The organism is Rhizobium sp. BK456, assembly GCF_014194045.1.
Lineage (GTDB): Bacteria > Pseudomonadota > Alphaproteobacteria > Rhizobiales > Rhizobiaceae > Rhizobium > Rhizobium redzepovicii.
The window spans coordinates 168,438-224,943 of record NZ_JACIAO010000011.1; the positions used below are offsets into that span (position 1 = coordinate 168,438).

Here is a 56,506-nt window from a genome sequence, read left to right on the forward strand (position 1 = left end):
GCCACGTCGTTCCGCTGCGCGGATTTTGAATTCGTTCGAGCACGTCGGCATCGCGCGGACGGTTGGGCGTCAGCCCGGCGACCTGCTGTCGGACGAACGGCCACCAGTCTGCTTTCAGATCTTTGTCGAACCCGACAGTATCGGGCGTCCCGACGACATAGCCGACCGGCCGGTTGCCCTGAACCAGAACAAAGGCAAAGTCTCTGGCAAATTTGAGGTAGGGTACCGACCAGATGTAACCGGGCAGATGCGGGTCGCTGTAAAGCGCGCTGGCATCTTCGCCGCCATTGGCGGTTTTCAGGCAGATGTCGAAAAGAGCGTCGATATCGGCTTCAATCGCCGGGCGGATGAAGCAGTTGCTGTCCATCGTTTTGCCACCTCCTGCGTGGCGCTTTGTCATTCTGGATCGCGAGAGGGGCCGATGCAGTGACGATTACCCCAGATTCGCCAACCAGGCAAAGCTCTGGGGAAAGAAAACGTTCGGCCGGCGCCAGGTGCGAGGCCCGGACGGGGAGTGGAGAATAAACCAAATGAGGTGGAGCAGATGAACAGAACCGTGAGATCGATCAGCATACTGCCGGCATACCGATTGAAAGCAGCTGTCGCGCTCGCCGGCGCGGCGCTTGTGAGTTTCGGCCTTTCCGCCGCCCGGGCCGACGATCTGGCCGTGTGGGATGACCAGACCTTCGAAGGCCAGAGCGCGGTCATCGAGCAACTGAATAAGGATTTCGAAGCCGCGCATCCCGGTGTCACGATCAAACGCACTGCGCGCACTTTCGATGACATGAAGCTGACGCTGAAACTTGCAGTTTCGGCGGGCGATGGCCCTGTCATCACCAAGGTCAACCAGGGCGCCGGCGACATGGGCGCGATGGTCAAGGAAGGCTTGCTCCTGCCGGTCGACGAGTACATTCAGAAATATGGCTGGGATAAGCGGCAGTCCGATTCCGTGCTGGCCAGAGACCGCTGGGAGGGGGCGAAATTCGGGGTCGGTAAGACCTACGGCATATCAGGTCTCGGCGAGATCGTCGGCCTTTACTACAATAAGAAGATCCTCGACGACGCCGGCGTGGCGCTGCCGCAAACCTTCGAGGAGCTTTTGGCCGACCTCGACAAGCTGAAGGAAAAAGGCGTTGCGCCCTTCATGATGGGCTCCGCCAAGCAGCATCTTGCCCTGCACATGATCGGCGCTATCGATCAAGCGCATATTGACGCGGCCAATCGCGCCGAGCTTGACGACCTGATCTACGGCAAGGGCGGCTCCTGGAACACAAAGGGCAACATCGAATCGGCCAAACTCGTGCAGCAATGGGCGCAGGGCGGCTATTTCTACCCCGGTTTCGAGGGCATATCGGGTGACGACGCCGTCCAGCTGTTCATATCAGGGCAGGGCGCATTCCTGATCTCCGGAACCTGGTACTTCGGCGACATGCAAAACAATCCGGATATCGGCTTCATGGCCATTCCCGCTCCTAAGGGCGTTTCCAAGCCCATGAGCGTCGGCGGCGTCGATCTTGCCTGGGCGATAACCAGCCTTGCTAAAGACAAGGCGAAACAGGACCTGGCCGGCGAGTACATCGACTATATGGTGTCCGAAAAGGCCGCCGAAAGCTGGGCCGCTGCAGGCTATCTTCCTGCAACATCGCTCCCGGCGGATGCCAAGCCCAAGCTCACGCCGCTCCTGACCTCCGGCATCGAAATGTGGAAGACACTCAATGCCAACGATGCGCTCGGCCATTACCCCGATTGGTCGAGCCCGACGATGCTGAAGACAATCGACGACAACACGCCACTTCTCCTGTCCGGCAAGATTACGCCCGAAGCCTTTGTCGATGCCATGGACAAGGACTATCAGGCCTATTTGAAGGATAAGAAATAGGAAGTGCGGACGCCGGTCACGACCGCGCACTAGGCGGTCCTGCCGGCGTCCTATCCACCACGCTAAAATGAGCGCTGCGAGCTGACGACTTGCCGCACGATGACCAGAGCTTTGGCTTCATGGAGTACTGGATGAAACGCTCCGCACTGGATGGCTCGCAACAGACCAATTTCATCTATTTATTGCCGGGATTGCTGCTTTATACGGCTTTTGTCTTTGGGCCGATCGTCGCGGCCTTGGGTTTGAGCCTGACCAGTTGGGACGGCTTGACGATGCCGAGATGGGTCGGCCTCGGCAATTACGCCGATCTCTTTTCCGATAGCCGTTTTTACATTGCCTTGCGCAACAATGCCGAGCTGATGATCTTCTACTGCGTCCTGCCGCTCGTGCTCGGCATAACGCTTGCCGCCTGCGTGTGGAATCTGAAGCAACGCGAACAACTCGCCCTCAGAACCTTCCTGTTCCTGCCTTACATCATGCCAACCGCCGTGTTGGGCATCATCTGGGCATGGCTCTACAATCCTGCATTCGGCCCGTTCAATCAGTTTCTGCGAGCGATAGGATTGAGCCGGTTCGCGTTACCCTGGCTCGGAGATTTCAATTTCGTGCTTCCCGCAGTCGGGATCGTTGCCACCTGGTATTTCTTCGGCTTTTGCATGGTCATCTTCCTCACCGGAATCCAGCGCATCGACCCGTCTCTTTTCGACGCCGCCAAGGTCGACGGCGCGTCGCCGCGAAAGACCTTTTTCTGGATAACGCTGCCGCTTCTCATGCCCGAGATCAGGGTGGTTTTGCTTCTGACGGTTATAGCCTCGATCAAAAGCTTCGACCTGATTTTCACGATGACCCGGGGTGGACCCGCCAACGCGACGCTCGTGCCGAATATCTACATGTATCAGCTCGGCTTTGAGCTCAATCGGTTCGGCGCAGCGGCCGCCATCGCCATTGTCGGCGCCTTGCTGACATTCGCAATCAACTATGCAATTCACCGGCTGGTGGGCTCAAGAAGCAAAGGAATGGCTTGATGGGCCGCTCGTCCAACTACCCCGCCGCGCTCTTCCTTCGCATTGTGCTCTGGCTTCTCGCTTTCGTAACGATCACCCCGTTCCTGCTGCTGCTGCTGACCTCGATAAAAAGCAAGGCTGACGTTCTGAAGGGCGCATTCGCCCTTCCGGCCTATCCGCATTTCGAAAATTACGTCGATGCCTGGAATGCCGGGCATTTCAACATTTACTTCTGGAACTCGATCGTCGTCGTCATACCCGTCGTTGCCGCAAGCGTCTTCCTGGGCCTGTTGACCGGTTTTGCCTTCGCCTACCTGTCGTTTCCGCTCCGGCGCACGCTGTTTGCGATCCTGACGCTCGGCATGATGGTGCCGGCGGAGGCCTTCATCATCCCGCTTTATTATGAGATGCGCTATCTCGGGCTGATCAATACCTATGCGGCTCTCATCATACCGCAGATCGCGATGTCGATACCCTTCTCGACGATCTTCCTTGCCAGCGCGATGCAGCAATTGCCGGAGGAAGTTCTCGAAGCCGCGGTGCTTGATGGCGCCGGACGCTTCTATATCCTGCGCAAGATCGTTATCCCGCTGATGATACCGGCAATGTCGACGCTGGCGCTGTTCTTGTTCATCTGGACCTGGAACGAGTTTCTCATTCCGTTCATCCTGGTCAATGACGACGCCTATCGGACGCTGCCCCTCGGCATGCTGTTTTTCCAGGGGCGTTACACCGTCAATACGCCGGTCCTGACCGCCGGCGCGGTGATCGTCATTTTCCCGCTCATTCTGACCTATCTGGTTTTCCAGCGGCGGTTCATCGCCGGCTTGACGGCAGGCGCGACGAAATAGGCAGCGATGTGCTCGCAGCTATGGCCTACGGCCGCGCTTGTGGCGCACCTCGAGCGCCGCGCAGCCCCAGACCGTGCCGAGCAGCAGATAGACATGGCGCCAGTGATCGATATCGATGACGTTGCCGATGGTGGCGTGGCCGAGAACAGAGATCCAGGCGATCATCAGGAAGGGCTGCCACGGCCGGTCGAGCAGCAGGTATCGGAAGCCGAGCGCCAGCGTCCAGACAAGCATGCCGACATAGGTGGCGAAGCCGAGCCAGCCATAGGTGGTCAGCGATTTCAGCCAGATATTGTGCTCGTCCTCGGGAAAGATCGTGCCGAACACCAGCGGGCCGATGCCGAGCGGGCGCTCCATCATCATGGTGAAGCCGATCCGATGGCGCTCGAAGCGGCCGAGATGTTCGCCGTCATATTGCTGCACCAGCTGAGCGCGCGCCGAAAACAGTTCGGCGACCTTCGGGATCTGCAACGCCACCAGCAGCGAGGCGACCAGCATGATGATCGCCGCCAGCGACAGCACCAGAACTCTGAGGCGAAAGGCGCCGCTGCGCTCCTTGAGCAGCATGATGAAGATCAGGAGCGCCACGCCGAGCGCGAAGAGCCCCCAGGCGGCGCGCGAAAAGGACAGGAAGATCCCGAGTGCAAGCACCAGCAGAGCGAGAGCCTTCAGCGGCGATCTCTTCAGGTCGCCGACGAGGATGCCGTGGACGAGATAAAGCGATGGCGGCACCAGGAAGGGGCCGAAGACGTTCGGGTCCTGGAAGGCGCCCTTGGCGCGGTCATAGAGGGTGAAGATTTCAGCGCCCGGAAAGGCGTGGAAATAACCGAGTATGCCGAGCGCGGAGGTGGCGACGGCGGCGAAGGTCCAGGCGTTGAAGATCAGCGGCAGCCGCTTGTGGCTGTCCTCGATGATCGCCGCGTAGAAGACCGCCGTCAGCGCCAAAAAGGTCGAGACCGCGATATACATCGGCCCGGTCGCCAGATCCTTCATCTGCGTCAGCGACAGCATGCCGCCGATGTTGAAGGTGAGCAGCAGGGCAAGCAGCGGTGCGACGCCGCGCGAAATCCTGAGGCCCAGGATAAACCAGAGGCCGATCAGTCCAGCCATCCAGAGCTCGTAGGGCGCCGGCTCGTCGATCACGAAACCGGAGAGGAAAACGCCGAAGGCGACAAAGGCCGAGCCGATCAGGCGCAGCGTCATCCGCTGCGGCTGGGCGACACGGGGATATGTCGCCTCGATCGCGCTCAATAGGCGTTTTCCGTGTTGAGCAGCCGGATCGGCGTCAGGAACAGGATCTTCAGATCGAACCAGAGTGACCAGTTCTCGATGTAATAGAGGTCGTAGGCGGTGCGGAACTTGATCTTCTCGTCATTGTCCACTTCGCCGCGCCAGCCGTTGATCTGCGCCCAGCCGGTGACGCCGGGCTTGACGCGGTGGCGGGCGAAATAACCCTCGACGACATCGCCGAAGGCGCGGTCGCGGGCCTGGGCGAGAACGGCATGCGGGCGCGGGCCAACAAGAGAGAGCTCGCCCCGCAGCACGTTGAAAAGCTGTGGCAATTCGTCGATCGAGGTCTTGCGGATGAAGCGGCCGACGCGGGTGACACGCGGATCGCCCTTGGTCACCGCGGCCTTGCCCGTGGGGTCGGCCATGTTGGTGTACATCGAGCGGAACTTGAAAACGTTGATGATTTCATTGTTGAAACCGTGGCGCTTCTGCATGAAGAAGACGGGCCCTTCGGAGGTCGCCTTGATGGCGATGGCGGTCGCGACCATCAGCGGCCAGAGCAGCGCCAGCGCGATCACGGTGAAGAAGATGTCGAAGCCACGCTTGGCAACGGAGTCCCAGTCGCGGATCGGCATCTTGAAAATGTCGAGCATCGGCACCCTGCCGACGTGCGAATAGGCGCGCGGCCGGAAGCGCAGCCGGTTGGCATGCGCGGCAAGGCGAATATCGACCGGCAGAACCCAAAGCTTCTTCAAAAGGTCGTAGATACGCGCCTCGGCCGAAAGCGGCAGAGCGATGATCAGCATGTCGATGCGCGTCAATCGCACGAATTCGACGAGTTCAGCCACAGTGCCGAGCTTCGGATAACCGGCAACCATGATCGGCGAACGCTTCTCGCCGCGATCGTCGAAGATGCCGCAGATGCGGATGTCGTTGTCATCCTGCTGTTCGAGGATGCGGATCAGCTCCTTGGCCGGCTCGCCGCCGCCGACGATGACGGCGCGGCGCTCCATGATGCCGTTGCGCGCCCAGTTACGGATGCCGTAGGCGACGAGGAAACGCTCGGCCGCAAGGAAGAGCGCGCCAGCCGTAAACCAGGGCAGATAAGCGCCGACGACCATCGCCCATGTGCTGCCGCGAACCAGCGCGAACAGGCCGACCGTCAGGAGGAGTGCGGCCGTCCACGACCCCAGGATGCGCGGGATCAGCCGCAGCTTGGCCCGAAGTGCCGGAATGGTGTAGGTGTCGCCAAGCTGCAGGCCGATAACGGTCAAGGCCGAGGCGATCGCCGCCATGCCGGTCCGCACCAGCGATGAATCGTAGCCGTCACCGGGCCAAAAATAATGGGCGATCAGGGCGATCGCAAAGAGCGCCAGGAATTCCAGCAGCCGCAATTGCCCGATGATGATCACCGGCGACTTGGTTCCGTCACGGAACTGTTCGGCGATCTGCCGGGCATAGGGATTAATTTCTGTCGGGTCGGACGGTTTTTCCTGACCCGCGTCGCCGCGCACCTCGATGTCGGAGACCTGCTTGCGCAGTGCTTCCACGTCGAATTGATCGCCTTTTTCCAGCTTGTTCATGGGGCTTTCGCTCGTTGTCACCAAGCGAATTACCAGAAAGCCCCTAAGAAATATTTACGGGGCGGCGGGCATTGCTCGGCCAGCGGCCGGATCGACGAGCTCATGGTACAATTTCAGGACATCGCGCGCCATGACGGCCGAGGAAAACACCGCCTTTACCGCCTCGGGCTTCGGCATCGTCTTGGCGTGCCAGTCGGGCGTGCTCAGCGTTTCCGCCATGACGCGGGCAAGATCGTCGGAATTTCCGGCCTCCACAAGGGCTGCGCTGTCGGCGCCGAGCACCTCGGGAATGCCGCCGACCCGGCTGGCGATGATCGTCTTGCCGGCCCCGAGCCCCTCGAGCACGATATAGGGCATGGCTTCGGCGCGCGAGGGAACGACGAGGTTCTGCGCCATGGAGAAGGCTTCGTGGACCCGCATCGCCGGCAGCATGCCGATGCGCTTGCCGAGGCCACGCTCGACCATCATCTCGCGGTAGCGGTCGCGATCCGGTCCGTCACCGATCATCAGCGCCGACAGCGGCCGGCCGAGCAGCCGCTCGGTCTTGGCAAAGGCATCGACAAACAGATCGGGACCCTTGAGGTCCCGGAGCATACCCACATAGATGAAGTGCACGGCATCCGAGCGGGTGGGGATCGGCTCGAAATCGCGCTCGGCGATGCCGTTATAGATCAGTCTGGTCTTCGTCCGCGGCTTGCCCACCTTGCGCGCATAGGTGTCGCGCTCGTATTCGCAGATGAAGACCAGCGCATCGGTGAAATATTCCTGCAGGCGCTCCATCCTCAGGACGAATTGTCCGCTGAGCGAGGAACGCGAATAATGCAGGCTTCCGCCATGCGCGGTATAGAGGCGGGCTACGCGATACCTGTTCACCCGCAACGCTGAGCCGGCAAGTCGCGCGAGCACGCCGCCCTTGGCGCCGTGTCCGTGCAGCACATCCGGCCGCAAACTTTTAATTTTCTTGTATGTATCCCACATCGTCGCAAGGTCGGACGGGCTGATCGAACGCCGGATCGGCACGCGTGTCAGGCCGAGCGAGAGATAGGGACGGATATCGTCGAACAGGCTGTCCTCATACTCGCCGCCGGTCGAGCTGTCGCAGAGGATGCCGACTTGATGACCGGCCTTGCTGTGCTCCTCGACGAGATCGCGGACATGGCGGAAAATTCCGCCGACCGGCGACCTGAAGCAATGGAGGATGCGGAGCGGCTTCTGTATTGTCATCGCTCAGAAAAGCCGTTCGCGAACGTAGATCGTGTCGCCGGCGATGATCGGCCCGGATATGTTGATGCGGCCGGTCAGCACCTGTCCGTTGATCTTGCGGGTGACGTCGACCATGCTCTGGTTGGCGCGGCTGGTAAAGCCGCCAGCGACCGCAATGGCGTTCTGCACGGTCATGCCGGGGACATAGGCATACTGGCCGGGTTGGCCGACTTCGCCCATGAGGAAGATCGAACGGTAGCGATCGACATCGATGGTGACATCAGGATCGCGAAGATAGCCCTGCTGCAGTTTCTGGGCGATCTGGCCCGAGAGTTGCTGCAGGGTTCGGCCGCGGGCAGGGACTTGGCCGATGAGGGGGAAGGCGATATAACCGGCCTGATCCACGGTATAGGTGTTGGTTAGGCTCTGCTGGTCGAAGACGGTAACGCGCAGCCGATCGCCGCTATCAAGCGTATAGGGCTGGATGGTCGCCTCGTTGAACGCCTTCGGCGCCGGTTTGTATGTCGTGCAACCGCCCAATGCCGCCGTCATGGCTGCAAGGCTCAGGGCCAAAAGGATCTTGGGCTGGACGACAGACATCCGTTTGTGCTCACAGAAAATGAACTCGGTAGAGCCGTTATCAATCCGTTAGGGTTAATGCTCGGTAAAGGCCGCTTGCAATTTCCTGAGTTCCTTTCATCGGCCGTCGCTTATTACTCGGCAAGATTGCCATTAACCGTTGAGTTACCATGGTCGTTTACGCTTGCGGCACATTTGTTGTGGAGTAAGAGCATGTCCGGCGTAGCGCGTGATCAGGATGTGGACATCGACCTCGGCCAGTTGGTCCGCGCCGTCTGGGCGCGGCGGCTCAGGATTTTGGCGATTACGCTTGCGGGGGCGGGCATCGCCTTTACAGGCGCCAAGATTATGTCGCCGCAATATCGCAGCGAAACACGCATCCTGATCGAACCCCGGGCGCCGGCCTTCGCCAGCACCCAGCAAGTCAACGACGCCGGCGCTGGCCCGCTGATGGATGAGCTGAATATCGCCAGCCAAGTGCAACTGCTGCAATCGGCCGATCTCCTCAAGAAGGTCATCAACGACCTGAAGCTTTATAACCTGCCGGAATTCGACGATGCCGCCAACGGCTCGGCGATGAGCAGTATCATGGTGAAGCTGCATCTGAAGAAGAACCCGATGGAGAACCCGCCGGAAGAGCGGGTGATCGACGCTTTCGTCGAACGCCTGCAGGTGTACCAGGTGCCAGGTTCACGCGTCATCGGCATCAGTTTCACCTCGAAGGACCCGAAGCTCGCGGCCGCCATTCCGAACGCCATGGCCAATGTCTATCTTTCGACCCAGAGCGGCGCCAAGCTTGATTCCAATTCGGAAGCGACGCGCTGGCTGGAGCCGGAGATCGAGGGCCTACGCCGCAAGGTCAGTGAAGCCGAAAAGAAGGTCGCCGAATACCGCACCTCGCACGGGCTGCTGCAGACGAACGGCACGACCACCTTTCCCGCCCAGCAGCTGAACGATATTTCGGCGGAGCTGACCCGCGTGCGCGGCGACAAGGCCAATGCCGAGGCGAGGGCGCAGGCGGTACGCAATGCGCTGTCTTCGGGCGAAGCCTCCGACACGCTGCCTGACATCATGTCGTCCCAGGCGATCCAGCGGCTGAAAGCGACGGAATCCGGTCTGCAGTCGCAAATCTCGGATCTGCAGACCAGCCTTCTCAACAACCATCCACGGCTGAAAAGCCTGCGCGCCCAGCTCGCCGATATCCGCACCCAGATCCGCCAGGAGACGCAAAAGATCCTGACGAGCATCGAGAACGAATCCAAGGTTGCGGATCTAAGGGCAAGCGAGCTCGAGCGCCAGTCGGACACGGTGCAGGCCAACAGCGCCCGCGCCGGCGAGGACGAGGTCGGCCTCAATGCGCTGGAGCGTGAGGCGACCGCCCAGCGCCAGCTGCTCGAAACCTATCTGGTGCGCTACCGCGAGGCCGCTTCCCGCGCCGACAGCAATTCGAGCCCGGCGGATGCCCGTATCGTTTCCAAGGCCATCGAGCCGGTCGATCCCTATTTCCCGAAGGTGGTGCCGATCGTCGTTGTCGCTGCGGTCGCCACTCTGATCCTGAGCGCCATCGTCACCATGCTGGCCGAACTCTTCAGCGGCCGGGCGCTCCGTCCCGTCGATGCGGCCCCCGAGACCATCGAGGCGGAAACTCTCGTCGAGGAGAGGGTTGCGCCGCAGGCCGCTCCGGTTGTCTCTGCCGTCAGAAAGCCCATCCAGCCGAGCATGCTCGCCATTGTCGGGGATGAAGACGAAAAGGACGTGATCGAAGACACCGAGGCCGCCGAGAAGCTGCCGGAAGACGACAATGAATTCTCCGTCGCCTCCGTTGCCGATTATCTCACGGGCAGCCGTGCGCCGCTGGCTATCGCAATATCTCCGACCGGTGACAATGGCTCCGCGGCAACAGTTTTGCTGACCCGCATGCTCGCCGACGCCGGCCGCCGCGTCATCCTGATCGATATGACCGGTTCCGGTTACCCCACGGAGCTGATGGCCGAGGACCAGGCTGCTCCCGGCGTCACCGATCTGCTCTGCGGCGAGGCCGCCTTCGGCGACACGATCCACAGCGACCGTCTTTCCCTAGCCCATGTGATCCCCCAGGGCCAGAGCGACGTGCGCCGGGCCATGCGCGGTGTCGACCGGCTGTCGCTGCTGCTCGATGCGCTTGCCGCCGCCTACGACCTCGTGGTGGTCGAATGCGGTTCGGCCGATGTCGCCGGCGTCTCGCGGCTGACCCGCAGCCGCGATGTCGAGATCATTCTCTCCCTACCGGAGATCGAGGAAACGATCTTCGTGACCCTGATGACGGAATTCCAGGCTGCCGGCTACGAGCGCGTCGTGCTGATGTCGGGCGGGGAAGGGGCTGAGCAGACGCTCGGCCGGGCTGCCTAATGCATGTCGCGCAAAAGTGTTCAGCGGTTTTGCGGTAACGACACGCGTAACATAAACACCGCTTAGCCGATCCGTGCGCGGATGCTCTGCGTGAATTTATAGAGCTTCGGTCGGGCCTTGATATGGGCCTTGCCGCGGGTGACGATACGGTGCGCGGCGCCGGCGAGAACGCCGAACGGCGAGACCGGCAGCACCACGTCGTAATGCGCAGTCTCCACAGGCGCCCAGGATCGCTTGTAGGTCTGGTCGCCGAGTCCGAAATCGAACAGCGCCACCCCCTTGCCATGCAATCCCGAGATGGTCTGCCAATAGAGGAATTCGCCGGGACTCGTATCCGGCACCAGCTCCTCATCGATCGCGCCGAACTGGCAGATGATATGGTCGCCCTTGCGCGAAATCCCTGAAATCGCGGCGACCCGACCCTCATTCTCTCCCTTGAGCCGCAGCACATGCATCTGCAGCCCGAAATATTGCCTGCCGTCACCCCGCTTGTCGATCAAACCGTGCAGGAAGGCCTGCGTTTCCTTGTCTGCAAAGACATCGGGCAGGCCGAGGCTGGCGAAACGGGCGCTCTTCAGCCGGAAGAAGATGTCGAGCAGCCGGTGCTGTTCCTCCGATTCCTCGGGGGCAAGGTATTCGAAGCCGCCGGCCGCCTCGAGGCGTTTCGACTGAACGCGGAATTTCTTGCGCCGGTTCTTGGCGTTGAGCTGCTTCAGCGTCTCCTCGAAAGCCGGAAAGAACGGCAGCTGATAGGCGTGATTCTGGTTCTGCACCATCGGCAGCCCGGTGAGCGGGGTCTGTCTTCCCCGCCATTCCAGCGGAATATTCTGCAGCAGCAGCAGATCGGCCCGGCCCTTCAAGGCGTGCCGAAGCTGCCCCGCGAACTTCTCGGCGTCGATGCTGCCGCCGCTTTCGGCAAAATTTCGGGAAAACAGGCCGGTATTGATATTGCTGTGATCGGCGGCGATGAACTTCGCCACGCCAAGCCCCCGCGACTTGACGATTTCGACCGGCAGAATGAAAGCCGTCTCACCGGCATGGGTGCCTTTGAGGATCGCCAGCGGCCGCTGAAACGCGCTCACCCAGGCGGCGCACCAGTCATAGCTCTGATGCAGCGACTGGAGATTGTCGCGCTCTAGCACCCGCCAGTCGTCCTCCAGCGGCTGCATCGCGTCGAAAACGCTGATGTCGACTTCGGCCATGGCGAGTTTCATGCTGAGCTGGCGCAGGCGCGAAATGGTCGTTTGGGCCAGCGCCCCGTCCTCCGACGGCTGTTCATGAACATCGAGCTTTTGCGTCTGCACGGTTTTCTCCGGTCAAGAATGCTGAACGGGAAGGTAGGAATGCAGGACGTATATTTGGTTTACTCGCACGCCATGGGCGAGGTTTTCCGCCTATCACGGTTATTCGGCCGTTAATGGCCTATTGCTGCCGCGGCCCGGCCATCCATTTGATGATTACCATCGCCGGCAGGACCCAGAGCAGGCCGGTGAGCAGGAAATAGAGCAGGTGCCCCCACCAGGGCGCGTTGCCGAGCGTTGCCACCGCGATCGTGTTCGCCACCAGCGCATAGACCAGAACGAGCACGATGATGAGGATCGTGCCGATGAATTTGCGGAGGCGGACGGGCATCAATTATCTCTCGGCAGGGACGGGGCGGACCGGCGCGACGGCATGCCGCAAAGGTTCGGGGCTTGTTTTGCATGAGCCGCTGGGGCAAATCAACTGCCGGATAGAAGGAGACATCATGGCCGTCGCAAACCCGACCACGGAACAGGCGATCCTGAGCGAAGTGCGCAAGCAGAACCGCGACCGCCGCGCCTTGCGCTTCTGGCTGGGTTTCGTGCTTTTGGCGCTCTTCTGTCTCGTGCTCGTCGGCGGCGCCACGCGGCTGACCAATTCCGGCCTGTCCATTACCGAGTGGAAGCCGATCCATGGCGTCATCCCGCCGTTGTCGGCCGCCGAATGGGAGGAGGAATTCCGCCTCTACCAGCGCATTCCGGAATTTCAGCAATTGAACAATTCCATGACCGTCGACGAGTTCAAGGGTATCTTCTGGTGGGAATGGGCCCACCGGCTGATCGCCCGCGGCATCGGCGTGATCTTCGCGTTGCCGCTCCTCTTTTTCTGGCTGACGGGGCGGATCGAGAAGGGCCTGCGCTGGCCGCTCGTCGGCATCCTGGCGCTTGGCGGCCTGCAGGGTTTCATCGGATGGTGGATGGTGTCCTCAGGGCTGTCCGTCCGCACCGACGTCAGCCAGTATAGGCTGGCGACGCATTTGATTATGGCCTGCCTGATCTTTGCCGGCTGCATGTGGATCATGCGCGGGCTCTCACCGCATTCCAACGATCCGGCGCCGACACGCAGCTCGCGCGGATTTGCCGCCGCGATCGCCATTTTCGCGCTGTTCCAGATCTATCTCGGCGCGCTGGTGGCGGGGCTAGACGCCGGTTTTTCCTACAACACCTGGCCGCTGATGGACGGCGCGGTCATCCCGTCGGATCTCTTGATCCAGCAGCCCTTCTGGATCAATGCCTTCGAGAACCCGAAGACGGTGCAGTTCATCCACCGCATCGGCGCCTATACGCTCTTCGCGTTGACGTTGATCAACATGGTGATCGCGCTTCGCGCCGCAGCCTGGACCACGCATGCCCGCCGCGCCGTCGTGCTTTTCTCACTGGTGACGCTGCAGGCGGCAATAGGCATCGCCACGCTGCTGCTGCAGGTGCCGCTACACTGGGGCCTGCTGCATCAGGCCGGCGCCCTGGTGGTTTTCGGTTTCGCCATCGCCAACTGGCGCGGTTTTTATGGCGAATATCCGCACGCCACCGCCATCGCGGAGCGCGGGTGAAGCGGTGTCGTAAGCCAGTCTAGCGCAGCACCCCATCGAGCAGCGGCATGCCGATGATCGTGGCGGTGGCGATCAGGATGTAGCAGGCGATGCGGAAGGTCCGCTCCTCGGCGAGCCCGAACAGTTTCGAGCCGCCGTAGAGCCCGACCGCGTAACTTGGCAGGATGACGGCGGTCAGCGCGAAGACCGCAGGCACGAACAATCCGCCGACGTAATAGCTGATGGCGCTGAAGACGGATGAGATCGAGAAATAGAGCACGACATTCGCTCTGACGCGCGTGAAGTCGCTCTTGCCGCCAAGCCAGTAGGCGACGACAGGCGGGCCGCCAAGCTGCGCGGCGCCGCTGAAAAGCCCAGCGATCAGGCCGACGCCGCTGCTGAGCGGAGCCGAAGGCGCGCCGTGATAGCGCCATCCCGATGCGAGAAGCGTAAGCAGGCCGATGGCGATGATGGTGATGCTCCAGCGTAGGAGCAGCGGGTCGAGCAGTGCCAGCATCGCCGTGCCGGCCGGCACGCCGAGTGCGGCCCCGGCCGCCATGACGAAGACCTCGGGCCGGTTGGCGCCGCGCCAGGCGGGCGGGATCATACCCAATGTGGCAATGCCGTCGATGACGAGCAGGATCGGCGAAACCAGCTTCGGCCCGACGATCGCGCCGGCGAGCGGAATGAAGATCAATGCGGCGCCGAAGCCCGAAAAGCCGCGGGCAAGCCCGGCGATGAAGGCAAACGCCATCAGCGCATAGATCCCATGGTCGGGCAGGGCGGCGGCAAACCAGACGTGCACGCCGGCGAAAAGCGCATCCAGCGTCATGGCGTCAGGAAGCGAGCATCAGGTCCATGTTCTGCACGGCGGCACCCGAGGCGCCCTTGCCGAGATTGTCGAGCAGCGCCACCAGATTGACCTGGGAACCGCTCGGCGTGCCGAAGACGAAGAGCTTCATCGTGTCCTTGCCTTCGAGCTCGACGGCGTTGACGCGGGGCAGCGTCTTGCTTTCGGCAAGCGGCACGACGGTGACGATCTCCTGGCCGGCATAATGGGCGGCGAGGGCGGCATGAATGCTTTCCATCGTCGTGCCCTCGGCGAGGTCGCCGAGATGCAGCGGCACCTGCACGATCATGCCCTGCGCGAACTTGCCGACCGACGGCGAGAAGATCGGCGCGCGATCGAGCAACCCGTGCACGGTCATTTCGGGCACATGTTTATGGGTGAGCGGCAGGCCGTAGACGAAATGCGGCGCGGTGATCGCATCCGGGTGATCCGGATTTTCCATCTGGGCGATCATCTGCTTGCCGCCGCCGGTATAGCCGGAAACCGCATTGACCGCGACCGGGTAGCCGTCCGGCAGAATCCCGGCGGCGCGCAGCGGCCGGATCAGGCCGATTGCGCCGGTGGGGTAGCAGCCGGGATTGGCGACGAAACGCGCGGCCTTGATCCTGTCAGCCTGCGCGCCGTCCATTTCGGCAAAGCCGTAGGCCCAGCCGGGATTGACGCGGAAGGCGGTCGACGTGTCGATGACGCGGACATTGTTGTTGGCCGAGACCATCTGGACCGCTTCCTTCGATGCATCGTCGGGCAGGCAGAGAATGGCGATATCGGCGCTGTTCAGCATGTCCTCGCGCATGGCGGCGTTGCGCCGCTCGGCCTCTGGAATGGACAGAAGCTCGACATCGCGGCGGCCGGCCATGCGCGTGCGGATCTGCAGACCCGTCGTGCCGTGTTCGCCGTCGATGAAGATTTTCGGTGCCATGTTAACCTGCGCTTTCAATGGGTTCAGAAGGTTTCCGGATTCATTTTGGGATAATAGGTCAGCCTTGTGACACGGCGATGGCGCGTCGTTCGGCATGAAGCCCCAGCATATACATCGCCACCGTTGCCCCCGCAATGGCGGTGATATCGGCATGATCGTAAGGCGGCGACACCTCGACGATATCGGCGCCGCGGATATCGAGCTGGTGCAGGCGCTGCAGCACCGAGAGGATCTTGGCGCTCGACGGTCCGCCGGCAACCGGCGTGCCGGTGCCCGGCGCAAAGGCCGGATCGAGGCAATCGATATCGAAGGTGAGATAGGCAGGCGCGCCGCGCGTATGCGAGATGATCGCCGAGGCGATATCGCCCGCACTCATCTCCTCGACCTGATGGCCGTAGAGAATATTGACGCCGCAATCCTCCGGCGCATGGGTGCGGATGCCGATCTGGATCGAGCGGTCGGGATCGATGATGCCCTCGCGGGCGGCCCGCGCCACGAAGGAGCCGTGGTCGATCCGCCGGTCCTCGTCGAACCAGGTGTCCTGGTGGGCGTCGAACTGCACAAGGGCGAGGGCGCCGTGTTTTGCCGCATGGGCTTTCAGCAGCGGCCAGGTGACGTAGTGATCGCCGCCGAGCGTCAGCAGGAAGGCGCCGCTGTCGAGGATGATATTCGCCTGCCGTTCGATGGCATCGGGCGTATCCTGGTGATTGCCGTAGTCGAGCAGGCAATCGCCGTAGTCGATCACCGCCATCTCGGCGAAAAGATCACGGTTGAACGGATATTGCGCATCATTGTCGAAGATCGCCGAAGCGCGGCGGATTGCCTGCGGCCCGAAGCGTGTGCCCGGCCTGTTCGAGGTTGCCGCATCGAAGGGAATACCCCAGACGGCAACGTCGACGCCGGCAAGCTCCTTGGTGAAGCGGCGGCGCATGAAGGACAGCGCGCCGGCAAAGGTCGGATCGCTGGCGGCGGAAGTGAGGCTGGTCGCCGTAAAGGCATGATCGATGGATTTGTTCGCCAAGAGGGGCTCCTTCTCTATGGGCGCTAAACCATAGTCGCGTTCGATGTCGGCCTTATATCGGCCGGTCACCGGTCACGACCAAACCGCCGGGCGACGAAATAGGCTGCTCCGGACGGTCAGGTTTGCCTGATCTCCCGAAAGCAACCGATGTTTCCTTTCGGGGCAGGAAAGGGGTAGGCGAGGTGGGGCGAGATTTCAAGCGATGCTTCGCTTGACGGCCACTCCTGGCTTTCGAGCGGCCGCCTTTCCGCAGCAAGTTCGTCAGGCTGCTTTGCACGAAAGCCGCCGCAGTCCGGCGAGGGTGATCAGCGCCGTCACCGCGGCATAAGCTGCCAGCGGCCAGGCGGTGTCGCCGTCGAGCAATACGACGAACAAGGTGCCGGCAACGCCGACCAGGAGGCTTTCGATGCAGAAATAGAGCGCCACCGCCGTACCGGCGGTATCGTCGAACGCCTTGAGCGCACCATTGGCGGTGACCGCGGTCGCAAAGACGATGCCGATCGCGATGATCCACATCGGCAGGACGAAGCCGATGAGGGGTGCCTGCAGAAACACCTCTCCGGCGGCAAGCATCCCGGCGCCGAGAAGCAGCATCGCCATGCCTCTGGCGAGGCTGCCTGCGATGCCCCAGCGCGTGACGAAGCGTTTGGCAAAGCGCGCCGTCACGATCATCACTAAGGCCACCGAGGCAAAAATGAAGCTGAAGGTGATGCTGGAAAACCCGGCTTGATCGATCAGGATGCGAGGCGCGGTCGAGAAGAAGACGAAGAAGGCCCCCATCGCCGCACTGAAGCCGATTGTGTAGACCCAGAAGGGAAAGCTCGCGAGAATTGGCTGGAACGAGATGGTCGCCGCCGCCGTGGTGGGGCGGGTTTCATGCCACCGCATCCCGGCGTTGAGAGTTGCGGCGACCGAATGCAGGCCGATGACGACGAAGATGGCTCGCCACCCGTAGAGATCCGCAATCATCGCTCCGACGATCGGCCCGAATGCGGGCACGAAGGACAGTATGGAACCGAGCAGGCTATAGATCACGCTGCTTTCCGGGCGCTCGGCGTAAACGTCGCGTACAGTTGCGAAGGTGGCGACCAGCGCCGCTGAGGCGCCGATGGCTTGCAGCAATCGCAGGATCATGAAGAGGGGTGCCGATGATGTTTCGGCAAGCAAGAGTGAGCCAGTGGCGAAGAGTGCCGCCCCGCCGAGCAGAACGGGCCGCCGCCCGACGATATCGGAGACTGGACCGAACACGATCTGCCCGGCACCGAGCACAAGCATGTAGAGGCTGAGGGTCAGTTGGATGACCTCAGGCGAGGTGCCGAGCGCCTCGGTCATCGTCGGCACGACCGGCAGATAGATGTCCATGGCAAGCGAGGCCAGGATGTCGAAAGGCGCCATCAGCAGCAAGGCTGCCGGCACGGAATAGGTCCAGCGCTGGATTTTGGAATAAGACATGGGAAAGAGACCGCTCAAATGATTTCATTCGGCGGCGATCTGTCTTTTCGTCAGGATCGGGGATTGGCCGGACAGACGCCGCAACAACAGGGCAGGGTTGTTGCGGCCTATTTGTCTGCGGACTTGGTTGTTCTCATCATGCGCCCCGGACTGCGGCTCCGCTCATTCGCGATGCCATTTGCCCCTTGTCTAGCAGCGTAGCCGGGGCTCGGCAACAGAACGCTCTTCCTCCCGCGCCGCCGATACCGATAAAAGCGGTGGTTTAGTCAAATTTTTTATAAAATTCATACTTGCAGAAAAATTGGCGATTGCCTATGCAAGTCCGGGTTGCAGATTCGGTCCGCACAGTCAGCAAAAATATTATATTTCAGGAATATTTACAGTGATTTACCGAAGAGAGATTGACGGCCTACGGGCGGCCGCGGTGATGCCTGTCATTCTGTTTCATGCGGGCTTCAGTTTCTTCAGCGGCGGCTTCATCGGTGTCGACGTTTTCTTCGTGATCAGCGGCTTTTTGATCACCTCGATCATCCTTGAGGAGATGCGCGACGGCACCTTCTCGCTGGCGGCATTCTATGAGCGCCGCGCTCGCCGGCTCCTGCCGGCCCTGTTTCTCGTCGTCCTGTGCTGTCTGCCCTTCGCCTGGCTCTGGGTCATGCCGGAGGAGTTTCGCGCCTTCTCCGACAGCCTGATTGCCACCAGTCTTTCCGGCGCCAATTTCCTGTTCTGGTTCAAGAGCGGCTATTTCGCCCCGGAGGCCGGAGAGGTGCCGCTGCTCCACATCTGGAGCCTCGCCGTCGAAGAGCAGTATTACATGTTCTTTCCGCTGCTCGTCATGGTGATGTGGAAGCGCAAGCCGAGTTGGATGGTTGCGGTCTTGGTTGCGATCGCGTGTGCCAGCCTTGTCTACAGCGAGTGGGCCTCGCGGGTTTTTCCCTCGGCCAATTTCTATTTCCTGCCCTCGCGGGCCTGGGAATTTCTGGCCGGATCGATCTGCAGCTTGGTGCAGTCGAAGGGGCAGAAGCGCGGCAGCGATCCGTTGTCGCTGCTGGGGTTCGGCATGATCGCCTTTTCCGTCTTTTATTTCGACGAAACCTCGCCCATTCCCTCCACGCTCGCCGTGGTTCCCGTGATCGGCGCGATGCTCGTGCTGCTCTATGCACGACAGGGAACCTGGGTGTCGGCACTGCTTTCGACCCGCGTTTTCACCATGATCGGGCAGATCAGCTACAGCGCCTATCTCTGGCACCAGCCGCTTTTTGCCTTTGCGCGGATCCGCAGTATCGATCCGCCCCCGCTGATCGTGATGGGCGCTCTCGCCTGCCTTTCTCTTATGCTCGCCTATCTCTCCTGGCGTTTCGTCGAGCAGCCGTTCCGCCGCGGCGAGCGCCGATTGCTGCCGTCCACCCGCAGCCTGGTCGCATCCGTATCCCTGGTGCTTGCAGCTTTCATCACCTTCGGCATCTACGGCCACGACACGCGCGGCATTCCCTGGCGGCTGCCGGCGCCGATCAAGGAATTCATGGCGGACAATGATTGGAGCAAGACCTGCCTGCTCGAGGGCTCGTCGGGCTGGGATGCGATGCCGATCGAGAACTGCATATTTAACGGCAGCCACGCCCAGACTTACGCCATCCTCGGAGATTCGCTGGCCTCGTCGCTGACACCGGCGCTGACCAAGCGCCTGGACGGAATGAATATTGGCCTGCAGCAGATCACCCACAGCTTCTGTGCGCCGGTCGCCGACGTCTCGATGGTTCCCCACCAGGCGCGCGACTGCGGCGCCTTCAACGCTGCAGCGATCGAATATCTCGTCAAGAGCAAGGTGAAAACGGTCTTCCTCGCCGCCTCCTGGAAGATCTTTTTCGAGCAATCCCGGTACATCTTCAATGGCGAAGAAGTCGCGACATCAGACGTGGGACAGAGGCTGAGGGATGCGTTCGACAAAACCGTCGGCGCGCTGACATCGGCCGGCATCCGCGTCATCATCGTCTATCCTCATCCGCGCGGCGACACGGAGATCGCCGCCAAGGTCGCGAAGCTGATGCACAAGGGCACCCCGGCGCCGACGATCACGATCGCCCAGGATGAATTTCTCCAGCAATCGTCGCCTTCCTACGCCTATCTCGACGATCCCAAAGACAGGCATGTCCTACGCGTCGATCCGGCCAAGATTTTCTGTGGGAGAGAGGCGGGCCGGTGCGATCTGGCGCGGGACGGCAAGACCTTCATTTCCGACAAGGTGCATTTCACCTCGGCGGGTGCGGAAGCCGTCGCCGACGAAATCCTGGTCGCTCTCAGGCAAGACGACATAATGGATGGAAACGGCGTGGCCGCCCTTTCTTCCGACTGATGCACGTCGCGATGCACGTCGCCTGGGGCGAATTAAAGCCCGTCGCTATCTTTCAGACGCGCTGCTTCTGTTCTTGTTTGACCGATACCGTTACCGCGGAACCGCGGTGTTTTGGCGTTCTGAAGAGCGCGCGCGGCAGTGGTTCTGCCCTTTTAACCGATTGCAAAACAAAAAGGCCGGGTTGCCCCGGCCTTCGTAAAAATTCCGTCTGTCCGAAGCGATTAACGCTTGGAGAACTGGAACGAGCGGCGGGCCTTTGCCTTGCCGTACTTCTTGCGTTCGACGACGCGGCTGTCGCGGGTCAGGAAGCCGCCCTTCTTCAGGACCGAGCGCAGGCCCGGTTCGAAGTAGGTGAGCGCCTTGGAGAGACCGTGGCGAACGGCACCGGCCTGGCCGGAGAGGCCGCCGCCGGCGACGGTTGCGACGATGTCGAACTGGCCGTCACGGGCAGCTGCAACGATCGGCTGGCGCAGGATCATCTGCAGCACCGGACGGGCGAAATATTCCGCGAATTCCTTGCCGTTGACGATGATCTTGCCGGAGCCCGGCTTGACCCAGACGCGGGCGACGGCGTTCTTACGCTTGCCGGTTGCGTAGGAGCGGCCGAGCGAATCGACCTTGCGGACGTGGGCCGGAGCAGCAGCTTCGGTAGCCGTGCCGAGATCCTTCAGGGAGGAGAGGTCAGCCATATCAGGCGCTCCTTACATTCTTTTTGTTGAGCACGGCAACGTCGAGGGCGACCGGCTGCTGGGCTTCATGGGGATGGTTGGAGCCGGCGTAGACGCGCAGGTTCTTCATCTGGCGACGGCCAAGCGGGCCGCGGGGAACCATGCGTTCGACGGCCTTTTCGAGGACGCGCTCCGGGAAGCGGCCTTCGATGATCTGGCGAGCGGTGCGTTCCTTGATGCCGCCGGCAAAGCCGGTGTGCCAGTAGTAGACCTTGTCGGAATACTTCTTGCCGGTGAAAACGACCTTGTCGGCATTGATGACGATGACGTTGTCGCCGTCGTCAACGTGGGGCGTGAAGGTTGCCTTGTGCTTGCCGCGCAGGCGCATAGCGATGATGGAAGCGAGACGGCCAACGACCAGCCCTTCGGCGTCGATGATCACCCACTTCTTCTCCACCTCTGCAGGCTTCTGGGAGAAGGTTGCCATAGTGAATACTCTCTTTTGAGACCCCTGGCCCGAGGGCTTGAAGGGCGTTTCTTGTTGCTTGGATTGACAGGCTTGCGGCATGCCAAAAAGAAAGCAGCCCGGACAGGCTGCGTTCTGCGCGGTGTATAAAGGCAATGTGATAGGGGGTCAACATCGACTTTCCCGACGTCTGGAAAAAAGAACCAGCAAAAACAATAAGTTAGATATATGGTATTATGTTACCTCACTTTTGTTGACTGAAGGCCGGTGCATCGGACGTTTTCACGTCGCCCGTGGCGGGCTTGAGCCTGCCGGACTTTAAGGAGCGTGCCACGGTCGAAAGCAGCCGCTAACCCTCGAACGCGCGCAGGCATTTCATCATTTCGCGAAGGCCGCGGGTCAGATGTTTGTCCCGCCGCAGAACCATGCCGAGGCGGCGCGTGAGCTTCGGCTGCAGCGATGATGTCGTCACCAGGCCGGCGCGGTCGCGCTTCACCGCCAGCCCCGGCAGGATCGACCAGCCGAGCCCGACGGCCACCAGTTCCTTGATCGCCTCGATGCTGCCGAACTCCATGGCCGGCCGGATCCGGGTGTCCGGTGCGGCCAGCCATGCGTCGATTGCCCGTCTCGTATTGCCGCCCTCGTAAAGCAAGAGCGTCCTGTCGCGCATGAAAGCGGCGTCCGGTCCGCCGTCGGGCATGCGGCTGCCGGCGGGCGCGACCGCCAGCAATTCCTCCTCGTAGAACGGTTCGATCTCAAGGTTCCGACCCGAGGCCGGTAGCGCGATGACGGCGATATCGAGGCTGTTGGCCTCCAGATCGCGCAAGACGTCGTCGGCATTGCCGATATGGACGGTGATTTCGAGGCCTGGCATGGATTTGCGGGCGGCGGCGATGGCCCGAGGAAGCAGGTGGATCGACGCGGTGCCGCCACTGCCGATGCGCACGCGACCGCTGGCGCCATCCCTGTGCGGCATCATCGCTTCCTCCGCGGCGGCCGCGTCCTGCAGCAGCCGCCTTGCGTGCGCCAACAGATCGAGGCCTGCCGCGGTCGGCTGCGCCCGCCGTCCGACGCGCTCGATCAGCCGGACGCCGAGCCGCTGTTCGAGCCCCTTGACCTGCAGGCTGACGGCCGGCTGCGTCAGCCCTTCCTTGTCGGCGGCCGCCGTGAAACTGCCGAGATCGGCAACGTGGACGAAGGTTGCGAGCTGATCCAAGTTTAGCGCCATGCCAAAGAAATCCTTATGCCTCTCATAATATCCATAAGCTTCCTTCGCGGCATTCTCCAGCGCATCTTTCATCCATCGAAGAAAGGAAGACGAGATGGCCCTGGAATTGAGTGAGAGACTAGAGACGCCGCACGATATCGTTCGATCGAAATTTCGCGCAACGGCGCGCTGGGGCCGGCGGCTGCTGGCGGCGGTCGAACATCGGCTGGAAAAGTGCCGCAGTCGCCGCATACTGTGCGATCTCACCGAGGACGAACTTCGCGATGTCGGCCTGACCCGTGCGCAGGCGAGGGCCGAGACAGCAAAGTCCTGGTTCTGGTCGTAACGGCTTCGGCCTCAGAGGAAAGCGCTGATCCTGCTCGAAATTGCCGGCGCCTTGTGGCAATACGTCCGTCTGGAAATCGAGCGCAGGGAGCAGCATCATGGCCGAAATCGTATCCTTCCCGGACGCAGGCAGGGCGGAGGGATTACTGCTCCGCTCGTTGCGCGACGGCGTGCTGCGTCTCGTGCTCAACAACCCGCCGGCCAATGCGCTGTCGATCGCGCTTCTCGAAGCGCTGATGGCCGAACTCGACAAGGCCGGATCGGACGCGAGCGTGCGCGTCCTCGTCATCGCCTCGACCGGCAATGTCTTTTCCGCCGGCCACGATCTCAAGGAACTCACCGCCCATCGTGCCGATGAAGATCAGGGAGCCGGTTTCTTCGATGGGGCCTTCCGGCTCTGCGCCGATCTGATGCTGAAAATCGCGAATCTGCCGAGGCCGGTTATCGCCGAGGTCGACGGGCTGGCGACGGCGGCCGGCTGCCAGCTCGTTGCCTCCTGCGATCTGGCGATCTGCACGGATACGTCGACATTCTGCACGCCGGGCGTCAATATCGGCCTGTTCTGTTCGACGCCGATGGTCGCTGTTACCCGTGCCGCGCATCGCAAGCAGGCGATGGAGATGCTGTTGACCGGCGAGACGATCGACGCCTCCACAGCCAAGGATTTCGGTCTCGTCAACCGCATCGTGCCGAAGCAGTATCTGGCGCAGGTCGTTGCCAAATATGCCGGCGTGATCGCCAGCAAGTCGCCTCTGACCCTGAAGATCGGCAAGGAAGCTTTCTACCGGCAGCTCGAACTGCCGGTTGAGGCAGCCTATGATTATGCCGCCAAAGTGATGGTCGACAATATGCTGACGCAGGATGCCGAGGAGGGGATCGGCGCGTTCCTCGGCAAGCGCGCCCCGGAATGGACCGGCGAGTGATCACGCCAGTTTCAGAACCAGTCCGCCGATGGCGATGACGACGCCGGCGACGTAGCGCCAGACACTGGCTTTTTCCTTGAAGACAGTAATCGAGATCACCAGCGCAAAGAGGATTGCGGTTTCGCGCAGGGCGGCAACGGTTGCGACCGGGGCTTTCGTCATAGCCCAGAGGGCCAGCCCGTAAGACGCGATCGAGCCGGCGCCGCCGATCAGGCCGCGCCACCAGTTGCAACGGACGTGACGCGCCACGGCGATGGTGCCGCGTTGCGAAACCGCCCAGGAAAACAGCAGCACCGGCGGCAGCAGCGACATCCACAATGTGTAGGAGACCGCATTGCCGGAAAGCCGCGCGCCGATGCCGTCGACATAGGTGTAGCTGGCGATGACGCAGGCATTGGCAAGCGAGAGCATGACGGCGCGGCTGCTGCCGCGCCGAGCCTCAAGAGCAAGCGTCAGCACACCGGCGCAGATCGTCATTGTGCCGGCCAGGGCGCCGCCGGAAAGATTTTCCTTCAGGATGAAACCGCTTGTCGCGGCGATCAGCAGCGGTGCGCAGCCGCGCATCAACGGATAGACGAGACCGATATCGCCGGCCCGGTAGGCGGCGGCGACCAGCTGGAAATAGGCGAATTGCAGGATGGCCGAAGCGCCGATGAACGGCCAGGCAGAGGCTTGCGGCAGCGGCAGGAATGCCAGGAACGGTAGAGCCGAAACCGCGCCGCCGGCCGAGATCAATGCCGCATCGAGGGATTTATCGCTTCCTGCCTTGACGATGGCGTTCCATGTCGCATGCAGCAATGCGCCGAAGAGAACGAGCAGGATGACGTCGAGCGGCAAGGGAGTAAATCCGGAAAAGATGAGAGACGCTGGAAACGCCTCGCCTTGGACGTTTCAAATTCCTGAAAAGACAACTGGGATTTGCACGAAAATACACGGCAGCGGTCGCGGACGTGTTGATGTGTCGAATAGCATTCTTTCGGCACGGGCACAATTGCGGCGCTTCGAGGCAATTTTTACGTGCGCGCGACATGCGTTCAATCCAGGCGATCCTTTCAACTATGAGATGTTTCTAATGGATACGGGAACGGAGCCCGATAGTATCGGGAACAAAAGAAGAAACCATTTGCGGGAACCCGGTAACCGACTATTCTATGATGCTGAAATATAGATATTATTCTATAACTTTGACATACTGGGATTTTAAAGCTTCTGATTGTGTAACTTTCGAAATATCGCAGCGCGGGATTGAATGCGCGCCTTTCGCAAACGCGAAAGACGCATAGTTCCTGCGGCGGTCAGGACGGCGAAACCATCAAAGTTGATAATGCGGAACGAACAGCATCCCGTCAAGGTTGTCGATGTTCTGGCAGTTCAGGACGGGACAGCGCGGATCGTCTTTCGAGGGGATATGCGTCCATTCCGCATAGTTAGTGGCATCGCAATAATTGCTGTTGCGGACATAGCGATCGTAAAGCGGCAGTCCGCGGGGAGACTGGTAACGGAAGATGACCGCACCCTGATTGTGAATGGCGGCGCGCACGCTGGCACAGCTCATGGCAAGCGGATTGTAGCGCGAGATCGCCAGCGCCGGCGATGCGGCGAGCACGAAAATGAGGGCAAGAGCGATTTTTTTCATCGAATCATCCTCAGGAGTATCCTGTTCATATATACGGGAAAGGCGTGCAGCCGGTTTCACGGAAATGCAAAAAAACCTGCGGGCCATGCCAATCGGCTTTGCAAGTGGAGAAGCGGACATGAACCACGACAGCTATACGGATGATTATCTCACCGGAATCCTGCATTCGGTAAAGACCATCGCGCTGACCGGCGCTTCGCCCAATCCGGCCCGGCCGAGCAACGGCGTCATGGGTTATCTGCTGTCGCGCGGCTACGAAGTCATCCCCGTCAATCCGGGGCAGGCGGGCAAACAGATCCAAGGTCGCACCGTCTATGCCCGGCTCGCCGACATTCCCGTGCCGATCGACATGGTCGACGTTTTCCGCGCCGCCGAATATCTGGATGGGGTGGTCGAGGAGGCCTTAGCGCTGAGGCCGCTGCCGCAGATCATCTGGGCCCAGCTCGGCGTGCGTGACGACGCGGCCGCGGCAAAGGCGGAAGCGGCCGGAATCAAGGTGGTGATGAACCGCTGCCCGGCGATCGAATATCCCCGTCTCATCGCCTGACCTCGTTGCCTGCTCTCGTTGCTTGAGTCGCTGTCGGCTGAGACGGATTTTCCACCGAACGCCCATGGGTTGAAACGGATCGCGATTAACTTTCGTTAGCGACAGGCTATGATGCTGCCCGTCAGCAACAACTGGAGGACGACATGGCCAAGAACGATCCGGGATTCAACACGTTGGCGATCCATGCCGGCGCCCAGCCCGACCCGGCGACCGGCGCGCGGGTCACGCCGATCTATCAGACGACCGCCTTTGTCTTCGATGATTCCGATCATGCCGCCGCCCTCTTCGGCCTGCAGGCCTTCGGCAACATCTACACCCGCATCATGAACCCGACGCAGGCCGTGCTCGAGGAGCGCGTCGCAGCGCTCGAAGGCGGCACGGCAGCCCTTGCCGTCGCCTCCGGCCATGCGGCGCAGATGATCGTCTTCCACACCATCATGCGCCCCGGCGAGAATTTCATCGCCGCCAACAGGCTCTATGGCGGCTCGATCAACCAGTTCGGCCACGCCTTCGAGAATTTCGGCTGGCAGGTGCGCTGGGCCGATCCCGCCGACCCGGCAAGCTTCGAAAGCCAGATCGATGACAAGACGCGCGGCATCTTCATCGAAAGCCTGGCCAATCCCGGCGGCACCTTCGTCGATATCGCCGCCATCGCCGATGTCGCCCATCGCAACGGCCTGCCGCTGATCGTCGACAATACGATGGCAACCCCTTATCTGATCCGCCCGATCGAGCACGGTGCCGATATCGTCGTGCATTCGCTGACGAAATTTCTCGGCGGTCACGGCAATTCCATGGGCGGCCTCATCGTCGACGGCGGCACTTTCGACTGGTCGAAATCCGGCAACTACCCGATGCTGTCGAGCCCGCGGCCGGAATATAACGGCATGGTCCTGCACGCGACCTTCGGCAATTTCGCCTTTGCGATCGCTGCCCGCGTGCTCGGCCTGCGCGATCTTGGCCCGGCAATCTCGCCCTTCAATGCCTTCCTGATCCTGACCGGCATCGAGACGCTGCCGCTGCGCATGCAGCGCCACAGCGACAATGCGATCGCCGTCGCAAAGTGGCTGAAGGCGCACAGCAAGATCGCCTGGGTCAATTATGCCGGCCTCGACGACGACCCGAACCACGTCCTGCAGCAACGCTATTCGCCGAAAGGCGCCGGTTCCGTCTTCACCTTCGGCGTCGAGGGCGGCTACGAGGCAGGCAAGACGCTGGTCGAGGGGCTGCAGCTCTTCTCCCATCTTGCCAATATCGGCGACACCCGCTCGCTGGTCATCCATCCGGCCTCGACGACGCACCGGCAGTTGAGCGACGAGCAGAAGATCGCCGCCGGCGCCGGGCCCGACGTGGTGCGCCTTTCCGTCGGCATCGAGGACGTCAAGGACATCATCGCCGATCTCGAACAGGCGCTCTCGAAAATCTGACATCGGAGAGGTCCGTGACGACCATGGCAAATTTCGTTCACTTCCGCATTGACGGCGTCGAACCGGAGTTCGGCGCCCCGGAGCCCGGCCGGATCATCTCCGGCGATCCGCAATTCCGCAGCTGGAACCTGGAGGAAGCCGCAGGCGGGCTCTATTCCGGCATCTGGGAGGCGACGCCGGGCAAATGGCGGATCGTCTATGAGGAATGGGAATATTTCAGCCTGCTGTCCGGCCATTCGATCGTGACCGAGGATGGCGGCGAGCCGATTCATCTGAAGATCGGCGACCGGATGATCTTAAGACCCGGCTTCAAAGGGACGTGGGAAGTCGTTGAAACGACTCGCAAGGATTATGTGATCAAGGTCTAAGCAGCGCCGGTAAATCGCCGCCGTTGACGGCGGGCCTGTCCCGATTTGCGGCGAGGGCGGCCCGTTTTTCCTCAAATGCGTGCGCCTCTTTGCCGGATAGAGAGCTTTTAACCAATCCCATTAATCCGCCCTACATTGTCAAAATGCTATATCTTGTCTGCAGCGCATAGCGGACATGATGTCTCCTGCCGTCCCCCAGACATGGCCTTGCAATTAACATTTTGCGGAATTTGCATGTCGTCGACTCTTGCAGGTAGGCACGTTCGCACCCAAACGTCTTCCATCATCGCGACGACGGTCTGTTTCCTTGTCGTCGCCCTCATCCTGACCGGCTTGATGGCGCATGTCGTCGTCACGATGACCCGGTCGGCGAATGAGATCGATGATGCCAGGGCCACGCGCGCCGCCCGTGCGGCAATCGGAGCCTTTGTGGCGCGCCTGAGCGGGACGACGACTGACAATGCCATTTGGGACGATGCCTATAGTGCAGCCTCGTCTCCGACCGCGGCCGCTTGGGCCTATGAAAATTGGGGAAAGACCAGCGAGGATTACGCGCTGTATGACGGTGCGGTCGTCATCGGCCCCGACCGCTCTTCGATCGTCTCCGCCTATGCCAAAGGCAAGCCCTTCGAGCCGAGCGCCTTTTTCGGCGAAGGCTTTTATCGGCAGATCAGAGTAGCTGCCGATCCCGCGCGGGCGCCGGTGGTCAATTTCATCAAGACCGAAAGCGGCATCGCCCTGCTCGCATCGCAGGCGATCCAGCCATACGAGGCCGCCACCGAGCTTCCGAAGCTCAGCACACTGACCTTTTACAAGGAATTTTCGCCCGAGGTTCTCGACGCACTCTCGAACGAACATGAACTGGAGGGCTTACACCTTGAGACGAAGCCCAGGCCGGAATTTCTGAACACGCCGATCACCGACATGAAGGGGGCCGTCATCGGCTATCTCGTCTGGCCGAGCAAGGCGCCGGGAAGCACCGTGTTTCAGCAGGTGACGCCCTATGTCGCGGCCGCCGTCGCCATCCTTGCGCTGTTCCTGATCGGCGTGCTGATGGTCGGCGCGTCCGAGGCGCGGCGCCTGCGCCAATTGGCGCAAGCAGCGCTTTTCGAAGCGAGCCATGACAGCCTGAGCGGCCTGTTGAACAGACATGGTCTTCTCAACCTGTTGGAAGAGTTCGAGAGTTCGGGCTCTTCGCCGCCACGGCTTTATCTGGTCGACCTCGATGGTTTCAAGGCCGTCAACGATGCCTGGGGGCACGCGGTCGGCGATGATTTGATCCGGCTGGTCTCGAACGCGCTGACGGCCTGCCACCCCGAAGTCGTTGCCGCGGCGCGGCTGGGAGGCGATGAATTTGCGCTGGTGCATGTTGGGTCCGCCACCTGCGAAGATATGGAGAAGACCATTCTGGCGCTGTTTGCCGAGCCCTTCAAAATCGACGGCCGGACGATCGAAGTCGGCGCAAGCATCGGAGCTGCCGCAGGCGACGCAGACATCGAGCCCTTGGAGCTTCTCCGCAGAGCGGACATGGCCCTCTATCGCGCCAAGGCCAATGGCCGAGGCCAAGCGATCGAATACGACCCCGAGCTGGACGAGGAGCGCCAGCGGGTCGCCGAACTGGAAGGCCTTTTGAAAGGCGCCATCGGCAGTGGTGCGATCGAGGCCGTTTTTCAGCCTCTCGTCTCTGCGACGACAGGCGCTGTCACCGGTTTGGAAGCGCTGGCGCGCTGGCGAACGTCGACAGGAAACATCAGCCCGGAGATTTTCATTCCTCTCGCCGAGCGGTGCGGCCTCATCGATGCGCTGGGCGTTCACATGCTGAGAACATCGATCGAGCATGCCAGGAGCTGGCCCGATCTGGCATTGTCTGTGAACGTCTCGCCAATCCAGCTCTGCAATCCGGAATTTGCCGCCGAAGTGATTTCGGTCCTGCAGGAGCTCGACTTCGATCCAAAGCGCCTGACCTTGGAGATTACCGAAGGCGTCCTGATGACGAATCCGGATCAGGCTCGGCGGTCGATAGACCAGCTCAAGCGCGTCGGCATAAAATTCGCGCTTGATGACTTTGGCTGCGGTTATGCCAGCATTGGCGCATTGCGGCAGTTCGGGTTCGATCGCATGAAGATCGACCGCTCGCTTGTGTCCGCTCTCGATGAAGGCGCCAATGGCGCCGATGTTCTTCGGGCGACCATTTCGCTTGCCACCGCCCTGCAAATTCCCGTGACCGCTGAAGGCATCGAGAACAGCCGCCAGGCTGCGATCTTGCGAGAGGCCGGCTGCGATCAGCTTCAGGGGTATCTGATCGGCAGACCGATGTCGGCACGCGACATATCCAGCAAGCTGGAAGAACAGTCGGCCGCCTGACGCCGTGGATTTCGTGGCATATGCTCCGATCAGGCGTACCAACCAGCAGGCTTTCCGCATCGATCGCCACATTTTCAGGCATGGCCGCCGCCGGGTCATGCGGCGGCTGTCTCGATAAGTTTTGTCAATCCGCGTTTTCAATCAAAAGGCTGAGGCTGCGGTATCACCGGCCGCTACGGCTGATCTGTCAGGGGTGGATCACCACTGCAGATCCAGCCGGCCAAGCCCGTGGAAATGATAGACATCCTTGACCACAGGCGTCTTCGCCAGCTTCAGACCGGAAAGCCGCTCGAAGAGGATCGGCAGCACGATGTTGAGTTCCAGCCGCGCCAGCGGCGCGCCGATGCAGAAATGGATGCCGGCGCCGAAGGAGAGGTTCGCCGCCTCGTTGCGGTCGGGCCGGAAGGCGAGGGGATCGGTGAATTTCGCCGGATCGAGATTGGCGGCGGCGAGGACGAGGCTGACCTTGTCGCCGCGCTGGAAGGAGACGCCGTCGATTTCGGCGGGCTCCAGCGCCCAGCGCTGGAAGATGTGGACCGGCGCGCAGATGCGCAGGGTTTCCTCGACGGTGCGCTCGGTCGTCGCCTCGTCACGGAAGAGCGCAGCCGGATCTGAGCCGCTTTCGAGGATGGTGCGCACGGAATTGCCGATCTGGTGCACGGTCGCCTCGTGCCCGGCATTGAGCAGCACGATCGTCGTCGAGATCAGCTCTTCCTCGGTGAGATACTGTCCCTTGTGCTCGGTATGGATCATGTGGGTCAGCAGGTCGTCGCGCGGCTCGGCGCGGCGCTCGGCGATCACTGTTCTGACGTAGTCGGAAAATTCCTTCGCCGCCCGTTCGGCCTCATCCTCCTGCTCGCGCGTGCGGCCGAACATGTACATGCGGACATAGGCGTGCGACCAGGCAAGCAGCTGCGGCCCCATCTCCTCTGGAATGCCGATCATCCGGGCGATCATCGTCACCGGAATGATGTCGGCAAAGGCCGAGAGCAGCTCGACCTCGCGCTTGTCGGCGAATCCGTCGATCAGCCGGTTGGCAAGCTCGGCAAGCTCCGGCTTCATCTTCTCGACATGGCGGGAGACGAAGGCGCGGTTGACCAGCGTGCGCAGCCGCGTGTGCTCCGGCGGTTCGAGTTCGAGCAGGGAATAGCGTTCCGAGAGATCGAAACTGGCAAGGTGCGGCATCGGCTCGGCAAGGCCGAGCTCCTCGCGGCTGGCGATATGCAGGATCTGCCGACCGAAGCGGCGGTCGCGCAGCAGACCGTTCACGTGCTCGTAACCCGTGAAGAACCATTGCTTCTGCTCGGTCCAGTAGAAGGTCGGACAATGGGCGTGAAGTGCGGCATAGACGGCATTCGGATCGCCATAGAAGGCCGGATTGCGGGCGTCCAGCGAGACGTGGCGGTTGGATGAATCGATCGAGAGAAAGGGCGGTATCGTCATGACGCGAAGGCTTAGCGGATTTGCCGGGCCTCGGAAAGATGGCGGGGCGAGGGCAAGCCGTCCTGTAACGACGCGCCGATCGCATTAAGATCCGTGTCTAACCGTGGGGATTGACTCCGGTTTTCCGGTCAGCCGGCCCGCGACAGCGTGCCCATGCGCCGCAGCGCCTCGACCTGGTCGTCGACCGTCGGCACGAGTTCGCCGGCGGTGGTGCTCGGCGTTGCCGGGGCCGGGGCTGCGGCCTCGGCTTTGCCGAAGGTGACCGTGCAGTTGCGGCCAGCGCCCTTTGCGGCATAGAGCGCCCGGTCGGCGGCCGAGATCAGCTTGTCGATATTGGCTTCGAGCGAGGAGGCGAGCGCGATGCCGATGCTGACGGTGACCGGAACGATAGCTTCGCCGGTGCTGACGGGCAGGCGGCAAAATTCGGTTCGGATCGCTTCGGCGATCGCCTCAGCTTCGGTCTGGTCGGTGACCGCGGCGAAGGCTGCGAATTCTTCGCCGCCCATGCGGCCGAAGATGCTGTTTGGAATATACTGGCGGGCCATGCGGGCGAAAGCCGTCAGCACGGCATCGCCGGACTGGTGGCCGAAACGGTCGTTGACGCGCTTGAAATGATCGAGATCGAAGAGCATCACCGCGACCTGGTGTTGCTCGTCATGGGCTTTTTCCTGGATGGCGTCGAAATAGCCGAGCAGGCCGCGGCGGTTGAGCACACCCGTCAGCGAATCAGTGAGCGTGAGGGCGCGCAGGTGCCGCTCGGAGCGCTCCATGATCAGCCGGCAAGTGAAGGCGAAGGCGATGGTGAGCAGGAAGGCGCTTGCCATGGCGGAGGCGCCGCCGAGATTGGTTGCCTCGATATCGCTTGGCAGCGTCAGCGCCATCGTCAGCGCTGAGCCGAAGCACAGGCAGCCCTGGATGACGAAGACGCCCATCAGCTTGACGCGGGTGCGCTCGCGGCGCATGTCGCCGGCGGAAACCGCCAGGGCAAGCGCCGTCGCCCCTGTCGCCGAAGCGAGGTTGTAGAGCACCACCCGGTTTGAATAGTCGCTGTTGACCCAGGGCAGGAAGACGCCAGCGAGCCAGATCGCCGGCGGCAGCAGCGCCCACCATTCGATCTTCTTGCGGTCGAGCGCCAGAAAACCCGCCACCCAGGCGCTCTGGCCGAGCAGCGCGATGGCATTGCCGATCTCAATCGACAGCAGGCTGGGGACCTGGTCGCGCAGCGCGATCATCGCAAAACCGATGCCGGTCAGCAGGAAGCCGAGGCCCCAATAGAGATAGGCCTCGTTCCGGACATTGTGGCGCCAGGCGACGAACAGCACCAAAGCGAGCGTCATGGCCTCCGAACACCAGATGGCGAGACCTGTAGCGATATTGAACACGGCAGCAACCCCTTGCCCGTCTGTCTTATCGGGTGGCCTTGTCTGTCGGCCCCGATCTGTTGGCTTGCATCCTTGCCGAGGAAGCTCGCCACTTCCTTAATGCTGCTGCGCTGCGGTATGGTTTTGGGCGGATATCTCCCGGTAAGCTTTCCGCCGGGTAAATGTGTGTGAGCACTCTCGAATGGAGTAAGCATTCCTTCATCCTGTCATGGAGAAAAGCCGGGGAAGGCGGTGCCATGGGCTCGCCGTTAACAGGCGCTTGTTGGAAAGAGGCTACAGCCAGGGCCACCTTGCCCGCCTTCTTAACGTTATCCGCATGCGTGTCTTGAAGAGAAGGGCACGGACACTCTATGTAGGGATAAGACATTTTCTTTGATTCCCGGCGCCGGCCGGCGAGACGTTGACAAAGGACGCACATGAGAAACCCAGTCGATACCGCAATGGCCCTCGTGCCGATGGTCGTGGAACAGACCAACCGCGGTGAACGCTCCTACGACATCTATTCCCGTCTGTTGAAGGAGCGCATCATCTTCCTGACCGGTGCCGTCGAAGACCATATGGCAACGCTCGTGTGCGCCCAGCTTCTCTTCCTCGAGGCCGAAAACCCGAAGAAAGAAATCGCCCTCTACATCAATTCGCCGGGCGGCGTCGTCACCGCCGGCATGGCGATCTACGACACGATGCAGTTCATCAAGCCGGCGGTTTCGACGCTCTGCATCGGCCAGGCCGCATCCATGGGCTCGCTTCTGCTGGCCGCCGGCCACAAGGATATGCGCTTCGCCACGCCGAATTCCCGCATCATGGTGCATCAGCCGTCGGGCGGCTTCCAGGGCCAGGCCTCGGACATCGAACGCCACGCCCGCGACATCCTGAAGATGAAGCGCCGCCTGAACGAGGTCTATGTCAAGCACACCGGCCGCACCTACGAGGAAGTTGAAAAGACCCTCGATCGTGACCATTTCATGGATGCGGACGAAGCCCAGGGCTGGGGCGTGATCGACAAGGTTCTGACGTCGCGCCTCGAAATGGAAGGCGAACAGGCCTAGTAATTAATTGGGATGGTGTTTTCGTCGCCACAGTTCTATCTCATTTGTGATCGAACAAGGCTTTCAACTGGCGACGAAGACGCTAATAGTAGCTATTAATGCTATGTTGAAATTTTATGACATAGCATCGGCATTCGAAGGGGAATTCGTTGCCACCGGAACCCGGACATGATCGATTGGGCCCGGTTCGTAGCCCCTGAAGCCCTTCTCGGCAAAGGCTCCGGTGACGGAGTGCCGCCAGGAGCTGATTGAGTGGACCGCGATTTCGCCTTGAAATGCGGCGTGCTGGAAGGAAAGTGATATGAGCAAGGTCAGCGGCAGCAACGGCGGCGACTCCAAGAACACACTCTATTGTTCGTTCTGCGGAAAGAGCCAGCACGAAGTCCGGAAACTGATTGCCGGGCCGACCGTCTTCATCTGCGATGAATGCGTCGAATTGTGCATGGACATCATCCGCGAGGAGAACAAGTCCTCGATGGTCAAGTCCCGCGACGGCGTTCCGACGCCCCAGGACATCATCAAGGTCCTCGACGAATACGTCATCGGCCAGCGGCAGGCGAAGAAGATCTTGTCGGTCGCCGTTCACAACCATTACAAGCGCCTGGCGCACGCTTCCAAGAACGGCGAAGTCGAGCTGGCGAAGTCGAACATCATGCTGGTCGGCCCGACCGGCTGCGGCAAGACCTATCTCGCCCAGACGCTCGCCCGCATCATCGACGTTCCGTTCACCATGGCCGATGCGACGACGCTGACCGAAGCCGGTTACGTCGGCGAAGACGTCGAAAACATCATCCTCAAGCTTCTGCAGTCGGCCGACTACAATGTCGAGCGCGCCCAGCGCGGCATCGTCTATATCGACGAAGTCGACAAGATTTCGCGCAAGTCCGACAATCCGTCGATCACCCGCGACGTCTCGGGCGAGGGCGTGCAGCAGGCGCTGTTGAAGATCATGGAAGGCACGGTCGCTTCCGTTCCGCCGCAGGGCGGCCGCAAGCATCCGCAGCAGGAATTCCTCCAGGTCGACACGACCAACATCCTGTTCATCTGCGGCGGCGCCTTCGCCGGTCTCGACAAGATCATCTCCGCACGTGGCGAGAAGACATCGATCGGCTTCGGCGCCACCGTCAAGGCCCAAGACGACCGCCGCGTCGGCGAAGTCCTGCGCGAACTGGAGCCGGAAGACCTGGTCAAGTTCGGCCTCATCCCCGAATTCATCGGCCGTCTGCCGGTTCTGGCGACGCTGGAGGATCTCGATGAGGATGCGCTGATCCAGATCTTGTCGGAGCCGAAGAACGCGCTGATCAAGCAGTATCAGCGCCTGTTCGAGATGGAAGACGTGGAACTGACCTTCCACGAGGATGCCCTGCGCGAAATCGCCCGCAAGGCGATCGTCCGCAAGACCGGCGCCCGGGGCCTTCGCTCGATCATGGAGAAGATCCTGCTCGACACGATGTTCGAATTGCCGACGCTGGAAGGTGTGCGCGAAGTCGTCATCTCCGAGGAAGTGGTGCGCGGTTCGGCCCGCCCGCTTTACATCTATGCCGATCGTCAGGAAGAAAAGGCCAACGCTTCGGCGTAACCTTTGCGCTTTCGCACGATTATTTTGGGGGCTTGCCATCGGCGGGCCCCTTTCTATTTGAAAAACCATCCGAGGCACTGTTAGTATTCTGCCGGTGGGAACCGGAATTGACTTTGCCGATGTTGGGAAGGGGCCGATGTTGTGCAAGGAAGAGTGCTTGGCAATGATGCCGTGATTCCGTAAGCCTATTGTCGGTGCTTGTATTTTAGTCGGTTGGAAGTGGTAAGCGCCGGTCCAGCCACGCGCTTCATAGTGTTGGTGTTCCGTTGTAATAAAGCTGTCACATCCGGGGAACGCGGGCGTTAGCGTGGCTTGAAAAGCGTAGTCAGAACCTCCACTTGTAGCAACAAGTGAGAGTGCCGGCCGGTCCCAAGCGGCCGTGCAGAGAGCCCGGTAACGGGACGATGGAAAGGACTTAAAAATGACGAAGAAAACGTCTGTAGCGAGCAGCACTGCCTACCCTGTTCTGCCTTTGCGCGACATCGTGGTTTTCCCGCATATGATCGTGCCGCTGTTCGTCGGACGGGAAAAGTCGATCCGTGCGCTCGAAGAGGTCATGGGTTCCGACAAGCAGATCATGCTGGTGACGCAAATCAACGCCAGTGACGACGATCCGGATCCCTCCGCGATCCACAAGGTCGGCACCGTGGCGAACGTATTGCAGCTCTTGAAGCTGCCCGATGGCACGGTCAAGGTTCTGGTCGAAGGCCGCGCCCGCGCCGAGATCGACACCTATACCAGCCGCGAAGATTTCTATGAGGCGCTCGGCCATGTGCTTGAGGAGCCGCACGACGATCCGGTCGAGCTGGAAGCCTTGTCGCGTTCGGTCGTCTCCGAATTCGAAAGCTATGTGAAGCTCAACAAGAAGATTTCGCCTGAGGTGGTAGGTGCCGCCAGCCAGATCGACGACTATTCCAAGCTCGCCGATACGGTCGCTTCGCATCTGTCGATCAAGATCACCGAGAAGCAGGAGATGCTGGAAACCACCAGCGTCAAGGCCCGCCTCGAAAAGGCCCTCGGCTTCATGGAAGGCGAGATTTCGGTCCTGCAGGTCGAAAAGCGCATCCGCTCGCGCGTCAAGCGCCAGATGGAAAAGACCCAGCGCGAATACTACCTGAACGAACAGATGAAGGCGATCCAGAAGGAACTCGGCGACGGCGAAGAAGGCCGCGACGAGATGAGCGAACTGGAAGAGCGCATCGCCAAGACCAAGCTCTCCAAGGAGGCCCGTGAAAAGGCTGACGCGGAGCTGAAGAAGCTGCGCCAGATGAGCCCGATGTCGGCTGAAGCCACCGTCGTGCGCAATTATCTGGACTGGCTGCTCGGCATCCCCTGGGGCAAGAAGTCGAAGATCAAGGCCGATCTCAACAATGCCGAGAAGATCCTCGAAGCCGATCACTTCGGTCTCGACAAGGTCAAGGAGCGCATCGTCGAATATCTGGCCGTGCAGGCTCGCGCCACCAAGATCAAGGGCCCGATCCTGTGCCTCGTCGGCCCTCCCGGTGTCGGCAAGACCTCGCTCGCCCAGTCGATCGCCAAGGCGACCGGCCGTGAGTATGTCCGCATGGCGCTCGGCGGCGTTCGTGACGAAGCCGAAATCCGCGGCCACCGCCGCACCTATATCGGCTCGATGCCCGGCAAGGTCATCCAGTCGATGAAGAAGGCGAAGAAGTCGAACCCGCTGTTCCTGCTCGACGAAATCGACAAGCTCGGCCAGGACTATCGCGGTGATCCGTCTTCGGCCCTGCTCGAGGTGCTCGATCCGGCGCAGAACTCGACCTTCATGGATCATTACCTGGAAGTCGAATACGACCTGTCGGACGTGATGTTCATCACGACGGCGAATACGCTGAACATCCCGGCGCCGCTGATGGACCGCATGGAGATCATCCGTATCGCCGGCTACACCGAAGATGAAAAGCGCGAGATCGCCAAGCGGCATCTGCTGCCGAAGGCCATCAAGGAACATGCGTTGCAGCCGGAAGAATTCTCGGTCAGCGACGACGCTCTGATGGCGATCAGCCAGCAGTACACCCGTGAAGCCGGTGTGCGCAGCTTCGAACGTGAACTGATGAAACTCGCCCGCAAGGCGGTCACCGAGATCATCAAGGGCAAGACGAAGTCCGTGCATGTGACGGCCGCCAACATCTCCGACTATCTGGGTGTTCCGCGCTTCCGCCATGGCGAAGCCGAGGGCGAGGATCAGGTCGGCGTTGTCACCGGCCTTGCCTGGACGGAAGTCGGCGGCGAACTGCTGACTATCGAAGGCGTGATGATGCCGGGCAAGGGCCGCATGACGGTCACCGGCAATCTGAAGGAAGTCATGAAGGAATCGATCTCGGCGGCGGCCTCCTACGTCCGCTCGCGCGCTGTCGATTTCGGCATCGAGCCGCCGCGCTTCGACAAGAGCGACATCCACGTGCACGTGCCGGAAGGCGCGACGCCGAAGGATGGCCCCTCGGCCGGCGTCGCTATGGCGACCGCCATCGTCTCGATCATGACCGGTATCCCGGTGAACAGACACGTGGCCATGACCGGTGAAATCACCCTTCGCGGCCGTGTGCTGCCGATCGGCGGTCTCAAGGAAAAGCTGCTCGCAGCGCTTCGTGGCGGCATCAAGAAGGTGCTGATTCCGGAAGAAAACGCCAAGGACCTGGCGGAGATTCCGGACAACGTGAAGAACAGCATGGAGATCATCCCGGTGTCCCGCATGGGCGAGGTGATCAAGCATGCGCTGGTCCGGCGGCCGGAGCCGATCGAATGGGACGGCACGGTGGAAACGCCTGTCATCACCTCGGTCGAAGGCCTCGACGAGACGGGCGCGACCATAGCGCATTGAGTGGCCTCGGCCACATTTATGCCCCATTGGCTGAAAAGACGGAAAAAGGCTGGCGAAAACGCCAGCCTTTTTTGTGAAAACGTCATGTAGACGCTTGCTTTTCCTTGATTTGCAGGGCTTTTGGGTTCCCGGCGGGCCTGATGAAACCTATTCTGCGCCTAGCTTACTTTTGAGTCGTTTCGTACCATTTAGAAAGGGGTGGAAACATGAACAAGAATGAACTCGTGTCCGCAGTCGCCGAAAAGGCAGGACTGACGAAGTCTGACGCGGCTTCCGCTGTTGACGCGGTTTTTGACGTTGTCCAGGGTGAACTCAAGAACAAGGGCGACATCCGCCTCGCAGGGTTCGGCAGCTTCACCGTTTCTCATCGTGCCGCATCGAAGGGCCGCAACCCGTCGACGGGCGCTGAAGTCGACATTCCGGCTCGCAACGTGCCGAAGTTCACGCCCGGCAAGGGCCTGAAGGACGCCGTCAACGGCTGATCTGAGATTATCCGCCAGCCGTAAACGAGACCGGCTGTGCAGGATTTAGGAGGGGTTCGGCTTTGCCGGACCCCTTTTGCTTTCGCCGCTTGCCGCATGCGGCCCTTTGTTCTACGACAGAGCTGTTCTCAGGGCGGGGTGAAACTCCCCACCGGCGGTAAGGGTCTCGGCCCGAGCCCGCGAGCGCTTTCCCAAGCTGTCGCTTGGGAAGGGTCAGCAGATCCGGTGCGATTCCGGAGCCGACGGTCAAAGTCCGGATGGAAGAGAATGAGCATGGCCGCGTGCGGGGCAGGGGACTGCCAGCGTCAGCGTGCCGTCGCTCGTTGCGTCCTGATTTATGTTGGTCCCTGGTTTCGGATGAAAGACATGAATCAGAATTCCCTTGCAGTCTCGCAGTCGCGCGCCTTTGCCGGCGCAGCTTTCATGGTGCTTGGAGGCGTAGTCTTCTCGCTCCTCAACGTCGTCACCCAGTGGCTGACGATGAAGCTCGCCTTTCCCTCGGCTTCCGCGGCCTTCTGGCAATATGCCTTCGCGTTTCTGTTCTCCTTGCCCTTCCTGCGCAAATCAGGCCTTTCGGCAATGCGCACCGATTATCCCTGGCGGCATATTGTGCGCGTCATCTTTGCCGCGCTCGGCGTCGAGGCCTGGATTTCCGGCCTAGCGTCGGTGCCGATCTGGCAGGCGATCGCCCTCGTCATGACCTCGCCTTTCTTCATCATTCTCGGCGCCCGCCTGTTCCTCGGCGAACGTGTCGGTCCTGTCCGGTGGGCGGCGACCGGTGTCGGCTTTGCCGGCGCGATGATCATCCTGCAGCCATGGTCCGACAGCTTCACCTGGGCAGCCCTGCTGCCGGTGCTCTCGGCGCTGCTCTGGGGCGCCTCGTCGCTGATCACCAAGAGCCTGACCGGCATCGAAAAGCCCGAGACGATTACCGTCTGGCTGCTGGTGCTGCTGACGCCGATCAATGGCGGCCTGGCGCTCGCGGCGGGCTTTGCCGTGCCGACGGGCACCGCGCTTGCTCTCTTCCTGCTGGCCGGCCTGCTGACGGTCGTGGCGCAATACCTGCTGACCCTTGCCTATGCCAGCGCCGACGCCGCCTACGTCCAGCCCTTCGACGATCTGAAGCTGCCGTTGAATGTGCTGGCCGGCTGGCTGTTCTTCGGTTATGCGCCGGCCGGTTATCTTTGGCTCGGAGCTGCTCTCATCCTTGCCGCCTCGCTTTTCATCATGCGCGACGAGATGCGCCGGGAAAAGGGCGGCCCGACGCAAACCGCGTGAAATGGCGGGGGGCTGTCATGCCTCTGTCATGGCAGTCCCGCAGAAAACCCATGTTTCGACTATTCGACACATGGGGGATTTTCATGACCATTTCATCGCGCAAGGCAGCACTTGCTGCCGTGCTTCTCGCTTCCGTTGCCTTCCCGGCCGCCGCCGAGCCGGTTTTCAACCGCATCGCCTCCTTCCCGGTCGCCCAGAACCTGCCTGCCGACAAGGACAAGCTCTCGGCGACTTCAGCCGAAATCATCACCGCGACCGACGACGGCAACACGCTGATCTATAGCGACAGCCCGCTCGGTGCGATCGGCTTCATCGACATCACCGATGCCAAGGCCCCGAAATCAGGCGGCGCGCTGATGATGGACGGCGAGCCGACTTCGGTCACCTCGAGCGCCGGCAAGGCGCTGGTCGCCGTCAATACCTCCGAAAGCAAGGCCAAGCCCTCGGGCCGTCTGGCGATCGTCGACGTGGCGACGAAGAAGATCGAGAACACCTGCGATCTCGGCGGCCAGCCGGATTCGATCGCGCTCAACAAGGACAAGACGCTCGGCGCCATCGCGATCGAAAACGAGCGCGACGAAGAGGTCAATGACGGCAAGATCCCGCAGATGCCGGCCGGCGATCTGGTCGTCTTCCAGCTCAAGAAAGGTGCCGTCGATTGCGCCACCATCAAGCACGTGGCGCTGACCGGTCTTGCCGGCGTCGCCCCTGAGGATCCGGAGCCGGAATTCGTCGCCTTCAACGGCTTGAACGAGATCGCACTGACGCTGCAGGAAAACAATGAGATCGTCATCATCGACGCCACTACGGCTGAGGTGAAAACGCATTTCTCCGCCGGCAGCGTCGATCTTACCGGCATCGACACCAAGCGTGACGGCACTCTGAAATTCACCGGCGAATTGAAGGGCGTTCCGCGTGAGCCCGACGCCGTGAAGTGGCTGGACGACAACCGCCTCGTCATCGCCAACGAAGGCGATTACCAGGGCGGCTCGCGTGGTTTCACCATCTTCGACAAGATGGGCAAGCTTCTCTACGAATCGGGCGCATCCTTCGAACGCGCCGTCGCTCATATCGGCCACTATCCGGAAAGCCGTTCGGGATCGAAGGGCGTCGAGCCGGAAGGCCTCGAAGCCGCCAAGTTCGGCGACGACCAGTATTTCTTCCTGCTCGCCGAGCGCGCCTCGGTCGTCGGCGTCTTTAAAGATACCGGCGCCGATCCCGAGCTCGTGCAGCTGCTGCCATCGGGCATTTCGCCGGAAGGCGGGATCGCCATTCCCCAGCGCAACCTCTTCGCCACCGCCAACGAGCTCGACCTCGGCAAGGACGGCGGCACGCGCTCGCATGTGATGATCTATGAGCGTTCGGAAGGCGAGAAAGCCTATCCTCAGATCGTGTCGGCCGAAAAGGACGGCAATCCGATCGGCTTCGCAGCCCTATCGGGTCTCGCTGCCGTTCCCGGCAAGCCGGGCATGCTCTATGCCGTCAGCGACAGCGTTCTCGGCTCGCAGCCGACGATCTACACGATCGATGCCAGCAAGAAGCCGGCGGTAATCACCGATGCGCTCATCGTCAAGCGCGACGGCGCCCCGGCCCAGAAGCTCGACATCGAAGGCATCGCGGTGGCCGCCGATGGCTCATTCTGGCTCGCCTCGGAAGGCTACAGCGAGCGTCTCGTCCCACACGCCCTCTACAACGTCAACGCCAAGGGCGATATCAAGGCCGAGATCGCCCTGCCGAAGGAACTCGCCGCCAACGAAATCCGCTACGGCTTCGAAGGCGTCACCATTGTCGGCACCGGCGACGATGCCACGCTCTGGATGGCTGTCCAGCGCGAATGGGGTGACGACGAGAAGGGCTTCGTCAAGCTCGTCTCCTACAATCCGAAGAAGAAGGAATGGGGTGCCGTGCGCTATCCGCTCGACAAGACGGGCAGCGGCTGGGTCGGCCTGTCTGAAATCTCGGCGCAGGGCGACAGCGTCTACATCATCGAACGCGACAACCTCGTCGGCGACGCTGCCAAGCTGAAGAAGCTCTACAAGGTGGCGATCTCGGAGCTGAAGCCCGCCAAGCTCGGCGACGAACTGCCGGTCGTCAAGAAGACCGAAGCTCACGACTTCCTCGGCGAACTCAAGACCGCGACCAACGGCTATGTGCTCGACAAGCTCGAAGGCTTCACCTTCGACGCCTCGGGCAAACCCTACGCCGTCACCGACAATGACGGCGTCAGCGATTCTTCCGGCGAGACGCTGTTCTTCCCGGTTGAGCTGAACGCGACGAACTGAGTTGGGATAAAGAGATAAAGGAAGAGGCCGGGCGAAAGCCCGGCCTCTGTCGTTGAATCCAAGACCCCTCCGCCACAAGGGGAGGGGCTAAGATGCCGCACCGCTTTACGCAAACTCCATCGTATGAATTCGTCGAACGGTAACAGCCAGCAAGACCTCTGCTTTTGGTCGCTGCCGGACAACAGCGCCTAGTCGCTCCCCCTTATGGAGAGGGGTAGAGCGGCAGCCCACAACCCTCAAAAACAAGCAGCTCCAGCCCTACCAGCGCTGATGCACATGCGGCGCGATCAGCCGCTCGTAGAGCTCGCGTGTCGCCGCCATGACATCGGCCGAGAGCGGCGCAAGATCGGCTGCCGCCGCATTGGCTCTCGCCTGTTCGCCATTGCGGGCACCGGGGATGACGACGGTGACGGCGTCGGCCATCAGGATCCACCGAAGTGCAAAGGCGGCCATAGTGGCGCCTGTGGGCACCAGCTTGCGCACCTCCTCCACCGCCTGCAGGCCGACTTCGAAGGGCACGCCGGCAAAGGTCTCGCCGACGTCGAAGGCCTCGCCGTGACGGTTGAAATTGCGGTGGTCGTCGCTGGCAAAGTGCGTTTCCCCGGTGATCTTGCCGGAGAGCAGACCGCTGGCCAACGGCACGCGGGCGATGATCGCCACGTTCCTGCGGCGCGCCTCCTGGAAAAACAGGTGGTCGGGGCGCTGGCGGAAGATGTTGTAGATGATCTGGATGCTGACGACGCCGGGATATTCGATCGCCTTCAGCCCGTCCTCGACCTTTTCGACGCTAACGCCATAACCCCTGATCTTGCCGGCCTTCTGCAGCGCGTCGAGACCTTCGAAGACCTCCGGCTGGTAAAACACCTCGCGCGGCGGGCAGTGAAGCTGCACGAGGTCGAGGCTGTCGACGGCAAGATTCTCAAGGCTGCGGTCGATGAAGCCTTCGAGATTGGCCTTGGTATAACCTTCGGCGACATGCGGGTTGAGCCGGCGGCCCGCCTTGGTGGCGACCATCGGGCGCTTGCCGCCACGCGTCTTGAGCACGTCGGCGATGATCTTTTCCGAGCGGCCGTCGCCATATACGTCGGCTGTATCGATGAAGGTCATGCCGGCATCGAGTGCGGCATTCAGCGCCGCGCGTCCATCCGCTTCGCTGATATCGCCCCATGAGCCGCCGATCTGCCAGGCGCCGAAGCCGACATTGGTGACCGTGACGGGCATGCGGCCGAAAGCATGGTGTTTCATGAGAAATTCTCCCAATGCATGTTGCCCGGAAGTGTGCAGCGGTTCCGGGATAGCGACATGCGTAAAAACAGAGAACTAAAGCGCGTCCCATCAACCAAGTTCAATGTGACGCGCTTTAGGTGATGAAAGAGATTGGCCTATCAGCCGGGCGAGGATGCGGCAATTGTCGATCCGGCCTTGATTGGTCGCCTCGATGAAATATCGTCGGATTACAAGGCTTCAACTGCAATGGAATGGAAAAGGAAAGATGATGGAGATCAAACCCGCCGGCTCTCGCCCCTCGATGACGCCGCCGGCCGACTATTTCACCGGCGCCGTTCGCCAGGACCCGCTGATGGAGCCGCCGGCACCGGCCCGGGTGAAGGCAACCTCGGTTACTTTCGAGCCCGGCGCCCGCACCGCCTGGCACACGCATCCGCTCGGCCAGACGCTGATCGTCACTTTTGGCAAGGGCCTCGCCCAGAGCTGGGGCGGGGAAATCCGCGAGATTCGCGCCGGCGACACGGTCTGGTTTTCGCCGGGCGAGAAACATTGGCACGGCGCTGGCGAGGATACGGCGATGACGCACATCGCCATTCACGAGGCGCTGGACGGCAAGCATGTCGACTGGATGGAACAGGTCAGCGACGCGCAATATTTCGGCAAAAGCTGATCAGAGCCGTTTCAGGCAATAGGAAAAATGCGCATGTGATTCGACCGTCAGGAACTCGAATTGCCAGCCGTAATCCTTGCAGAACTTGGTGACCGCCTCGACGACGCCATAGACGATCGGCTTGACCGTGTTGCCGGTGCAGAAGTCGTGCCCGGCGATGCGCCCCGTCCGCTTCACCTTCTTTTCGCAGAGCAGCAGTTCCTGCCAGGTGAGCTCGAAGGAATGATCGGTATCGATATAGGCCCAATCGAGGAAATCGTCCTCGAATTCGGCGAGCTTTTCCAGCGATGTACCCTGCATCAGATGCAGCCGGCCGGCGTCGATCTCGGCCGCGAACTTGGTGTGGATCGTATCGAGCCCGGAGCTGTAGCGGTCCATCGACCAGGGATCGATGAGGTAGAGCTGCGCTGGGCGATTCTTTTCCAGAATCTCCGCCGTATATTCGCCGAAGGCAGCCCCGACCTCGACGCCGATGCCGCCGTTCGGGATCCGGTAGAGCAGCTCGCCGCGATCCGGCAGCAGGCGGGCATTTTCCATATGATGAGCGCTGAGCGGGGTGCGCGGCATGCTCGCCCGGAGTGCCTGCCTGTCTTCACGTGTCTTCATCTCTGATCTCGGGATTGCGGGCGTCTGACGGCCCTGATGCGGTCTGCGGCGAACGTAGGAGCAGCCGACCTCGATGACAACCACATGACGGGAATTTGCTTCTTTCGAACAAATCGCTAAGTTTCACCTGTGGACTGACGAGAGCCCCGGGAGGAGCGATTTCATGAGACGCATATGGCCTGAAGAGTTCAACGCCATCATCAACGGAGCCGAGGAGGTGATGTTGGAAGCACCCGCAGAGGCCGGCGAAGCACCGCTGAATCGCAAGGCGCTGAAGGCGCGCATCAGCATGGCGGATTACGAGCGGATCTGGCCGCTGGCCGAGATGCGCTTCCGGCTTGGCGAGGAAGCCCTGGAAGGCAAGGCCATCACACTGATCACCACCAACCCCCATTACCACTCCTGGCACCCGAAGGACGGCGGCAGCGTCGAATCCGTGTCCGACAGCGGTCGCCATTACAAGACGGATTATATCGTTGTGCACTTCCTGCTCGACGACGTGAAGGAAACATCCCCCGCCTGATGTGCTGACCGCCGGTGCAGGCCGTAGCCCGCACCGGCGTCCTGCTAACGCCGAGTTGATTCCGACGTTGATGACAACGGCGGCGATATCGCTAAGTTGGCGAGACATATCTTATCAATTTGGAGGTTCCCATGGCGGGCAATGTGCTGGATATCCCTGTCAAATCAGTGGATGGTCGTGAAACCACACTCAGCGAATACAAGGGCCGCGTGCTCCTGGTCGTCAACGTCGCCTCCAAATGCGGGCTGACCGTTCAATATGAGGGTCTCGAAAAGCTCTACGGCGAAAAGCGCGAGCGCGGCTTCGTCATCGCCGCTTTCCCCGCCAACGACTTCAAGGGTCAGGAGCCCGGCACCGACGCCGAGATCCTCGACTTCTGCACCAGCACCTACGATGTCACTTTCCCGATTTTCTCGAAGATTTCGGTCAAGGGCGAGACCCAGCACCCGCTCTACCGGCAACTGACCAGGTCCGGTGTGAAGACCACAGGTGACGGCCCGATGCGCGAACGCCTGAAATCCCACGGCATATCGGGCGGCGACGAGGACGACATTCTCTGGAACTTCGAAAAATTCCTGATCGGCCGCGACGGTAAAGTTGCCGCCCGATTCGCGCCTGACGTGACGGCCGATGATTCGCGGCTGGTCTCGGCGGTGGATAAAGAACTGGCGAAGGGGTGAATGGTCGGCGATGAGCCCGGCTGTCACGATTCCAGAACGCCACTTCGGAATCCCGAAATTCCCCGCTTCGGGATTCCGAAATCCGCAGCGTTTCGCACGGTGTCGACAGAAAAAATCATGCAATGATTTCAATCCCGCAACCAATTTCGGGATTCCGAAGGGCTATATAGAGTCTGGTAGGAAGTCTGAGCCAAGGCATTTCGCCACGATCAGAAACACTGTCGCACCGAGCCATGAATGCCCTTCGGCTGCAAAACGCGCCAGGACTGCGATGATTCGTAAAGAGGCTGAGCTTCAGATCCCAAGCACGGTCACAAGCGGGGGCGTAAAGTCCTTGAAGCCCACCCTCGGCCAGTCGCACCTTCTGTCAAACCGCGTCTTTGGTTCGTGGCGCTGGCATTGCGGATTCGTTTTGAAGGCGTAACCGGGCAGGCTGACATATCTGGCGCTTGGCGCATAAAGAGCGACCGCGATGCACAGCGTCAGTGCGGAGCAGAGAGTCCTCATGGAACACCTCCAGGTGTAGCAAGCGCGGAGATTTTCCGGGCGGTGAATTCTCACACTTTTGCCCGCGCCCATCCATTCGCCCAATAGGAGGTGGCGCCGCGCCCGGAGTAGTCCGTTCTGGTGGAGTGCTGATTTCAGACGCCGCGCCGCATCGCGACCTGCCGGACGCGCCAATGGATCCAATTGGAATTCCAAATACATCACGACGCAGCTGAGGCATCCCACTGCGAAAGCTGCGATTTGGCACGTAAGGGAGAAAATGGTGGGCGATGAGAGACTCGAACTCCCGACATCCTCGGTGTAAACGAGGCGCTCTACCAACTGAGCTAATCGCCCATCGCTGACGAAGCCGGATCGGCCTGCCGCGTTGGTGGCCGTGATCTATGCGGATCGCGGCAAAACCGCAAGAGTGTTTGTGAAGATTTTTTGATTTTTTTGGTGGCGGTCCCGCTCCTTGTGATGGCGATCGGGCGTCACCGGGCTGTGGATAAAGGGGAGGGGGCCTGTCGACGTCGACTGCGCTGCCGGCTTCGATCGGGCGTCAGTGTCGTAGTGGGTAGGGGAATTGCCGGCCTTGCCGAAACAATTCAAACGACTGTCATGGTTTTGTCTCCAAACCTGCTTGACACTAAAAGACGAACCCCGTAGTTAGCCGCTCATCGAAACGGGCAGCCGTTTTGGTGAGGGTGCGAAGGCATCCGGACTGCTTGAAATGAATTGCGGGTGTAGCTCAGTTGGTTAGAGTGCCGGCCTGTCACGCCGGAGGTCGCGGGTTCGAGCCCCGTCACTCGCGCCATTTCAAGTCTTGTAGAACGCAAATGTGATTTGTCGTTTGTCCGGTTTCTTCATCCCAGCGGCCGCAAAAGGCCGATCAATGCGCGGGTGTAGCTCAGTCGGTTAGAGTGCCGGCCTGTCACGCCGGAGGTCGCGGGTTCGAGCCCCGTCACTCGCGCCATTCTCTTTCGAAAGCCATGCAGTTTCCAGGGGTCAGGCATGCAGCTTGAATCGGTTTGTGTGGATTTGTCGCGACATCGTTGCATCTGCTTGATAATGTCCGCGCGCGGCGCGTCGAATTGCCTCTGTAAATCTCTTGCGCCGGGGCGTCGGCTGCGCTAACCACGGCTTGTTGCAACGCACGTTCGCTTGCCGGGCATTTGCCCAAATGCGCCGCCTGGCGCCTCCGGCAAGCAGGGATGAACATGATGACTGAACTGCTCAGTTCCTATATTCCGATCGCTATCTTCATCGCTATCGCTCTCGTTATCGGCCTGGCGCTGCTCATTGCGCCGTTCGCCGTCGCTTTCAAAGCGCCCGATTCGGAAAAGCTCTCGGCTTACGAATGCGGCTTCAACGCGTTCGACGACGCCCGCATGAAGTTCGACATCCGCTTCTACCTCGTGTCGATCCTCTTCATCATCTTCGACCTCGAAGTCGCCTTCCTCTTCCCCTGGGCCGTTTCCTTCGGCGCCATCGGCTGGTTCGGCTTCTGGTCCATGATGGTCTTCCTCTTCGTGCTGACCATCGGCTTTATCTATGAATGGAAAAAGGGAGCCCTGGAATGGGAGTGACCCCTGTGAGCAATCAGCCGCTCGTCGCCCAGCAGCCGAAGGGGATCATCGATCCCGCCACAGGCAAGCCGATCGGCAGCAACGACGCATTTTTCGGCGAGATCAACAATGAGCTTGCCGACAAGGGTTTCCTCGTCACCTCGACCGACGAGCTGATCAACTGGGCCCGTACCGGCTCGCTAATGTGGATGACCTTCGGTCTGGCCTGCTGCGCCGTCGAAATGATGCAGCTGTCGATGCCGCGTTACGACGTCGAGCGCTTCGGTTTTGCGCCGCGCGCTTCGCCGCGCCAGTCCGACGTCATGATTGTCGCCGGCACGCTGACCAACAAGATGGCGCCCGCTCTGCGCAAGGTCTACGACCAGATGCCCGAGCCGCGCTACGTCATCTCGATGGGCTCCTGCGCCAATGGCGGCGGCTATTATCACTATTCCTATTCGGTGGTGCGCGGCTGCGATCGCATCGTGCCGATCGATATCTATGTGCCGGGCTGTCCCCCCACGGCAGAGGCGCTGCTCTACGGCGTGCTTCTGCTGCAGAAGAAGATCCGGCGCACCGGCACGATCGAACGCTAAGGGTTAAGGACAAGGCATATGAGTGAAGCCCTGACTGAGCTTGCGTCCTACCTTGGCGAAGCGCGCGGCAATCTGATCGCCGCATCGCAGATGAAGTATGGCGAGCTGACGCTGACGACGACGGGTGAAAACCTGATCGCGCTTCTGACCTTCCTGCGCGACGACGCCAAGTGCGGTTTCGTCAACCTGATCGATATTTGCGGCGTCGACTGGCCGCAGCGCGAGCTGCGTTTCGACGTCGTCTATCACCTGCTGTCGCCGAAGCAGAATCTGCGCATCCGCGTCAAGGTCGCAACCGACGAGGATACGCCGGTTCCGTCGGCCTGCGCCGTCCATCCCGGCGCCGACTGGTTCGAGCGCGAAACCTGGGACATGTACGGCGTGCTCTTCACCGGCCATCCGGACCTGCGCCGCATCCTGACCGACTACGGCTTCGAAGGCCATCCGCTGCGCAAGGACTTCCCGACGACCGGTTTCGTCGAGGTCCGCTACGACGACGCCGCCAAACGCGTTGTCTACGAGCCGGTCGAGTTGAAGCAGGAATTCCGCAACTTCGACTTCATGTCGCCTTGGGAGGGGACGGAGTATGTGTTGCCGGGGGATGAGAAGGCGAAGCAGTGAGTAGTGATTAGTTGGTAGTGAATAGTGGGCAGATATTTGGGTGACGAACGGGAAAATAAGTTCCTACCGTGATTTGAAAGTCTGGCAATTTGCTATCGAGCTGTCTGTCGTTTGTTATGAGGTGACGAGAACCTTCCCGCGCGAAGAGATCTATGGAATGACCAGCCAGATTAGACGATCTTCCGTTTCCGTGGCCGCGAACATCGCGGAGGGATACGGAAGAGAAAATCGAGGTTCGTTTGCCCAATTTCTCAAGATCGCACAGGGCTCGTTGAAAGAGTTGGAGACGCATTTGATCATCGCCGGAAGAATTGGCGTTCTTCAAGCCTCGGCCTTGGACGAATTGCTCGACCAATGCGACGAAATTGGAAAGATGCTGGGATCGCTTATCCGAAGCGTTCAGCACAGGAAAGCTGACGAATAGCGAGAGTGATGAAAACTAATCACTGCTCACTATTCACTACTCACTCTAAGCGAGTTAATCGCCATGACCGAACATAACGTCCGCAACTTCAACATCAATTTCGGACCGCAGCATCCGGCGGCGCATGGCGTTCTTCGTCTTGTCCTGGAGCTTGACGGCGAAATTGTGGAGCGGGTTGATCCGCATATCGGCCTGTTGCATCGCGGCACCGAGAAGCTGATCGAAACCAAGACCTATCTTCAGGCCGTGCCCTATTTCGATCGTCTCGACTACGTCGCGCCGATGAACCAGGAGCATGCCTATGCGCTGGCGGTGGAAAAGCTGCTCGGCATCGAGATCCCGATTCGCGGCCAGTTGATCCGCGTTCTCTATTCGGAAATCGGCCGCATCCTCTCGCATCTTTTGAACGTCACGACGCAGGCTATGGACGTCGGCGCGCTGACGCCGCCGCTCTGGGGCTTCGAAGAGCGTGAAAAGCTGATGGTGTTTTATGAGCGCGCCAGCGGCTCGCGCATGCACGCCGCTTATGTCCGACCGGGCGGCGTCCATCAGGATCTGCCGGAACAGCTCGTCCAGGATATCGGCGACTGGTGCGATCCCTTCCTGAAGGCGCTCGACGATATCGACAATCTGTTGACCGGCAACCGCATCTTCAAACAGCGCAACGTCGATATCGGCGTCGTCTCGCTGGAGGATTGCTGGGCTTGGGGCTTCTCCGGCGTCATGGTGCGCGGGTCGGGCGCTGCCTGGGATCTGCGTCGCTCGCAGCCTTACGAATGTTATTCCGATCTTGAATTCGACATTCCGATCGGCAAGAACGGCGACAATTACGACCGCTACCTGATCCGCATGATCGAGATGCGCCAATCGGTCCGCATCATGAAGCAATGCGTCAACCGTCTGCTGTCGGATGCCAAAACCGGTCCCTTCTCGTCGATCGACGGCAAGGTCGTGCCGCCGAAGCGCGGTGAGATGAAGCGCTCGATGGAAGCGCTGATCCACCACTTCAAGCTCTATACCGAAGGCTACCACGTGCCGGCCGGCGAAGTTTACGCCGCGGTCGAAGCGCCGAAGGGCGAGTTCGGGGTCTATCTTGTCTCCGACGGCTCCAACAAGCCCTATCGTTGCAAGATCCGTGCGCCCGGTTATGCGCATCTGCAGGCGATGGATTTCATGTGCCGCGGCCACCAGCTTGCCGACGTCGCAGCCGTGCTCGGCTCGCTCGACATTGTCTTCGGCGAGGTGGACCGCTGATGCAACGTCTGCCGCTTGCTGTCGTACTTCTTCTTGCGGCATCCGGGGTTTCGGCCCAGGAGACCGATACGCTCGGCACGCCGCTGGGCCGTAAGGAAGTGACGCCGCCGGCGGCGCAAACGTCCATGGGCGATCTTTTGTCCAAGGGCTATCAGATCAAGGCTGCCATTCCGAATGGCAGCAAATTCGTAGTGTTTATGCAGAAAGACCAGTCGGCCTATGCCTGCGAAATGCAGTCTTTGACCGCTTCGCGGTGTGGAACCCTAAACTGACAAGGCGTGAGGAAGAATGTCCGTTCGTCGATTAGCCGAAGATCAATTTCAGCCTGCCGCATTCGCTTTCAGCGATGAAAATGCGGTCTGGGCGGACAAGACGATCCAGAAATACCCCGCCGGCCGCCAGCAGTCGGCGGTCATCCCGCTGTTGATGCGGGCGCAGGAGCAGGACGGCTGGGTCACGCGCGCGGCGATCGAAAAGATCGCCGACATGCTCGATATGGCCTATATCCGGGTGCTCGAGGTCGCGACCTTCTATACGCAGTTCCAACTGCATCCTGTCGGCACCCGCGCCCATGTCCAGGTCTGCGGTACGACGCCCTGCATGCTGCGCGGCTCGGAAGCGCTGATGTCGGTCTGCAAGAGCAAGATCCACGCCCACGCCTTCGAGCGCAATGCCGAGGGCACGCTGTCCTGGGAAGAGGTCGAATGTCTTGGCGCCTGCGTCAACGCCCCGATGGTGATGATCGGCAAGGACACCTATGAAGACCTGACGCCGGCGCGTCTCGAAGAAATCATCGATACCTTTGCCGCCGGCAATGGCGCGAGCATCAGGCCCGGCACCCAGATCGACCGGATTTTCTCGGCACCCGAAGGCGGCCCAACCTCGCTGACGACGGAAGAGCCGAAGACAAGGACGCGCGCCAAGAAGGCCGATGCCGAAAGCATTTCGGCTCCGGTCGACGCCGCTCCGGTTCCGCCCTCCGAGGCTGCCCGCCCGAAGAGCACCGATGCCGAAACCAACGCCGCCCTAAAGACGCCGGCAACGGCGCCGAAGGCGGCTGCCAGGAATGCCAAGGCTGCCGAGCAGCAGCCGGTTTCCGGCACTGCGCCCGCCGAACCGGCACCGGTGGCTGCCGCCAAGGCCGAAGCCGCCCCGGCGGCAAGGCTTGCGCTCACCGACAAGAACCGTCCGGCCGGCATCGAAAAACCCGCCGCGCCGGATGACTTGAAGATGATCTCCGGCGTCGGCCCGAAGATCGAGGCGACGCTGAACGAAATCGGCATCTTCACCTTCTCGCAGGTCGCGGGCTGGAAGAAGGCCGAACGCGAATGGGTCGACGGCTACCTGAACTTCCGCGGCCGCATCGAGCGCGACGACTGGGTCAAGCAGGCCAAGGCGCTCGCCAAGGGCGGCGAAGCGGAATATATCAAGGTCTTCGGCAAGAAGCCGCGGTAAGAGGTGAAGCATGTTACAAGATAAAGACCGCATCTTTACCAACATCTACGGCCTCAAGGACAAGTCCCTGAAGGGCGCAATGAGCCGCGGCCACTGGGACGGCACCAAGCAGATCCTCGAAAAGGGCCGCGACTGGATCATCAACGAGATGAAGGCCTCGGGCCTTCGCGGCCGCGGCGGCGCCGGCTTTCCCACCGGCCTGAAATGGTCCTTCATGCCGAAGGAAAGCGACGGCCGCCCGCATTACCTCGTCGTCAATGCCGACGAATCGGAGCCCGGCACCTGCAAGGACCGTGATATCATGCGCCACGATCCGCATACGCTGATCGAAGGCTGCGTCGTCGCCAGCTTCGCCATGGGCGCCAATGCCGCCTACATCTATGTGCGCGGCGAATATATCCGCGAGCGCGAAGCGCTGCAGGCGGCGATCGACGAATGTTATGATTACGGCCTGCTCGGCAAGAACAACAAGCTCGGCTGGGACATGGACATCTTCGTCCATCACGGCGCCGGCGCCTATATCTGCGGCGAGGAAACCGCGCTGCTCGAAAGCCTCGAGGGCAAGAAGGGCCAGCCGCGCCTGAAGCCGCCTTTCCCGGCCAATATGGGCCTCTACGGCTGCCCGACGACGGTCAACAACGTCGAATCGATCGCCGTTGCCCCGACGATCCTGCGCCGCGGCGCCGGCTGGTTCTCGGCCATCGGCCGCCCAAACAATGTCGGCACCAAGCTGTTCATGCTCTCCGGTCACGTCAACAAGCCGTGCACGGTCGAAGAGGAAATGGGCATCACCTTCCGCGAACTGGTCGACCGCCATGCCGGCGGCATCCGCGGCGGCTGGGACAATCTGCTCGCCGTCATTCCGGGCGGCGCATCCTGCCCGATCGTGCCGGCCAAGGACATCATCGACTGCCCGATGGATTTCGACGGCCTGCGTGGCGTCGGCTCCTCTTTCGGCACGGCGGCCGCGATCGTCATGGACAAGTCCACCGACGTCATCAAGGCTATCGCCCGCATCTCCGCCTTCTTCAAGCATGAGAGCTGCGGCCAGTGCACGCCCTGCCGCGAAGGCACGGGCTGGATGTGGCGCGTGATGGAGCGCATGGCCAAGGGCAATGCCCAGAAGCGCGAAATCGACATGCTGTTCCAGGTGACCAAGCAGATCGAAGGCCACACCATCTGCGCGCTCGGCGATGCCGCCGCATGGCCGGTGCAGGGTTTGATCCGTAACTTCCGTCCCGAGATCGAAAAGCGCATCGACCAGTATACGGCAAGCGCTCTCGATCATGGCGCGGTTCTGGAGGCGGCTGAATAATCATGGCGGACAACGCATCGAAGAGTGGAAAGAAGGAAGACGCCGCCGATTTCGCGGCCGGCTTCGGCCGTCTCGCCGCCGAGATGCTGGAAAATGCACGGGCAATGCCCGTGCATCCGCTGATGGCGCATCCGGCCGCCGCCTTTGCCGCTGCAACGGCGATCGGCTTCGGCCTCTCGACGCAGATGGCGGGCGCCTTCTTCGGCGCCTTCCAGAGCGCGCTGGAAACGACCGGCAAGGTCGCTGCCGCCCTCGATGATACGCCGCCGGACGAACTCACGCCCGACGTCGAGATCCGTCCGGAGAATATTCGCCCTGCCGTGAAGGTTGTCGTCAAGCCGGCGGCCGCGAAGAGGGCAGGGCCGAAATTGACGGTTGTCAGGCCGGTCAGCGAACCGGTACCGGCAAGCCAGCCGAAGCCGGCTGAGAAGGCAAAACCGGTCGCGCGAGCGAAAAAGGCCGATGATCTGAAGCTGATCGCCGGCATCGGCCCGAAGCTGGAGCAGGTGCTGAACGCCAGGGGCATTCGCAGCTTCGCCGAAATTGCCGGCTGGAACGATGAGGACATCGCCCGTCTCGACGCCGAGCTTGGCTTCAACGGCCGCATCGGCCGCGACGATTGGAGCGGCCAGGCGAAAGTTCTGGCCGGGCGGGCGCGCCGCAAGAAATGAACTGTCCGGCCGTGCAATCGGCCGGAAAAATGGGCAGATCGGCGGACGGGCGGGGGCACGCTGCAGAAGCCGATGCGGGTTCCGGACCTGGAACACGCGACAGAGAATTTGGGCGGCATCAGATGTCGGCAGGACGAAAGATCCGGCTTGGCAATGAGACTGTTGCAAAAATAGGTTTGTTTGCCGTCATCAGGCAAACGGGAAACAGGACTGAGCGACGATGGCAAAACTGAAGATTGACGGCAACGAGATCGAAGTTCCGGATCATTTCACGCTGTTGCAGGCGTGTGAGGATGCCGGTGCCGAGGTTCCGCGCTTCTGCTTCCATGAGCGCCTGTCGGTTGCCGGCAATTGCCGCATGTGCCTTGTCGAGGTGAAGGGCGGCCCGCCGAAGCCGCAGGCTTCCTGCGCCATGAGCGTACGCGACATCCGCGGCGGCCCGAACGGCGAACTTCCCGAGGTCTTCACCAACACGCCGATGGTCAAGAAGGCCCGCGAAGGCGTGATGGAATTCCTGCTGATCAACCATCCGCTCGATTGCCCGATCTGCGACCAGGGCGGCGAATGTGACCTGCAGGACCAGGCGATGGCCTTCGGCATCGACACCTCGCGTTACCAGGAAGACAAGCGCGCCGTCGAAGACAAGTATATCGGCCCGTTGGTCAAGACGGTGATGAACCGCTGCATCCACTGCACGCGTTGCGTCCGCTTCACCACCGAGGTCGCCGGGATTTCCGAGCTTGGCCTGATCGGCCGCGGCGAAGATGCCGAGATCACCACCTATCTCGAACAGGCAATGACCTCCGAACTGCAGGGCAATGTCGTCGACCTCTGCCCGGTGGGCGCGCTGACTTCCAAGCCCTTCGCCTTCACCGCGCGTCCCTGGGAATTGAACAAGACCGAATCGATCGACGTCATGGATGCCGTCGGTTCGGCGATCCGCGTCGACACCCGCGGCCGCGAAGTCATGCGTGTCCTGCCGCGCGTCAACGAGGCGATCAACGAAGAGTGGATCTCCGACAAGAGCCGCTTCATCTGGGACGGCCTGAAGACCCAGCGCCTCGACCGACCCTATGTCCGCCGCGACGGCCGCCTGCAGCCCGCCACCTGGGCTGAAGCCTTCGGCGCCATCAAGGCCGCCGTCGGCGCCACATCGGGCGACAAGATCGGCGCGATCGCGGGCGACCTTGCCTCGGTCGAGGAAATGTATGCGCTTTCCGAACTGGTGAAATCGCTCGGATCCGCCAATCTCGACTGTCGTCAGGATGGGGCGGCACTCGATCCGTCGCTCGGCCGTGCAAGCTACCTCTTCAACCCGACCATTTCCGGCATCGACCAGGCCGACGCGCTGCTGATCATCGGCGCCAATCCGCGTTTCGAGGCAGCCATCCTCAACGCCCGTATCCGCAAGCGCTGGCGCCGCGGCAAGTTCCCGATCGGCGTCATCGGCGAGCCGGGCGAACTGCGCTATAGCTATGACTATCTAGGCGGCGGTCCGGACACGCTGAAGGATCTGGTTGACGGCGGCCACGCCTTCGCCGAGGTGCTGAAGAACGCGGCCAAGCCGATGATCATCATCGGCCAGGGCGCGCTGTCGCGCACCGACGGCGCCGGTGTTCTCGCCAGTGCCGCCAAGCTTGCCGGTTCGGTCGGCGCAGTCGTCGAAGGCTGGAACGGCTTTGCCGTCCTCCACACCGCCGCCTCGCGCGTCGGCGGCCTCGACCTCGGCTTCGTGCCGGGTGCCAAGGGCGTCAATGCCGCCGAAATGCTGACGGCGATGGATGTGCTCTTCCTGCTCGGCGCCGACGAACTCGATTTCACCGCCAAGAAGGCCAAGCTCACCGTCTATATCGGTTCGCATGGTGATAACGGCGCCCATCATGCCGACGTCATCCTGCCGGCCGCAGCCTATACTGAAAAGTCCGGCACCTGGGTCAACACCGAAGGCCGCGTCCAGATGGGCAACCGCGCAGGCTTTGCGCCAGG

General features: G+C 61.2%; 51 protein-coding genes, 3 tRNA genes and 1 riboswitch (2 of these 55 only partly in view). Of the genes, 33 read left to right on the plus strand and 21 right to left on the minus strand.

Annotated elements, in window-relative coordinates; all coding sequences use genetic code 11:
- Positions 1–367, minus strand: partial view of a GNAT family N-acetyltransferase gene (locus FHX03_RS27060; protein WP_097627138.1) — the 5' portion only. Its footprint begins 248 nt before the window's first position; the window shows 367 of its 615 coding nt (coding positions 1–367); it begins with the start codon at positions 365–367; its stop codon lies beyond the left edge, outside the window.
- A gap of 177 nt (positions 368–544) precedes the next feature.
- On the opposite strand from FHX03_RS27060, the gene FHX03_RS27065 reads away from it, so the two are divergent.
- From FHX03_RS27065 to FHX03_RS27075, 3 genes are all read left to right on the plus strand, one after another.
- Entirely contained in the window at positions 545–1,879 is a 1,335-nt protein-coding gene (locus FHX03_RS27065; protein WP_097627140.1) for an extracellular solute-binding protein, read from the plus strand.
- A 131-nt stretch (positions 1,880–2,010) separates the two neighbouring features.
- Complete coding sequence (locus FHX03_RS27070; protein WP_097627142.1) at positions 2,011–2,904, plus strand: carbohydrate ABC transporter permease; 894 nt, start codon at positions 2,011–2,013, stop codon at positions 2,902–2,904.
- Complete coding sequence (locus tag FHX03_RS27075) at positions 2,904–3,734, plus strand: carbohydrate ABC transporter permease (RefSeq protein ID WP_097627144.1); 831 nt, start codon at positions 2,904–2,906, stop codon at positions 3,732–3,734. The genes FHX03_RS27070 and FHX03_RS27075 overlap by 1 nt, the downstream gene beginning before the upstream one ends.
- An 18-nt stretch (positions 3,735–3,752) precedes the next feature.
- Here the strand turns inward: FHX03_RS27075 and FHX03_RS27080 are convergent, their stop codons facing one another.
- The 4 genes from FHX03_RS27080 to FHX03_RS27095 are packed head-to-tail and all read right to left on the minus strand — an operon-like array spanning position 3,753 to position 8,350.
- Positions 3,753–4,985, minus strand: a complete 1,233-nt coding sequence (locus tag FHX03_RS27080) for an O-antigen ligase family protein (protein WP_183856316.1) — start codon at positions 4,983–4,985, stop codon at positions 3,753–3,755.
- On the minus strand, positions 4,982–6,547 hold the full coding sequence (locus FHX03_RS27085) for an undecaprenyl-phosphate glucose phosphotransferase (protein WP_183856318.1): 1,566 nt from the start codon (positions 6,545–6,547) through the stop codon (positions 4,982–4,984). Before FHX03_RS27085 ends, FHX03_RS27080 begins: the two co-directional genes overlap by 4 nt.
- A 54-nt stretch (positions 6,548–6,601) precedes the next feature.
- Positions 6,602–7,771 carry a glycosyltransferase family 4 protein gene (locus FHX03_RS27090; RefSeq protein ID WP_183856320.1) on the minus strand — a complete coding sequence of 390 codons (1,170 nt, stop codon included), beginning with the start codon at positions 7,769–7,771 and terminating at the stop codon, positions 6,602–6,604.
- 3 nt (positions 7,772–7,774) lie between these two features.
- Positions 7,775–8,350 carry a polysaccharide biosynthesis/export family protein gene (locus FHX03_RS27095; RefSeq protein WP_003573986.1) on the minus strand — a complete coding sequence of 192 codons (576 nt, stop codon included), beginning with the start codon at positions 8,348–8,350 and terminating at the stop codon, positions 7,775–7,777.
- Positions 8,351–8,542: 192 nt separating this feature from the next.
- Between FHX03_RS27095 and FHX03_RS27100 the strand changes: the two genes are divergently transcribed.
- Complete coding sequence (locus tag FHX03_RS27100; protein WP_097627152.1) at positions 8,543–10,717, plus strand: GumC family protein; 2,175 nt, start codon at positions 8,543–8,545, stop codon at positions 10,715–10,717.
- A 62-nt stretch (positions 10,718–10,779) separates the two neighbouring features.
- On the opposite strand, the gene FHX03_RS27105 is transcribed toward FHX03_RS27100, so the two are convergent.
- Together FHX03_RS27105 and FHX03_RS27110 are read right to left on the minus strand one after the other, a co-directional pair.
- Positions 10,780–12,021 (minus strand): GNAT family N-acetyltransferase, encoded by a 1,242-nt coding sequence (locus FHX03_RS27105; RefSeq protein ID WP_097627154.1) that lies wholly within the window; start codon positions 12,019–12,021, stop codon positions 10,780–10,782.
- A 118-nt stretch (positions 12,022–12,139) separates the two neighbouring features.
- A complete protein-coding gene (locus FHX03_RS27110) occupies positions 12,140–12,349 on the minus strand; it encodes a DUF2842 domain-containing protein (RefSeq protein WP_003573983.1) in 210 nt (69 codons plus the stop codon).
- A gap of 115 nt (positions 12,350–12,464) precedes the next feature.
- Here FHX03_RS27110 and FHX03_RS27115 point away from each other — a divergent pair, with 115 nt between their 5' ends.
- Positions 12,465–13,568, plus strand: coding sequence for a COX15/CtaA family protein (locus FHX03_RS27115; protein WP_097627155.1), 1,104 nt, complete (start codon positions 12,465–12,467; stop codon positions 13,566–13,568).
- Between the two features lie 19 nt (positions 13,569–13,587).
- Here FHX03_RS27115 and FHX03_RS27120 read toward each other — a convergent pair whose 3' ends face one another.
- From FHX03_RS27120 to cml, 4 genes are all read right to left on the minus strand, one after another.
- Positions 13,588–14,379 (minus strand): sulfite exporter TauE/SafE family protein, encoded by a 792-nt coding sequence (locus FHX03_RS27120; protein WP_183856322.1) that lies wholly within the window; start codon positions 14,377–14,379, stop codon positions 13,588–13,590.
- Between the two features lie 4 nt (positions 14,380–14,383).
- Complete coding sequence (gene argC, locus FHX03_RS27125; protein WP_097627159.1) at positions 14,384–15,316, minus strand: N-acetyl-gamma-glutamyl-phosphate reductase; 933 nt, start codon at positions 15,314–15,316, stop codon at positions 14,384–14,386.
- Positions 15,317–15,374: 58 nt separating this feature from the next.
- The gene (speB, locus tag FHX03_RS27130; RefSeq protein ID WP_097627161.1) at positions 15,375–16,337 is read right to left on the minus strand and encodes an agmatinase; all 963 of its coding nucleotides are present in this window, start codon (positions 16,335–16,337) and stop codon (positions 15,375–15,377) included.
- Positions 16,338–16,598: 261 nt separating this feature from the next.
- Positions 16,599–17,789, minus strand: a complete 1,191-nt coding sequence (gene cml, locus FHX03_RS27135; RefSeq protein WP_183856324.1) for a CmlA/FloR family chloramphenicol efflux MFS transporter — start codon at positions 17,787–17,789, stop codon at positions 16,599–16,601.
- A gap of 382 nt (positions 17,790–18,171) precedes the next feature.
- On the opposite strand from cml, the gene FHX03_RS27140 reads away from it, so the two are divergent.
- Positions 18,172–20,142 carry an acyltransferase family protein gene (locus FHX03_RS27140; protein ID WP_097627165.1) on the plus strand — a complete coding sequence of 657 codons (1,971 nt, stop codon included), beginning with the start codon at positions 18,172–18,174 and terminating at the stop codon, positions 20,140–20,142.
- Between the two features lie 221 nt (positions 20,143–20,363).
- Here the strand turns inward: FHX03_RS27140 and rpsI are convergent, their stop codons facing one another.
- The 3 genes from rpsI to FHX03_RS27155 all read right to left on the minus strand — a co-directional run bounded on the left by rpsI (position 20,364) and on the right by FHX03_RS27155 (position 22,576).
- Entirely contained in the window at positions 20,364–20,831 is a 468-nt protein-coding gene (gene rpsI / locus FHX03_RS27145) for a 30S ribosomal protein S9 (RefSeq protein ID WP_003587370.1), read from the minus strand.
- A gap of 1 nt (position 20,832) precedes the next feature.
- The gene (rplM, locus tag FHX03_RS27150) at positions 20,833–21,297 is read right to left on the minus strand and encodes a 50S ribosomal protein L13 (RefSeq protein WP_003573970.1); all 465 of its coding nucleotides are present in this window, start codon (positions 21,295–21,297) and stop codon (positions 20,833–20,835) included.
- Positions 21,298–21,625: 328 nt separating this feature from the next.
- On the minus strand, positions 21,626–22,576 hold the full coding sequence (locus tag FHX03_RS27155; protein WP_183856326.1) for a LysR family transcriptional regulator: 951 nt from the start codon (positions 22,574–22,576) through the stop codon (positions 21,626–21,628).
- 22 nt (positions 22,577–22,598) lie between these two features.
- On the opposite strand from FHX03_RS27155, the gene FHX03_RS27160 reads away from it, so the two are divergent.
- Both FHX03_RS27160 and FHX03_RS27165 read left to right on the plus strand, forming a co-directional pair.
- On the plus strand, positions 22,599–22,829 hold the full coding sequence (locus FHX03_RS27160; protein WP_183856328.1) for a DUF1127 domain-containing protein: 231 nt from the start codon (positions 22,599–22,601) through the stop codon (positions 22,827–22,829).
- A gap of 97 nt (positions 22,830–22,926) precedes the next feature.
- Positions 22,927–23,751 (plus strand): enoyl-CoA hydratase, encoded by an 825-nt coding sequence (locus FHX03_RS27165; RefSeq protein ID WP_183856329.1) that lies wholly within the window; start codon positions 22,927–22,929, stop codon positions 23,749–23,751.
- Here the strand turns inward: FHX03_RS27165 and FHX03_RS27170 are convergent, their stop codons facing one another.
- Positions 23,752–24,588 carry an EamA family transporter gene (locus FHX03_RS27170; RefSeq protein ID WP_183856331.1) on the minus strand — a complete coding sequence of 279 codons (837 nt, stop codon included), beginning with the start codon at positions 24,586–24,588 and terminating at the stop codon, positions 23,752–23,754.
- A 475-nt stretch (positions 24,589–25,063) separates the two neighbouring features.
- The gene (locus FHX03_RS27175) at positions 25,064–25,387 is read right to left on the minus strand and encodes a hypothetical protein (protein WP_183856333.1); all 324 of its coding nucleotides are present in this window, start codon (positions 25,385–25,387) and stop codon (positions 25,064–25,066) included.
- A 118-nt stretch (positions 25,388–25,505) separates the two neighbouring features.
- Here FHX03_RS27175 and FHX03_RS27180 point away from each other — a divergent pair, with 118 nt between their 5' ends.
- From FHX03_RS27180 to FHX03_RS27195, 4 genes are all read left to right on the plus strand, one after another.
- Complete coding sequence (locus tag FHX03_RS27180; protein WP_097627175.1) at positions 25,506–25,934, plus strand: CoA-binding protein; 429 nt, start codon at positions 25,506–25,508, stop codon at positions 25,932–25,934.
- Positions 25,935–26,077: 143 nt separating this feature from the next.
- Positions 26,078–27,361 carry an O-acetylhomoserine aminocarboxypropyltransferase gene (locus FHX03_RS27185; protein WP_097627177.1) on the plus strand — a complete coding sequence of 428 codons (1,284 nt, stop codon included), beginning with the start codon at positions 26,078–26,080 and terminating at the stop codon, positions 27,359–27,361.
- Between the two features lie 23 nt (positions 27,362–27,384).
- Positions 27,385–27,729 carry a cupin domain-containing protein gene (locus FHX03_RS27190; RefSeq protein WP_183856381.1) on the plus strand — a complete coding sequence of 115 codons (345 nt, stop codon included), beginning with the start codon at positions 27,385–27,387 and terminating at the stop codon, positions 27,727–27,729.
- Positions 27,730–27,963: 234 nt separating this feature from the next.
- A complete protein-coding gene (locus FHX03_RS27195; RefSeq protein WP_097627180.1) occupies positions 27,964–30,093 on the plus strand; it encodes a bifunctional diguanylate cyclase/phosphodiesterase in 2,130 nt (709 codons plus the stop codon).
- Positions 30,094–30,291: 198 nt separating this feature from the next.
- Here FHX03_RS27195 and FHX03_RS27200 read toward each other — a convergent pair whose 3' ends face one another.
- Complete coding sequence (locus tag FHX03_RS27200; protein WP_183856335.1) at positions 30,292–31,536, minus strand: cytochrome P450; 1,245 nt, start codon at positions 31,534–31,536, stop codon at positions 30,292–30,294.
- A 128-nt stretch (positions 31,537–31,664) separates the two neighbouring features.
- Complete coding sequence (locus FHX03_RS27205; RefSeq protein ID WP_097627184.1) at positions 31,665–32,918, minus strand: GGDEF domain-containing protein; 1,254 nt, start codon at positions 32,916–32,918, stop codon at positions 31,665–31,667.
- 416 nt (positions 32,919–33,334) lie between these two features.
- Here FHX03_RS27205 and clpP point away from each other — a divergent pair, with 416 nt between their 5' ends.
- From clpP to FHX03_RS27235, 6 genes are all read left to right on the plus strand, one after another.
- Positions 33,335–33,964 (plus strand): ATP-dependent Clp endopeptidase proteolytic subunit ClpP, encoded by a 630-nt coding sequence (gene clpP / locus FHX03_RS27210; protein WP_003573944.1) that lies wholly within the window; start codon positions 33,335–33,337, stop codon positions 33,962–33,964.
- Between the two features lie 301 nt (positions 33,965–34,265).
- Positions 34,266–35,543 (plus strand): ATP-dependent Clp protease ATP-binding subunit ClpX, encoded by a 1,278-nt coding sequence (gene clpX / locus FHX03_RS27215; RefSeq protein WP_003573940.1) that lies wholly within the window; start codon positions 34,266–34,268, stop codon positions 35,541–35,543.
- 421 nt (positions 35,544–35,964) lie between these two features.
- Positions 35,965–38,382, plus strand: coding sequence for an endopeptidase La (lon, locus tag FHX03_RS27220; protein WP_097627185.1), 2,418 nt, complete (start codon positions 35,965–35,967; stop codon positions 38,380–38,382).
- 206 nt (positions 38,383–38,588) lie between these two features.
- A complete protein-coding gene (hupB, locus tag FHX03_RS27225; RefSeq protein WP_003573937.1) occupies positions 38,589–38,864 on the plus strand; it encodes a DNA-binding protein HupB in 276 nt (91 codons plus the stop codon).
- 120 nt (positions 38,865–38,984) lie between these two features.
- Positions 38,985–39,137: riboswitch (FMN riboswitch) on the plus strand.
- A 93-nt stretch (positions 39,138–39,230) separates the two neighbouring features.
- Positions 39,231–40,142, plus strand: a complete 912-nt coding sequence (locus FHX03_RS27230) for a DMT family transporter (RefSeq protein WP_183856337.1) — start codon at positions 39,231–39,233, stop codon at positions 40,140–40,142.
- An 83-nt stretch (positions 40,143–40,225) separates the two neighbouring features.
- Entirely contained in the window at positions 40,226–42,424 is a 2,199-nt protein-coding gene (locus tag FHX03_RS27235; RefSeq protein ID WP_183856339.1) for an esterase-like activity of phytase family protein, read from the plus strand.
- 258 nt (positions 42,425–42,682) lie between these two features.
- On the opposite strand, the gene FHX03_RS27240 is transcribed toward FHX03_RS27235, so the two are convergent.
- Positions 42,683–43,669, minus strand: coding sequence for an aldo/keto reductase (locus FHX03_RS27240; protein ID WP_183856341.1), 987 nt, complete (start codon positions 43,667–43,669; stop codon positions 42,683–42,685).
- Between the two features lie 250 nt (positions 43,670–43,919).
- Between FHX03_RS27240 and FHX03_RS27245 the strand changes: the two genes are divergently transcribed.
- Positions 43,920–44,321: a cupin domain-containing protein gene (locus FHX03_RS27245; protein ID WP_097627191.1), complete on the plus strand. Its 402-nt coding sequence runs from the start codon at positions 43,920–43,922 to the stop codon at positions 44,319–44,321.
- Here the strand turns inward: FHX03_RS27245 and FHX03_RS27250 are convergent, their stop codons facing one another.
- Positions 44,322–44,927: a class I SAM-dependent methyltransferase gene (locus FHX03_RS27250; protein WP_183856343.1), complete on the minus strand. Its 606-nt coding sequence runs from the start codon at positions 44,925–44,927 to the stop codon at positions 44,322–44,324.
- Between the two features lie 163 nt (positions 44,928–45,090).
- Between FHX03_RS27250 and FHX03_RS27255 the strand changes: the two genes are divergently transcribed.
- Positions 45,091–45,450 carry a hypothetical protein gene (locus FHX03_RS27255; protein ID WP_183856345.1) on the plus strand — a complete coding sequence of 120 codons (360 nt, stop codon included), beginning with the start codon at positions 45,091–45,093 and terminating at the stop codon, positions 45,448–45,450.
- Between the two features lie 131 nt (positions 45,451–45,581).
- Entirely contained in the window at positions 45,582–46,130 is a 549-nt protein-coding gene (locus FHX03_RS27260; protein WP_183856347.1) for a glutathione peroxidase, read from the plus strand.
- A gap of 767 nt (positions 46,131–46,897) precedes the next feature.
- Here the strand turns inward: FHX03_RS27260 and FHX03_RS27265 are convergent.
- Positions 46,898–46,973, minus strand: a tRNA-Val gene (locus tag FHX03_RS27265).
- A 383-nt stretch (positions 46,974–47,356) separates the two neighbouring features.
- Here FHX03_RS27265 and FHX03_RS27270 point away from each other — a divergent pair.
- From FHX03_RS27270 to nuoG, 12 genes are all read left to right on the plus strand, one after another.
- Positions 47,357–47,433: transfer RNA gene (locus FHX03_RS27270), tRNA-Asp, on the plus strand.
- A gap of 82 nt (positions 47,434–47,515) precedes the next feature.
- Positions 47,516–47,592, plus strand: a tRNA-Asp gene (locus FHX03_RS27275).
- Positions 47,593–47,839: 247 nt separating this feature from the next.
- On the plus strand, positions 47,840–48,205 hold the full coding sequence (locus FHX03_RS27280; protein WP_007626195.1) for an NADH-quinone oxidoreductase subunit A: 366 nt from the start codon (positions 47,840–47,842) through the stop codon (positions 48,203–48,205).
- On the plus strand, positions 48,196–48,780 hold the full coding sequence (locus tag FHX03_RS27285) for a NuoB/complex I 20 kDa subunit family protein (RefSeq protein ID WP_097627196.1): 585 nt from the start codon (positions 48,196–48,198) through the stop codon (positions 48,778–48,780). Before FHX03_RS27280 ends, FHX03_RS27285 begins: the two co-directional genes overlap by 10 nt.
- A gap of 18 nt (positions 48,781–48,798) precedes the next feature.
- Complete coding sequence (locus tag FHX03_RS27290) at positions 48,799–49,401, plus strand: NADH-quinone oxidoreductase subunit C (RefSeq protein WP_183856349.1); 603 nt, start codon at positions 48,799–48,801, stop codon at positions 49,399–49,401.
- Positions 49,402–49,441: 40 nt separating this feature from the next.
- Positions 49,442–49,825, plus strand: a complete 384-nt coding sequence (locus tag FHX03_RS27295) for a four helix bundle protein (RefSeq protein WP_183856351.1) — start codon at positions 49,442–49,444, stop codon at positions 49,823–49,825.
- A gap of 63 nt (positions 49,826–49,888) precedes the next feature.
- A complete protein-coding gene (locus FHX03_RS27300) occupies positions 49,889–51,079 on the plus strand; it encodes an NADH-quinone oxidoreductase subunit D (RefSeq protein WP_012557331.1) in 1,191 nt (396 codons plus the stop codon).
- A complete protein-coding gene (locus FHX03_RS27305) occupies positions 51,079–51,351 on the plus strand; it encodes a hypothetical protein (protein WP_097627202.1) in 273 nt (90 codons plus the stop codon). The genes FHX03_RS27300 and FHX03_RS27305 overlap by 1 nt, the downstream gene beginning before the upstream one ends.
- Before the next feature lie 16 nt (positions 51,352–51,367).
- On the plus strand, positions 51,368–52,534 hold the full coding sequence (locus tag FHX03_RS27310; RefSeq protein WP_183856353.1) for an NADH-quinone oxidoreductase subunit E: 1,167 nt from the start codon (positions 51,368–51,370) through the stop codon (positions 52,532–52,534).
- Positions 52,535–52,544: 10 nt separating this feature from the next.
- Entirely contained in the window at positions 52,545–53,849 is a 1,305-nt protein-coding gene (gene nuoF / locus FHX03_RS27315; protein WP_003558451.1) for an NADH-quinone oxidoreductase subunit NuoF, read from the plus strand.
- 2 nt (positions 53,850–53,851) lie between these two features.
- Positions 53,852–54,520 carry a 5' DNA nuclease gene (locus FHX03_RS27320; RefSeq protein WP_097627206.1) on the plus strand — a complete coding sequence of 223 codons (669 nt, stop codon included), beginning with the start codon at positions 53,852–53,854 and terminating at the stop codon, positions 54,518–54,520.
- Positions 54,521–54,740: 220 nt separating this feature from the next.
- A protein-coding gene (nuoG, locus tag FHX03_RS27325) for an NADH-quinone oxidoreductase subunit NuoG (protein WP_183856355.1) crosses the window boundary here: on the plus strand, positions 54,741–56,506 show its 5' portion. It continues 316 nt past the right edge of the window; 1,766 of the gene's 2,082 nt are visible here — the first part of the coding sequence; its start codon is at positions 54,741–54,743; its stop codon lies off the right edge, out of view.

Excerpts from the sequence above, each read along its gene's own strand:
- FHX03_RS27065 (WP_097627140.1), top strand. The coding sequence starts at position 545 with ATGAACAGAACCGTGAGATCGATCAGCATACTGCCGGCATACCGATTG.
- FHX03_RS27070 (WP_097627142.1), top strand. The coding sequence starts at position 2,011 with ATGAAACGCTCCGCACTGGATGGCTCGCAACAGACCAATTTCATCTAT.
- FHX03_RS27075 (WP_097627144.1), top strand. The coding sequence starts at position 2,904 with ATGGGCCGCTCGTCCAACTACCCCGCCGCGCTCTTCCTTCGCATTGTG.
- FHX03_RS27085 (WP_183856318.1), bottom strand. The coding sequence starts at position 6,547 with ATGAACAAGCTGGAAAAAGGCGATCAATTCGACGTGGAAGCACTGCGC.
- FHX03_RS27090 (WP_183856320.1), bottom strand. The coding sequence starts at position 7,771 with ATGACAATACAGAAGCCGCTCCGCATCCTCCATTGCTTCAGGTCGCCG.
- FHX03_RS27095 (WP_003573986.1), bottom strand. The coding sequence starts at position 8,350 with ATGTCTGTCGTCCAGCCCAAGATCCTTTTGGCCCTGAGCCTTGCAGCC.
- FHX03_RS27100 (WP_097627152.1), top strand. The coding sequence starts at position 8,543 with ATGTCCGGCGTAGCGCGTGATCAGGATGTGGACATCGACCTCGGCCAG.
- FHX03_RS27110 (WP_003573983.1), bottom strand. The coding sequence starts at position 12,349 with ATGCCCGTCCGCCTCCGCAAATTCATCGGCACGATCCTCATCATCGTG.
- FHX03_RS27115 (WP_097627155.1), top strand. The coding sequence starts at position 12,465 with ATGGCCGTCGCAAACCCGACCACGGAACAGGCGATCCTGAGCGAAGTG.
- FHX03_RS27120 (WP_183856322.1), bottom strand. The coding sequence starts at position 14,379 with ATGACGCTGGATGCGCTTTTCGCCGGCGTGCACGTCTGGTTTGCCGCC.
- argC (WP_097627159.1), bottom strand. The coding sequence starts at position 15,316 with ATGGCACCGAAAATCTTCATCGACGGCGAACACGGCACGACGGGTCTG.
- cml (WP_183856324.1), bottom strand. The coding sequence starts at position 17,789 with ATGTCTTATTCCAAAATCCAGCGCTGGACCTATTCCGTGCCGGCAGCC.
- rpsI (WP_003587370.1), bottom strand. The coding sequence starts at position 20,831 with ATGGCTGACCTCTCCTCCCTGAAGGATCTCGGCACGGCTACCGAAGCT.
- rplM (WP_003573970.1), bottom strand. The coding sequence starts at position 21,297 with ATGGCAACCTTCTCCCAGAAGCCTGCAGAGGTGGAGAAGAAGTGGGTG.
- FHX03_RS27155 (WP_183856326.1), bottom strand. The coding sequence starts at position 22,576 with ATGAAAGATGCGCTGGAGAATGCCGCGAAGGAAGCTTATGGATATTAT.
- FHX03_RS27160 (WP_183856328.1), top strand. The coding sequence starts at position 22,599 with ATGGCCCTGGAATTGAGTGAGAGACTAGAGACGCCGCACGATATCGTT.
- FHX03_RS27165 (WP_183856329.1), top strand. The coding sequence starts at position 22,927 with ATGGCCGAAATCGTATCCTTCCCGGACGCAGGCAGGGCGGAGGGATTA.
- FHX03_RS27175 (WP_183856333.1), bottom strand. The coding sequence starts at position 25,387 with ATGAAAAAAATCGCTCTTGCCCTCATTTTCGTGCTCGCCGCATCGCCG.
- FHX03_RS27180 (WP_097627175.1), top strand. The coding sequence starts at position 25,506 with ATGAACCACGACAGCTATACGGATGATTATCTCACCGGAATCCTGCAT.
- FHX03_RS27185 (WP_097627177.1), top strand. The coding sequence starts at position 26,078 with ATGGCCAAGAACGATCCGGGATTCAACACGTTGGCGATCCATGCCGGC.
- FHX03_RS27190 (WP_183856381.1), top strand. The coding sequence starts at position 27,385 with ATGGCAAATTTCGTTCACTTCCGCATTGACGGCGTCGAACCGGAGTTC.
- FHX03_RS27195 (WP_097627180.1), top strand. The coding sequence starts at position 27,964 with ATGTCGTCGACTCTTGCAGGTAGGCACGTTCGCACCCAAACGTCTTCC.
- FHX03_RS27200 (WP_183856335.1), bottom strand. The coding sequence starts at position 31,536 with ATGACGATACCGCCCTTTCTCTCGATCGATTCATCCAACCGCCACGTC.
- clpP (WP_003573944.1), top strand. The coding sequence starts at position 33,335 with ATGAGAAACCCAGTCGATACCGCAATGGCCCTCGTGCCGATGGTCGTG.
- clpX (WP_003573940.1), top strand. The coding sequence starts at position 34,266 with ATGAGCAAGGTCAGCGGCAGCAACGGCGGCGACTCCAAGAACACACTC.
- lon (WP_097627185.1), top strand. The coding sequence starts at position 35,965 with ATGACGAAGAAAACGTCTGTAGCGAGCAGCACTGCCTACCCTGTTCTG.
- hupB (WP_003573937.1), top strand. The coding sequence starts at position 38,589 with ATGAACAAGAATGAACTCGTGTCCGCAGTCGCCGAAAAGGCAGGACTG.
- FHX03_RS27230 (WP_183856337.1), top strand. The coding sequence starts at position 39,231 with ATGAATCAGAATTCCCTTGCAGTCTCGCAGTCGCGCGCCTTTGCCGGC.
- FHX03_RS27235 (WP_183856339.1), top strand. The coding sequence starts at position 40,226 with ATGACCATTTCATCGCGCAAGGCAGCACTTGCTGCCGTGCTTCTCGCT.
- FHX03_RS27240 (WP_183856341.1), bottom strand. The coding sequence starts at position 43,669 with ATGAAACACCATGCTTTCGGCCGCATGCCCGTCACGGTCACCAATGTC.
- FHX03_RS27245 (WP_097627191.1), top strand. The coding sequence starts at position 43,920 with ATGGAGATCAAACCCGCCGGCTCTCGCCCCTCGATGACGCCGCCGGCC.
- FHX03_RS27250 (WP_183856343.1), bottom strand. The coding sequence starts at position 44,927 with ATGAAGACACGTGAAGACAGGCAGGCACTCCGGGCGAGCATGCCGCGC.
- FHX03_RS27255 (WP_183856345.1), top strand. The coding sequence starts at position 45,091 with ATGAGACGCATATGGCCTGAAGAGTTCAACGCCATCATCAACGGAGCC.
- FHX03_RS27260 (WP_183856347.1), top strand. The coding sequence starts at position 45,582 with ATGGCGGGCAATGTGCTGGATATCCCTGTCAAATCAGTGGATGGTCGT.
- FHX03_RS27280 (WP_007626195.1), top strand. The coding sequence starts at position 47,840 with ATGACTGAACTGCTCAGTTCCTATATTCCGATCGCTATCTTCATCGCT.
- FHX03_RS27285 (WP_097627196.1), top strand. The coding sequence starts at position 48,196 with ATGGGAGTGACCCCTGTGAGCAATCAGCCGCTCGTCGCCCAGCAGCCG.
- FHX03_RS27290 (WP_183856349.1), top strand. The coding sequence starts at position 48,799 with ATGAGTGAAGCCCTGACTGAGCTTGCGTCCTACCTTGGCGAAGCGCGC.
- FHX03_RS27300 (WP_012557331.1), top strand. The coding sequence starts at position 49,889 with ATGACCGAACATAACGTCCGCAACTTCAACATCAATTTCGGACCGCAG.
- FHX03_RS27305 (WP_097627202.1), top strand. The coding sequence starts at position 51,079 with ATGCAACGTCTGCCGCTTGCTGTCGTACTTCTTCTTGCGGCATCCGGG.
- FHX03_RS27310 (WP_183856353.1), top strand. The coding sequence starts at position 51,368 with ATGTCCGTTCGTCGATTAGCCGAAGATCAATTTCAGCCTGCCGCATTC.
- nuoF (WP_003558451.1), top strand. The coding sequence starts at position 52,545 with ATGTTACAAGATAAAGACCGCATCTTTACCAACATCTACGGCCTCAAG.
- FHX03_RS27320 (WP_097627206.1), top strand. The coding sequence starts at position 53,852 with ATGGCGGACAACGCATCGAAGAGTGGAAAGAAGGAAGACGCCGCCGAT.